The 57671-nt window shown below is 38.8% G+C and carries 56 protein-coding genes (1 of these 56 running past the window's edge); 6 read left to right on the top strand and 50 right to left on the bottom strand.

Annotation, left to right across the window (positions count from 1 at the left end; all coding sequences use genetic code 11):
• From T529_RS0100275 to T529_RS0100215, 13 genes are all read right to left on the bottom strand, one after another.
• Positions 1-1256, bottom strand: the 5' portion of a protein-coding gene (locus T529_RS0100275) for a fused HPr family phosphocarrier protein/2-hydroxyacid dehydrogenase (protein WP_033161605.1). The gene continues 49 nt to the left of window position 1, outside the view; the window shows 1256 of its 1305 coding nt (coding positions 1-1256); the start codon lies at positions 1254-1256; its stop codon lies beyond the left edge, outside the window.
• A 137-nt stretch (positions 1257-1393) separates the two neighbouring features.
• Positions 1394-3502: a YhjD/YihY/BrkB family envelope integrity protein gene (locus T529_RS12405; RefSeq protein ID WP_051646773.1), complete on the bottom strand. Its 2109-nt coding sequence runs from the start codon at positions 3500-3502 to the stop codon at positions 1394-1396.
• A 71-nt stretch (positions 3503-3573) separates the two neighbouring features.
• Positions 3574-4506 (bottom strand): carbohydrate kinase family protein, encoded by a 933-nt coding sequence (locus T529_RS0100265; protein ID WP_033161604.1) that lies wholly within the window; start codon positions 4504-4506, stop codon positions 3574-3576.
• An 11-nt stretch (positions 4507-4517) separates the two neighbouring features.
• The gene (locus tag T529_RS0100260) at positions 4518-5711 is read right to left on the bottom strand and encodes a class I SAM-dependent rRNA methyltransferase (protein WP_033161603.1); all 1194 of its coding nucleotides are present in this window, start codon (positions 5709-5711) and stop codon (positions 4518-4520) included.
• A 9-nt stretch (positions 5712-5720) separates the two neighbouring features.
• Positions 5721-6914 (bottom strand): hypothetical protein, encoded by a 1194-nt coding sequence (locus tag T529_RS0100255; protein ID WP_033161602.1) that lies wholly within the window; start codon positions 6912-6914, stop codon positions 5721-5723.
• A 185-nt stretch (positions 6915-7099) separates the two neighbouring features.
• Positions 7100-7879, bottom strand: a complete 780-nt coding sequence (gene nadE, locus T529_RS0100250; RefSeq protein ID WP_033161601.1) for an NAD(+) synthase — start codon at positions 7877-7879, stop codon at positions 7100-7102.
• 64 nt (positions 7880-7943) lie between these two features.
• The gene (locus T529_RS0100245; protein ID WP_033161600.1) at positions 7944-8192 is read right to left on the bottom strand and encodes a hypothetical protein; all 249 of its coding nucleotides are present in this window, start codon (positions 8190-8192) and stop codon (positions 7944-7946) included.
• Between the two features lie 137 nt (positions 8193-8329).
• On the bottom strand, positions 8330-10702 hold the full coding sequence (feoB, locus tag T529_RS0100240; RefSeq protein WP_033161599.1) for a ferrous iron transport protein B: 2373 nt from the start codon (positions 10700-10702) through the stop codon (positions 8330-8332).
• On the bottom strand, positions 10702-11085 hold the full coding sequence (locus tag T529_RS0100235) for a metal-dependent transcriptional regulator (RefSeq protein WP_033161598.1): 384 nt from the start codon (positions 11083-11085) through the stop codon (positions 10702-10704). The genes feoB and T529_RS0100235 overlap by 1 nt, the downstream gene beginning before the upstream one ends.
• 166 nt (positions 11086-11251) lie before the next feature.
• Positions 11252-13057 (bottom strand): oligoendopeptidase F, encoded by a 1806-nt coding sequence (pepF, locus tag T529_RS0100230; protein ID WP_033161597.1) that lies wholly within the window; start codon positions 13055-13057, stop codon positions 11252-11254.
• A 58-nt stretch (positions 13058-13115) separates the two neighbouring features.
• Positions 13116-15569 (bottom strand): amidohydrolase family protein, encoded by a 2454-nt coding sequence (locus T529_RS0100225; RefSeq protein WP_033161596.1) that lies wholly within the window; start codon positions 15567-15569, stop codon positions 13116-13118.
• A gap of 287 nt (positions 15570-15856) precedes the next feature.
• The gene (locus T529_RS0100220; protein ID WP_033161595.1) at positions 15857-16777 is read right to left on the bottom strand and encodes an aldo/keto reductase; all 921 of its coding nucleotides are present in this window, start codon (positions 16775-16777) and stop codon (positions 15857-15859) included.
• Between the two features lie 56 nt (positions 16778-16833).
• Positions 16834-17946 carry a cation diffusion facilitator family transporter gene (locus T529_RS0100215; RefSeq protein WP_051646772.1) on the bottom strand — a complete coding sequence of 371 codons (1113 nt, stop codon included), beginning with the start codon at positions 17944-17946 and terminating at the stop codon, positions 16834-16836.
• Between the two features lie 77 nt (positions 17947-18023).
• On the opposite strand from T529_RS0100215, the gene T529_RS0100210 reads away from it, so the two are divergent.
• Together T529_RS0100210 and T529_RS0100205 are read left to right on the top strand one after the other, a co-directional pair.
• Complete coding sequence (locus T529_RS0100210; RefSeq protein ID WP_033161594.1) at positions 18024-18734, top strand: hypothetical protein; 711 nt, start codon at positions 18024-18026, stop codon at positions 18732-18734.
• 80 nt (positions 18735-18814) lie between these two features.
• A complete protein-coding gene (locus T529_RS0100205; RefSeq protein ID WP_033161593.1) occupies positions 18815-20068 on the top strand; it encodes a methionine gamma-lyase family protein in 1254 nt (417 codons plus the stop codon).
• Between the two features lie 28 nt (positions 20069-20096).
• On the opposite strand, the gene T529_RS0100200 is transcribed toward T529_RS0100205, so the two are convergent.
• The 29 genes from T529_RS0100200 to T529_RS0100065 all read right to left on the bottom strand — a co-directional run bounded on the left by T529_RS0100200 (position 20097) and on the right by T529_RS0100065 (position 46021).
• Positions 20097-20843: an SDR family NAD(P)-dependent oxidoreductase gene (locus T529_RS0100200; protein ID WP_033161592.1), complete on the bottom strand. Its 747-nt coding sequence runs from the start codon at positions 20841-20843 to the stop codon at positions 20097-20099.
• A gap of 18 nt (positions 20844-20861) precedes the next feature.
• Positions 20862-21419 (bottom strand): elongation factor P, encoded by a 558-nt coding sequence (gene efp / locus T529_RS0100195; protein ID WP_033161591.1) that lies wholly within the window; start codon positions 21417-21419, stop codon positions 20862-20864.
• Between the two features lie 81 nt (positions 21420-21500).
• On the bottom strand, positions 21501-22409 hold the full coding sequence (locus T529_RS0100190; RefSeq protein WP_033161590.1) for an EamA family transporter: 909 nt from the start codon (positions 22407-22409) through the stop codon (positions 21501-21503).
• Between the two features lie 132 nt (positions 22410-22541).
• Complete coding sequence (locus T529_RS0100185; RefSeq protein WP_033161589.1) at positions 22542-24779, bottom strand: DEAD/DEAH box helicase; 2238 nt, start codon at positions 24777-24779, stop codon at positions 22542-22544.
• 8 nt (positions 24780-24787) lie between these two features.
• Positions 24788-26116: an ATP-binding protein gene (locus T529_RS0100180; RefSeq protein ID WP_033161588.1), complete on the bottom strand. Its 1329-nt coding sequence runs from the start codon at positions 26114-26116 to the stop codon at positions 24788-24790.
• Positions 26103-27911, bottom strand: coding sequence for a TerB N-terminal domain-containing protein (locus T529_RS0100175; protein ID WP_081823019.1), 1809 nt, complete (start codon positions 27909-27911; stop codon positions 26103-26105). The genes T529_RS0100180 and T529_RS0100175 overlap by 14 nt, the downstream gene beginning before the upstream one ends.
• A 15-nt stretch (positions 27912-27926) precedes the next feature.
• Entirely contained in the window at positions 27927-28490 is a 564-nt protein-coding gene (locus T529_RS0100170; RefSeq protein WP_033161586.1) for an HD domain-containing protein, read from the bottom strand.
• Entirely contained in the window at positions 28487-28774 is a 288-nt protein-coding gene (locus T529_RS0100165; RefSeq protein ID WP_033161585.1) for a DUF1905 domain-containing protein, read from the bottom strand. Before T529_RS0100165 ends, T529_RS0100170 begins: the two co-directional genes overlap by 4 nt.
• 501 nt (positions 28775-29275) lie before the next feature.
• The gene (locus T529_RS0100160; protein ID WP_033161584.1) at positions 29276-30061 is read right to left on the bottom strand and encodes a dCTP deaminase domain-containing protein; all 786 of its coding nucleotides are present in this window, start codon (positions 30059-30061) and stop codon (positions 29276-29278) included.
• Between the two features lie 403 nt (positions 30062-30464).
• Complete coding sequence (locus T529_RS0100155) at positions 30465-30713, bottom strand: thioredoxin family protein (RefSeq protein ID WP_202962248.1); 249 nt, start codon at positions 30711-30713, stop codon at positions 30465-30467.
• On the bottom strand, positions 30714-31760 hold the full coding sequence (gene arsB / locus T529_RS0100150) for an ACR3 family arsenite efflux transporter (protein ID WP_033161583.1): 1047 nt from the start codon (positions 31758-31760) through the stop codon (positions 30714-30716). It lies immediately after the preceding gene.
• Between the two features lies 1 nt (position 31761).
• A complete protein-coding gene (locus T529_RS13585) occupies positions 31762-32073 on the bottom strand; it encodes an ArsR/SmtB family transcription factor (protein WP_033161582.1) in 312 nt (103 codons plus the stop codon).
• A 9-nt stretch (positions 32074-32082) separates the two neighbouring features.
• Positions 32083-33078 (bottom strand): permease, encoded by a 996-nt coding sequence (locus T529_RS0100140; RefSeq protein ID WP_033161581.1) that lies wholly within the window; start codon positions 33076-33078, stop codon positions 32083-32085.
• A gap of 92 nt (positions 33079-33170) precedes the next feature.
• On the bottom strand, positions 33171-33836 hold the full coding sequence (locus tag T529_RS0100135) for a biotin--[acetyl-CoA-carboxylase] ligase (RefSeq protein ID WP_033161580.1): 666 nt from the start codon (positions 33834-33836) through the stop codon (positions 33171-33173).
• A 1-nt stretch (position 33837) separates the two neighbouring features.
• On the bottom strand, positions 33838-34266 hold the full coding sequence (gene fabZ, locus T529_RS0100130) for a 3-hydroxyacyl-ACP dehydratase FabZ (protein ID WP_033161579.1): 429 nt from the start codon (positions 34264-34266) through the stop codon (positions 33838-33840).
• Positions 34253-35503, bottom strand: a complete 1251-nt coding sequence (gene fabF / locus T529_RS0100125) for a beta-ketoacyl-ACP synthase II (RefSeq protein ID WP_033161578.1) — start codon at positions 35501-35503, stop codon at positions 34253-34255. The genes fabZ and fabF overlap by 14 nt, the downstream gene beginning before the upstream one ends.
• Positions 35504-35514: 11 nt before the next feature.
• Positions 35515-36264, bottom strand: coding sequence for a 3-oxoacyl-[acyl-carrier-protein] reductase (fabG, locus tag T529_RS0100120; RefSeq protein WP_033161577.1), 750 nt, complete (start codon positions 36262-36264; stop codon positions 35515-35517).
• Entirely contained in the window at positions 36240-37190 is a 951-nt protein-coding gene (gene fabD, locus T529_RS0100115) for an ACP S-malonyltransferase (protein ID WP_033161576.1), read from the bottom strand. Before fabD ends, fabG begins: the two co-directional genes overlap by 25 nt.
• A complete protein-coding gene (locus tag T529_RS13580; protein ID WP_274518628.1) occupies positions 37187-37429 on the bottom strand; it encodes a nitronate monooxygenase in 243 nt (80 codons plus the stop codon). The genes fabD and T529_RS13580 overlap by 4 nt, the downstream gene beginning before the upstream one ends.
• Positions 37396-38235 (bottom strand): NAD(P)H-dependent flavin oxidoreductase, encoded by an 840-nt coding sequence (locus T529_RS12240; RefSeq protein WP_274518627.1) that lies wholly within the window; start codon positions 38233-38235, stop codon positions 37396-37398. The genes T529_RS13580 and T529_RS12240 overlap by 34 nt, the downstream gene beginning before the upstream one ends.
• Positions 38232-39167 (bottom strand): nitronate monooxygenase, encoded by a 936-nt coding sequence (locus T529_RS0100105; RefSeq protein WP_033161575.1) that lies wholly within the window; start codon positions 39165-39167, stop codon positions 38232-38234. Before T529_RS0100105 ends, T529_RS12240 begins: the two co-directional genes overlap by 4 nt.
• A gap of 12 nt (positions 39168-39179) precedes the next feature.
• Positions 39180-40100 carry a beta-ketoacyl-ACP synthase III gene (locus T529_RS0100100; protein ID WP_033161574.1) on the bottom strand — a complete coding sequence of 307 codons (921 nt, stop codon included), beginning with the start codon at positions 40098-40100 and terminating at the stop codon, positions 39180-39182.
• Between the two features lie 5 nt (positions 40101-40105).
• The gene (locus tag T529_RS13575) at positions 40106-41041 is read right to left on the bottom strand and encodes an acetyl-CoA carboxylase carboxyltransferase subunit alpha (protein WP_033161573.1); all 936 of its coding nucleotides are present in this window, start codon (positions 41039-41041) and stop codon (positions 40106-40108) included.
• 2 nt (positions 41042-41043) lie between these two features.
• Positions 41044-41910: an acetyl-CoA carboxylase, carboxyltransferase subunit beta gene (gene accD / locus T529_RS13570; protein ID WP_033161572.1), complete on the bottom strand. Its 867-nt coding sequence runs from the start codon at positions 41908-41910 to the stop codon at positions 41044-41046.
• The gene (gene accC / locus T529_RS0100085; protein ID WP_033161571.1) at positions 41903-43264 is read right to left on the bottom strand and encodes an acetyl-CoA carboxylase biotin carboxylase subunit; all 1362 of its coding nucleotides are present in this window, start codon (positions 43262-43264) and stop codon (positions 41903-41905) included. The genes accD and accC overlap by 8 nt, the downstream gene beginning before the upstream one ends.
• A complete protein-coding gene (gene accB, locus T529_RS0100080; protein WP_033161570.1) occupies positions 43264-43680 on the bottom strand; it encodes an acetyl-CoA carboxylase biotin carboxyl carrier protein in 417 nt (138 codons plus the stop codon). The genes accC and accB overlap by 1 nt, the downstream gene beginning before the upstream one ends.
• 47 nt (positions 43681-43727) lie before the next feature.
• Positions 43728-43964 carry an acyl carrier protein gene (acpP, locus tag T529_RS0100075; RefSeq protein ID WP_033161569.1) on the bottom strand — a complete coding sequence of 79 codons (237 nt, stop codon included), beginning with the start codon at positions 43962-43964 and terminating at the stop codon, positions 43728-43730.
• An 87-nt stretch (positions 43965-44051) separates the two neighbouring features.
• Positions 44052-44597 (bottom strand): biotin transporter BioY, encoded by a 546-nt coding sequence (locus tag T529_RS0100070; RefSeq protein ID WP_033161568.1) that lies wholly within the window; start codon positions 44595-44597, stop codon positions 44052-44054.
• An 80-nt stretch (positions 44598-44677) separates the two neighbouring features.
• Positions 44678-46021: an MATE family efflux transporter gene (locus T529_RS0100065; RefSeq protein WP_033161567.1), complete on the bottom strand. Its 1344-nt coding sequence runs from the start codon at positions 46019-46021 to the stop codon at positions 44678-44680.
• 463 nt (positions 46022-46484) lie between these two features.
• Here T529_RS0100065 and tnpA (T529_RS0100060) point away from each other — a divergent pair, with 463 nt between their 5' ends.
• Complete coding sequence (tnpA, locus tag T529_RS0100060; RefSeq protein WP_033161566.1) at positions 46485-46877, top strand: IS200/IS605 family transposase; 393 nt, start codon at positions 46485-46487, stop codon at positions 46875-46877.
• A 9-nt stretch (positions 46878-46886) separates the two neighbouring features.
• A complete protein-coding gene (locus T529_RS0100055; RefSeq protein WP_033161565.1) occupies positions 46887-48020 on the top strand; it encodes an RNA-guided endonuclease InsQ/TnpB family protein in 1134 nt (377 codons plus the stop codon).
• Between the two features lie 117 nt (positions 48021-48137).
• Here T529_RS0100055 and T529_RS0100050 read toward each other — a convergent pair whose 3' ends face one another.
• The 5 genes from T529_RS0100050 to pdxR form a co-directional block, all read right to left on the bottom strand.
• The gene (locus tag T529_RS0100050; RefSeq protein ID WP_033161564.1) at positions 48138-48617 is read right to left on the bottom strand and encodes a pyridoxamine 5'-phosphate oxidase family protein; all 480 of its coding nucleotides are present in this window, start codon (positions 48615-48617) and stop codon (positions 48138-48140) included.
• Positions 48618-48630: 13 nt separating this feature from the next.
• Complete coding sequence (locus T529_RS0100045) at positions 48631-49170, bottom strand: RNA 2'-phosphotransferase (RefSeq protein ID WP_033161563.1); 540 nt, start codon at positions 49168-49170, stop codon at positions 48631-48633.
• Between the two features lie 68 nt (positions 49171-49238).
• Positions 49239-49736 carry a hypothetical protein gene (locus tag T529_RS0100040; protein ID WP_033161562.1) on the bottom strand — a complete coding sequence of 166 codons (498 nt, stop codon included), beginning with the start codon at positions 49734-49736 and terminating at the stop codon, positions 49239-49241.
• A 139-nt stretch (positions 49737-49875) separates the two neighbouring features.
• Positions 49876-51813: an oleate hydratase gene (locus T529_RS0100035; RefSeq protein ID WP_033161561.1), complete on the bottom strand. Its 1938-nt coding sequence runs from the start codon at positions 51811-51813 to the stop codon at positions 49876-49878.
• Positions 51814-51974: 161 nt separating this feature from the next.
• The gene (gene pdxR / locus T529_RS0100030; RefSeq protein ID WP_033161560.1) at positions 51975-53375 is read right to left on the bottom strand and encodes a MocR-like pyridoxine biosynthesis transcription factor PdxR; all 1401 of its coding nucleotides are present in this window, start codon (positions 53373-53375) and stop codon (positions 51975-51977) included.
• Positions 53376-53481: 106 nt separating this feature from the next.
• Here pdxR and pdxS point away from each other — a divergent pair, with 106 nt between their 5' ends.
• Positions 53482-54357: a pyridoxal 5'-phosphate synthase lyase subunit PdxS gene (pdxS, locus tag T529_RS0100025; protein ID WP_033161559.1), complete on the top strand. Its 876-nt coding sequence runs from the start codon at positions 53482-53484 to the stop codon at positions 54355-54357.
• 2 nt (positions 54358-54359) lie between these two features.
• Positions 54360-54938 carry a pyridoxal 5'-phosphate synthase glutaminase subunit PdxT gene (gene pdxT / locus T529_RS0100020; RefSeq protein WP_033161558.1) on the top strand — a complete coding sequence of 193 codons (579 nt, stop codon included), beginning with the start codon at positions 54360-54362 and terminating at the stop codon, positions 54936-54938.
• Positions 54939-55050: 112 nt separating this feature from the next.
• Here pdxT and T529_RS0100015 read toward each other — a convergent pair whose 3' ends face one another.
• From T529_RS0100015 to tnpA (T529_RS0100005), 3 genes are all read right to left on the bottom strand, one after another.
• A complete protein-coding gene (locus tag T529_RS0100015; RefSeq protein ID WP_033161557.1) occupies positions 55051-55674 on the bottom strand; it encodes a class I SAM-dependent methyltransferase in 624 nt (207 codons plus the stop codon).
• Positions 55675-55970: 296 nt separating this feature from the next.
• The gene (locus T529_RS0100010; protein WP_033161556.1) at positions 55971-57110 is read right to left on the bottom strand and encodes an RNA-guided endonuclease TnpB family protein; all 1140 of its coding nucleotides are present in this window, start codon (positions 57108-57110) and stop codon (positions 55971-55973) included.
• Positions 57067-57507 (bottom strand): IS200/IS605 family transposase, encoded by a 441-nt coding sequence (tnpA, locus tag T529_RS0100005; protein WP_033161555.1) that lies wholly within the window; start codon positions 57505-57507, stop codon positions 57067-57069. The genes T529_RS0100010 and tnpA (T529_RS0100005) overlap by 44 nt, the downstream gene beginning before the upstream one ends.
• Between the last annotated feature and the right edge of the window lie 164 nt (positions 57508-57671).

Genomic DNA, 57671 nt, shown 5'->3' with positions numbered 1-57671 from the left:
TTACGTGCATTTTCCATAGTTGTTACTGCGATAGCCTGTAATGCTTCTCTAGTGAAGAATGCCTGGTGTGAAGTTAAGACAACATTAGGGAACATTGTTAGACGTGCTGTGATTGAAGAATGTAATCTTTCATCACTTCTATCAGTATAAACGTTAGCGTCTTCACCTTCATATACGTCTAGTGCTACAGCATGGAATTTACCATCCTTTAATGCAGCGATTAAGTCTTCTGCGTCAATTAATGGTCCACGTGCAGAGTTCACTAACATAACATCATCTTTCATCTTAGCGATTGTATCTTTGTTGATGATATGATATGTTCCACCTTCACCCATGATAAGTGGTAAATGTAATGAAATTAAGTCAGCTCTTTCGAATAATTCATCTTTGCTAACATAAGTTAACAAGCCTTCTTCTTCAAGCTTCTTGTTAGGGAAAGCATCCCAGCCAATAACAGTCATGCCATAACCCTTAGCAATTCTAGCGAAGCACTGACCGATCTTACCAGTACCTAAGATACCACAAACCTTATTATGTAAGTCAACACCAAGTAAGCCATTTAAAGCGAAGTTATTATCTTTCACTTTATTATAAGCTCTGCCAAGTCTTCTGTTGGCTTCCTGAAGAATAGCCATTGCATGTTCAGCAACTGCATATGGTGAGTAAGCAGGAACACGAGCAACCTTGATACCACATTCCTTAGCTGCCTGTAAGTCAACATTGTTGAAGCCAGCGCAACGTAATAAGATTAATTTAACACCACATTCAGCTAATGTTTCAACAACTGAACGAGGAGCTTCATCATTAACGAAGATACATACTGCATCATAGCCTTTAGCTAACTGAGCAGTTTCAGGAGTTAAACGAGTAGAGAAATACTTAATATCTGAATTATAAGTGCCTGGACCTTTATCTTTTACTAATTCTGAGAAGAATACTCTGTCATAGTCCTTAGTACCAAAGAAAGCAATCTTTAAGACTTTTTCAGGTGCTTTTTCTTCGAAATCACCATGTAATAAATCTTCAACCTGCTTAACTGCTTCTTCTTCATCAACACCTTCAACTGTTACATTTAAAGTGTCGCCCTTCTTAGCTTCAAGAGCTAAAACCTGAAGTACGTTGTTACCTCCAGCAGTCTTACCATTGCATTCAATAGTTACTGCACTTCTTAAACCAACACATAACTGTGCTAGTAAAGCAGCTGGACGAGCGTGTACACCCATTGGGTTTACAACAACATAAGAAAATTTTTTCATCTGTAATAAGCCTCCTAATATTTTTACACTTAAATAATAGCACAAAATAATTCACACGTTTAATAAAAACGTACTTTTCTCCAATAATTTAATAGCGTTAACATGAATTAAATGAAAGCGTGTCAAAAACGTTTATCTCATTTACGTACAAAGACAAATAAACCACCTATTTCTGACGTATAATGTGCTTTGTCAAACCCTTCAACATATGTTAGCTTATAACATGTTTGCATACGCATTGTATCATAGGAATGAATGGATTTTAGAAAGCCATAAACATCATCACTGATGACAATGACTCTCTTGATATCTGAATGATAAAATGATTGCGAAAGAATGCTTGAAAACTGATGATTTTCTAAATGCACAATCACACTGTCATAATGATTACGAGAAAGAAGCTGACTTGCCCGTTGTTCAACTGGCCCTTTGTAGAGATGCATGTTGATGAGATTTAGATTTTTCTTATTTCTTAGCGCATCCTCAAATTCATAATCTTCATCAAAAATACAGCTTACCTCATTTGAAAGTCCATATTCCATCATTCCATTGCCACAATAAAGAGCAAGCACATGATTGTCATTTTCAACAAGTTCATAAAGCGTTTTTGATAGATTACGATTGAACGTGAAATTAGACTGGTAGGATAAACGATAGGTGATATTTTGTGAAGTCAGGTGATAGTGATGACGGCCATAGATATGCACTGGTGAGCCTAACTTGATATAGCGCCCAACACGTATAACCTGGCATTTATATAAGCCAAGAATCTGCTTATTTGCTTTTAGCTTTTCAACAAGTTCTTCATTTAAATCCCCACGTCCACTCTCTATAAAGACAAGACAGCCTTCTTCTACCTGTTTGATGCGCACACCTTTAATGCCTTTTTGTGTTGGATCATCATAAGTTGACACATGGCAGGCATTCATGACTTCTTCAAGATAGTGAAGAGTAGCGTTGATCATTTCATCATTAAGAAGACATTGACTTTTGAAGGTTATGCTTTCTTTCGTCAGTTCGCCAAAATAGACTGTTCCTTTATAGTCATAGAGATCATATCGAACATCCTTTAAATAATGCAGCTGTTGATCTGAAGGCATGAAAGAGAGATGATAATCTTTGAATGTTGTAAAGCGTTTAATAAGGGTTGCAAGTGTTTCTTTCTTATGGGTCAATTGCGCAGAAGAAGCCATATATTGGAAACAACAGCTATCACACAGATCTGCCTGCAGGCATACCGGTGTCGTTCGCATTGCTGAAGGAACAATAATCTTCATTGCCAAGGCATCAATATCATGCGCCCTTTCTTTTTTGATCGCAACCTGGACAATTTCATGAGGAAGCACATTTTTAAGTAATGTCTTCTTACCTGCAAGCATGGCAACCCCCTGACCAAGATGGTTAATGGCATCAACCTTAATGATACTAATGGAGTGGGCTAAACGCTTTTCATAAAAGAGATGGGTCACATACATCCCCACATAGAAAATCTCACAGCCCCAATTCAATACAAAGAAAACCATGACAATGGAAGCGAGTGGTCCATAGACATTGGAGAAGGAAACATTCTTGAAGTAATAACGAATAATGAAATACAAAATGATATCTCCTAATGTTGTAACAACAGCTCCCTTAATGGCTTCATTTAGAAAGATATGAGGCTTAGGAATAAGCTTATAGATAAGTGAGAAGAAAAGAATAAATAAAGAAAACAATAAGATTTGTCTTAGTAGGAGATAATCATAGAAGACATCAAAGAAGGCGGCAATCGGCCCAATCGCAATAAAGAAGATAAAGCCAATCGCAAAAAGTAATAAGACAATGGTGATTTCAAAGGTATAGGCATAATAACCAATAATGGTATCTTCATCATTCTTTGCATCAGGAAAGAGTTCTTTGGAGATCTGGTAGACATTGCCAACACCTCTACTGATGGCATAAAGAGACAAGGCAAAGACGACAAATGATCCTAAAGAAATCGTTGGATTCTTAATAATATCCACCAGCATAATCGCATAGGAACTTGTCAGATATTGTTCTAATAAATTGACAAGCATATCTGAATTAAAGTGGAATAAACTTGTCGCAAAGGCCACAATGGAAATAGCAGGGACAATGAGAATAATCAAATAGAATGTCAGGGCAGCAGGTGCATAGGATGGGACATAATGACGATAATCAGAAAAGATTGTTGCCGCTTTTTGATAATAGGCTTTCATCATTTTCACCCATTCTTTTTTCTCCACATCCTTCACCCCCTTTACATTATTATATCAAAAGAAAAAAGAACATCCCAAGAAAAGGATGTTCAAAGCAATTATTCCTCAACATCAATATCTAGACCAAATTCAGATGGTAAAAATCTAGGACAGACATTCTCCTTTGTCGCAATGACACTAGAGGCAAGTCTTGTACCAATAGCACAAGCTTCTCCTAAGCTCTTGCCATATGTCAAGCCAATGACAACCCCGGCAAAGAAACTATCCCCACAGCCGGTTGTATCAATGACTGAGACTTTCTGAGCAGGAATATAGCCTGATTCACCATCACTTGAAGCATAGACAGCACCCTGTGATCCCATGGTGATAATCATTTCGTTCAGTTCAGCACTTTGAATCTTGACTTTAAGAATATCACACATTTCTTCCGGTGTCTTGCCTTCATAGTCATCTGAGAAGAAGATGCCTGCTTCCTGAAGATTGCAGACAAAGCAATCCGTACGTTTAATAAGGTCTCTGCGTTCAACGGCAATCGACATGTTGGAAACAAGGGCATAGACTTTTTTATGGTATTTTTCGGCTAAGGCAAAAATCTTCTTCATGATATCCGCCTTCATATCAATTTCACAGACAACACTATCCGCATTCTTAATGATTTCATCACCTTGTTCATCAAGAATCGTCCCAATTTCATCAAGATCAGGACGCTTACTGATGGATGCCACAACATCCCCTTCATTATCGAAGACAGCTAGCCATGTCCCCAATCCATCCTCGGTTTTACGGATATATTGGGTATTGACTCTATGGCGGTTAAGCTTGTTGATGACATCATCACTAATACCACTCTGATCAACAACTGAGACAAATGTTGGTCTTAATTCCACATTTGCGATATCTTCAGCCACATTACGACTGACACCACCATGTACCTGGGTCACTCTGCCGGCATTTCTTCCTGCTGGTATATATAATTTATTAGGATATCCCTTGATATCCACAAATACGGCTCCTATTACAACTACGCCCATGTTTTTTCTCCTTATATGATCTGGAAGATATAGAATTTTAAATAACTTGTTTCGGCCATGCCCCAAAGAATAGGATGGTCATGATTTTGCTGGGTCACACTGACTTGTTTAAGCGTGACACCTGTTTCTCTGGCTGCCTGTCTCAGCATTTTTTCATACATTTCACGCTCCATAAAACGTGAACAGCTACAGCTAATAAGATAACCACCATGTCTTAAGACATTCATGGCTTTTTTATTGATTTCTAAATAGCCTTTGTAGGCATGATCAATTGTGCGTCTATTTTTAGTGAAGGCGGGTGGATCAAGGACAATGATATCATATTGATTCTCTTTGATTGTATCAAGGAAGTCAAAGACATCAGCCTGAACAAATTTCATGCGATCTTCAAGATGGTTGAGTTTCGCATTTTCCAATGCTTCATCAAGGGCTGTCTTGCTGACATCAACGGCAGTGACCTCACTTGCGCCCCCTAAGGCTGCATTGAGGGCAAAGCCACCCGTATGACTAAAACAATCACAGACTTTCTTGCCATAAGCCATCTCTCTGAGTAATAAGCGGTTACTTTTCTGATCAAGGAAATAGCCCGTCTTCTGGCCATTTTCAATATCGACATAGAGTTTTAAGCCATTTTCATTGATGATTGTTGTTGTAGCCAGCTTGTGATTGCCATAAAAGCCCTTATAGAGCTTCAAGCCTTCCTTTTCTCTTGCTTTGACATCATTGCGTTCATAGATAGCCTTAATCTCTACATCATCCTGCTTAAAGACCTTAAGCAAGCAACCATAAAGCATTTCTTTGCGCATTTCCAAGCCATAAGACGTAATCTGGGTCACAAGAATGTCATTATAACGATCGACGGTTAACCCTGGCAGGCCATCTGCCTCACCAAAGACATAACGACAGTTTGTGAGATTCTTACGTTCTACGCATTTACGGAAATCATAAGCAAACTTGATGCGTTTCATGAAGAATGCTTCATCAATCTTTTCATCCTGTTGGCGTGTAAGTATTCTGACAATGACATGGGAATCTCTGTTGAGAAAGCCAGTTGCTAAATATCGTCCATTTTCATAGACAATATCAACAACATCACCATTCACTGCATTCTTATCTATATGAACTAAATTATTGGCATACATCCAGGTCTGTCCTTTTTCAATAAAAGGTGCTCCCTGGTTTGATATCACGACTTTATTTCGCATAGAAATCCCCTACTCATTGCTTAAATTTTCTAGCACTTTCATATGCAGCATTGGCAAGCCAGAAAAGCCATTAATCGATAATGTGCCAGCGACAGTGACATGATCACCATTATTGATTTTGACATGAACACATTCATTCTCATAGGCACTAGCCTTAACTAGGCCATGATTGGTGCGGAATGAGAGCTCAAGCCCACGTGCCATGTCGAACTTGCGATATTCAGCAACTTCGATATCATGAATAACCCAGTGAGGACGATTGAATCCCGCATGATATGGTTCAAAGGTATGATCTAAGGCACGGACATTATCAATTGTGACGAGATCGAGATTTGTCTCAATATATGTTGGATTGTCATTAAATTCAGGTACTTCAACATCAATACCATTCAACATTGTACCAAACATCTGATATTTCTTATCTTCCTTATTAGGATTAAAGAAGTATTGAATCAATCCGACAAAGCGCTTATCACCATGTTCCTCTAAGTAGCGATTGAGCGGAAAGACGAAGCGACGACGGATCATGCCAGCACTATAAGGTGTATAATTACGGCCATTATAGAGTAATTGCTGGTTACGTTTTTCTCTAGAAATCAGCACTCGCTCCATGCATTTATAGCGCTGATCTTCTAAGAGCTGCTTACCATCATGATATAATGTACGATTTTCCTTAATTAAATCCTTATTTGAAGCAATCGTTCCCATGCAAGCTAAGGCCAAGGCATAGCGGTCATTCGCAAAGCATGAAGAAATCAAATAGGCAATACCAGAATTTGCGAGATAGGATTCTGGTAGGACAATATCAAGACCCTTTGCTTTATTGAGGAAGCGAATGGTTTCTCCTAGAATCAGGATATTTCCTCTGACCATTGTTTCATCCTTGTTGATATGTGTTAATGTATAAGCAATTTTCTTAATAACACATAAACGGGCAAAGATAATAGTCGCAAAGAGATTATCAACAGTATGTGAAGATAAAATAAGAATCTTTTCATTCTCATTATGGCATCTTTCAATTTGTGCTTTTAAAGGCTGTAATTCAGGATGATTGTTGAGATCTAACTCAATACGTTCATCAAACTCCTTAAAAGCTTCCTGTGAAAGATTGTGTGATTCAATAACCTGGGCTACTAAATCGGTGACTTCATAGTCTTTTTTAATTTGTTCTAGATTGTGGCAGTTAAATTCATTCAATTTCATAATTTCCTTCAAAAATAAATACAATACACATAAATTTACAACACTAATTTAACACAAAATTCAGTAAAAATTAAGGATAATCCATGGTGTAAGCGTAAACAGTTTTTGATGCTTTTTTTCAAAGAAAAATATTCATGAAAAGAAGAAATTATTTGTTTTTAAACGAAAAAATAGACTCTTAGAGTCTATTCATGTTCAACCTGATCCAAAGGGAATGATGGCATTAATTCAAGTTTATGTAAATTGATCTTATGTAAGTGATCAATTCTTGTTTTTGTCTTTTCGTCTTCACATTCACCTGTTAGCACATAGTGATCAAGTGTGTCATATGTAAAGCCAAGCTTATCTTCATCTGTTTTGCCAGATAAGCCATCACTTGGTGCTTTTCTGACAAGCTTTTCAGGAAGATTCAATACTTCACCAATCTGATAAACTTCTTCAACAAGAAGATTAGCGAGTGGTGAGAAGTCACCAGCGGCATCACCAAACTTTGTCGAATAGCCAACATAGTCTTCTGAACGGTTGCATGTGTTAACCACACGGCCACCATTTGGCAGCATCTGTCCAACGGCATATAGTGTTGCCATACGTAAACGAGGTGGCAAATTCACTCTTGTATCCGTAGAAAGCTTATCTAAGTGAGTGATGGCCTTGAGTTCATCGCTTCCTTCCAGCATCTCTGCCATACCCTTAAATGCCCCTTCAATATTTAATACTGCATGTGGCAAATCCAACAAATCTACCAGCAACTTTGCATCATCAATATCTTTCTGTTCACCATTAGGCATCAATACCGCAACAATACGGTCTTTACCAAGTGCTTCTTTTAATAAAGCCGCACAAACACCACTGTCCTTGCCCCCACTAATACCAATGACAGCTGAGCATTCTGGTCCATTCTTTTCAAAATAATCTCTAATCCAAGCTACAATCTCATTTTTTGTCTTTTCAGGATTCTTCAACATATTACATATCCTCCATATGTGTCCCATTATAGGCTTAATTCTTTATCAAAGCAATAAATTTTTATTATACAATAAACACTCTTCCACAAGTCTGGCATGTATAACTGCCATCACTATTTTCTACAACATCCACACTGCCACAATCTGGACAGATGATCGTATTTTCAAGAAAAAAGTTACCTGCTGACATATCGTCTGGGAAATCAATATCATTTTCTTCAAGCACATCCAATGCTTCAATAAAAGAATGACATCTTCTGATCTTATGTTTCATTTCTGAACTTAATGTTTCATATAAGTCTTTGAGTTCCATATTTTTTCCTACACTTTTCTTTATTTCAAATCGTTCGCATGTAGTGCAAGCAATTTGATTCTTACAAAAATCACTCCTGTTTTCATTATAGCCCATTTCTTAGTCAACGAAAAGAAAAAGCCTGGTTGATACCAGACTTAGAATAATAATCCAATAGTATGTACGATAAAGGCACAAAGATAAGCGATAACGCATTGGAAAATGACAATAAATCCAGCCCAGCGTCCCCCTAGTTCACGCTTAATACTAGCGATAGCGGCAACACAAGGTGTATAAAGCAAGCAGAAAACAAGCAAGCTTGCAGCCGAGAGTGTCGTTAGTGTTGACATAATATGAGCAGTGCTACCAAACAGCACAGTCAATGTCGAAACAACGGATTCCTTCGCCATAAAGCCTGTAATCAAAGCTGATGTAATGCGCCAGTCACCAAAGCCAAGAGGCTTGAAGATTGGGGCAATAAAGCTTGCACAATAAGCGAGAATAGAATCATCAGGATTCTTGACAAGCTGTAAATGTAAGCCAAAGTTCTGTAAGAACCAGATGACAATTGAAGCGACAAAGATAATGGTAAATGCACGCTGAATAAAGTCTTTTGACTTTTCCCATAGAAGCTGCAGGACATTGCGTACACTAGGTAAACGATAGTTAGGCAATTCCATGACAAATGGGACAGCCTCACCCTTAAAGAAGGTATTCTTGCTTAAGAGTGCAGTCAAGATGCCTACGACAATCCCCAAGAAATACAACAGAACCATCACAATGGCCCCATGTCCAGGGAAGAAGGCTGCTGTAAAGAAGGCATAAATAGGCAGTTTGGCCGTACAGCTCATAAAGGGTACCAGCATGATGGTCATTTTGCGATCACGATCACTAGGCAGTGTACGTGAGCTCATGACAGCTGGTACAGAACAGCCAAATCCCATCAACATAGGCACAACACTTCTTCCTGACAAGCCAATTTTTCTTAAGAGCTTGTCCATGACAAAGGCAATACGTGCCATATAACCTGTATCTTCTAATAATGAAAGGAAGAAGAAAAGCAGAACGATTAAAGGCAGGAAGCTCAATACTGAACCAACCCCAGTAAATATACCATTAATGACAAGAGACTGAAGAACTTCGTTGACTCCTCCAGCTTTCATCGCCAAGGCGACAATATTTGTCAAATGATCAATACCTGTTGCAATCAAGTCCTGGAAATAAGCACCTACAAGATTGAATGTCAGATAGAAAATAATCGCCATGATTATGATAAAAGCTGGAATAGCTGTATATTTTCCTGTAAGTATCGCATCAATCCTGCGACTACGTTCATGCTCCTTGCTTTCTCTTGGTTTGATGACAGTTGCTGCTACACATTTTTCAATAAAGGCAAAACGCATATCAGCAATCGCAGCCGCACGGTCAAGATGTCGTTCTTTTTCCATCTGTGCAATAATGGCTTCAATAGCCTTCTTTTCATCATTATCAAGATTTAATGCGTTCAGCACAACCTCATCACCTTCAATAAGTTTGCTTGCGGCAAAGCGAATAGGAATCTCTGCATCTTGAGCATGATCTTGCACCAAATGCATAATGGCATGAAGAGCACGGTGAACTGCCCCACCATGATCATTTTCATCACAGAAGTCTGTACGGGTTGGCAATTCCTGATATTTCGCTACATGTAAGGCATGACGGACTAATTCATCAATACCTTCATTCTTGGCAGCTGAAATAGGAACAACTGGTACACCAAGCATGGCTTCAAGCTTGTTGATCTTAATACTGCCTCCATTGCCCTGGACTTCATCCATCATATTCAAGGCAACAACCATCGGTTTATTGAGTTCAATCAGCTGCATTGTCAAGTAGAGATTTCTTTCAATATTCGTTGCATCAACAATATTAATGATACCTGTTGGCTTTTCATTAAGAATGAATTGTCGAGAAACAATCTCCTCGGCACTATAAGGGGACATGGAATAAATACCTGGCAAATCCGTAATTAGCGTTTCAGGATAGCCCTTAATAGCCCCACTCTTTCGATCAACAGTAACTCCAGGGAAGTTCCCGACATGCTGGTTTGAGCCTGTCAGCTGATTGAAGAGTGTTGTCTTGCCACAGTTCTGGTTACCAGCTAAGGCAAAAGTTAGCGTTGTTCCTTCAGGAACAGGGTGGGCATTCTTTTTATCATGATAAATACCATCTTCACCTAAACCCGGATGATGATCAAAGGGTGAATTGGAAGCATCAAGATATGGACGATCAAGATGATCAGGCGCATCACTTTCTTCATGAAGAGGCTGATCAGTAACTTCAATTTGTTCAGCTTCATTAAGACGCAATGTCAGCTCATAGCCATGAATACGCAGTTCCATCGGATCTCCCATTGGAGCATATTTCACTAAAGTAACCTTTGCGCCTGGAATAACACCCATATCAAGAAAATGCTGGCGTAATTCTCCTTCTCCGCCAACCGTCTTGACATAAGCAGATTCATTAAGATTGAGGTCTTTGAGTGTTTTCATTATTGTTCGCCTCGCAGTTCTTGAACTCTGGCTTGTATTCTTCTAAATGTATCATCGGAGATATCATGTTCGATGGCACATGCCTCTTCTTCTGCCTGATTCTCATCAATGCCTAATTCCATCAAGGCATTCTTGAAGAACAGATGACGCTCATAGACATGCATTGCTGCCTTCATGCCAGTATCACTCAAGATAATATCTCTTCCTTCTTTTCTTAAATAGCCTTTCTCTTCTAGCTTACTTAAAGCAACAGAAACTGAAGACTTACGGTGCTGTAGATGGTTGACAATATCAACAGAATGACATACACCTTTTTCTTTTGTAATCATGAGGACTGATTCAAGATAATCTTCTTCTGATTCAGTCAAATGTCTTTCTTCCATACACATTCCCCTTTCAAAACATAGCCCCATTATAACCACTTGGTTAGTTAACGTCAACTAACGTGTTATGTACAACAAGAATAAAAAAAGGAGAGCTTACTCTCCTTCAGACTGTTGACAATCAAATGATTGTGGACAGTCTGAAGCTCCATTTAATGGAGCTTTTTTATTTATCAAGCTGTTTTAATGTTTCTTCAACATCATCCAAGATGCTTGCAAACTTCTTGAGTGCTCTAGATACTGGTGCGGATGTTGTGAAATCAACACCGGCATGCTTTAATTCATCAAGTGGATAAGCTGAACCACCCATTGATAAGAATTCAAGATATTTCTTAACAGCCTCATCACCATCATTCAAAATGGCTTCACTTAAACTAACAGCTGCTGAATAGCTAGTAGCATATTTATAGACATAGAAAGGACGATAGAAATGTGGAATTCTTGCCCATTCATACATCACCTCATCATCAACTACAAGATCTTCACCAAAATACTCTTCAATAAGTTTCTTGTAGAGATTGTTGAGGCTTGAAGCTGTCAATGCCTCTCCTGCTTCAGCCATGGCATGCGCATCGCGTTCAAATTCCGCAAACATCGTCTGACGGTAAACAGTTCCTTTAAAGCCTTCAAGATACTGATTTAAAAGGGAAAGACGTTCTTTTGGTTCCGTTGTTTTGGCAAGCAGCTGTTCAATTAAGAGGTTTTCATTAACTGTTGAAGCAACTTCCGCAACAAATAACGTATAGTCGGCATTTTGTGGTTCCTGTGTATGGTTGGCAAGCCATGTATGCTGGGAGTGTCCCATTTCATGAGCGAGCGTACTTACGGAATCCAATGTGCCTGTAAAGTTTGTCAGAATGAATGGATTAGAATCATATGTCCCGCTTGAGAAAGCTCCACCACGTTTACCAGCGTTTGGATAGACATCAATCCAGCCATCCTGATAAGCCTGCTTAACGCGATTGACATAATCTTCCCCTAGCGGCTTAACAGCTTCTAGTACCATTTCCTGTGCTTCTTCATAAGTATAATGCTTTGTCGAATCAGGCATAAGTGGGGTATAAAGATCATAATAATGTAACTCATCAACACCAAGCATTTTCTTTCTTAAAGCAACATAGCGATACATCTGATTCATATATTCATGAACCGTATCAACTAAGCCATCATAGACGCTTTCAGGAACATGTTCATTAGCCATGCTCATGGCTCTAGAAGATGAATAATGTCTCACTTTAGCACTGGCCACAGCTTCTTTAACATTGGCATTATAAGTAGCGGCAAAAGTATTAATATGTCCTTTATAACTTTTATAAAAGCTTTTAAAAGCATTCTTTCTTAGTATACGATCGGTATTTGTCTGTAAGAGAATATAATTGCTTTCCGTTAGCTGGTGCTTCTCACCCTGGCTATCTTCTACATCATCAAAGGTCATATCGGCATCCTGTAAGTTTTCACTGATCTTACCAGGAGCACCTAGGACTTCAGTATAGGCGGCTAACAAGGCTTCTTCTTTTGATGAAAGAACATGTGGCTTTGCATCAAGCAATTTCTGCATGGTAAACCTATAAGGCTTCAGCAATTCATCCTGCATAATATCTTCCATTGTCTTTTCATCAAGTGAAAGGATTTCTGGTTCTGCAAAACTTATTGCAGTAGCATATTTTGTATAGATTTCAAAAGCTTTGGCTTCCATCGCCTGACCATCATTATCACGTGTATCCTCACAATTTCTTAATGATGCATAACAATAATAATCAGAAAGCTTACGTGAAAGCTTTGTATCAAAGTCAAAGAATGTACGTATATTCTTTGCATTATTCAGTGTGCCTTGATACTGACTAAGCTGACCGATCATTTCTTCTAGTTGATCTTTTTCTTTAGCCCAAGTTTCATCATCTTTATATAGTGTTGACAAATCCCACATGTATGCAGGATCCATATCTTTACGTTCTTTTAATAATTCTGCCATTTAAATCACTCCTTTCTATGAGTATAGCACTTTTTATTCTTTCACTCTAGAAACATGATTAATCAATAATCGTTCTCTTAAGCATCTCACAAATTCCTTGAACACCATCACCTGGCTTCCAGAAAGTGACATAGCCTTCAAGTGAACTGGCTTTTTCAACCAAGGATGGCACGCTTTCATCAACCACAATCCAACATTTATACTGACTATTTTTTGCATCCTGAATCATATTACTTGCCGCACTATGCCCATCTAGAGCTAGCAGCAAAGAAGGTCTCCGCTTGAAAATTTCAAAGGCAAAGCTCTTATAAACACCTAATGGGGAAGATTCAATGGATATACGTACACCAACATCTTCCTTCTTGATGCGTTCTACTTCTTTTTCTGTCAACATTTTAGGGACAAAGCTATAGACCTCGAAACCTATGGCATGATCCAATAGATATTTTTCATAGCCTGACATGCTTGAACCAATCACAAAGAAGACATCTTCTTTCTTTACACTATCAATGAGTTCATCAAGAAGATGACATTCATCTTCTCTTAATTCTGTTTGATGATTAACATTGTTAAAGGATCCTCCAACAATCACAATAGGAATCTTATGAAGTGGCAATGGCTTAATCTTTGAAGCAAGAGAAACTGAAGCTTCAAGATTACGGCTTGTCGGCGTCAAAGTAATCACATGATGTTTTTGTTCATCAATACGTTCATTGTAATAAGTGGCAACACTTTGTATGCCCAGGGCTTTCTTAAAGTCTGCCATTTTCTCATGAAATTCATGCATCGCCGTATGACAAATCGCAGCTTCAACATCACGCATTTTCTTCATTTCTTCAAAACTCAAGTCAAGCATGCGTTCAAGCGACAATTGTTCATCAATGGAGTTAGTCCCATAAAGAGCTCCCCCATCAGTCCCCTGGACACAGCGAATATCATTTCTTAAATAGTCTTTTAAGGGATGATGTGTTAATTCAGTGAGATTATTGAGTCTAACATTGGAGGTAATCTGGAATTCGAGTGCTATTCGATAATCTTTAAGCTTTTCTAAAAGCAGCTTGCCTTTTTGACTATCAAGTGCTGGCGTATAGAGACCATGGCCTAAGCGTACATGGGGAAAGAACTGTCCTGGAGCGAGTGCTTTTTCTACTTCAAGGACACTATTTAAAACATTATCTGGCAATGAGTCATTCTCTCCGGCATGGAATCTGATGACAAAGCTTGGAATATCTTTGGCAATGGCAACAATGGCCTGAATAACTGAAGAGAGTTCACGAATATCATTCATTTCTTCTCCTACAAAATCACTACCCGCCACATAGGGATCATTCGCCACCGCCTTTAAAACTTGCAAGTTTTCATTAAAACCATTCTGTCCAATTTGATCTTTAACAATCGTCAATGGAATACGTCTAAAAGCACATAAGAAACGCAGTGTTACTCCTGTTTCCTTTGTAATAGCTGGCATCACTTCATGAATCTGTGCAAGCGTATTGGCTGCTTCACTTGCCTTAACAAGAGCTGTATCAGAGATTTCTGCATAGGTCACCCCAACCTTCTGATAACTTCTCGCAACAAAAAGAAGCTGGTCCTGATAAAGCGTATTATAGCGATAGACAGGATTGAGTCGATCCAATTCCATCTGTTTTAATGTATTGACAATATCTTCATCCTCAATATCATCAATATGTTCTAAAGTAATAGGATCAAGCACGCTTGTTCCCTTTGTAAAGACATAACGATAAATATAGACTTTCTCAAGATTCGTGAAAACGGCTTGACCATCTTTCATGACTGCAAGTGAAGCTCTAATCTTGGCTATATTCTCTGAAGCATGTTCAATATTTTCAAGAATAAGACTTGCGAAATTGAGATAAGTATGATCATCAATCTTACGCTCCAGGTACTTTCCTTTTAATTGACTATGAGCAAATGATCTAGCTATTATCTGTCTTCTGTTTTCTAATAGAGCTTTTTGTGCAGGCGTTATATTGAGTTGTAGTTTTTTAATATAATAATAAGGATAACGCAACTGATGATGAATGGCTAAGGCGATAAGAATATCAGGTGAGAGATTGGCCGAACGATGGGTATGAAGATCACTATGGAACTTCACTTCTCTTCGAATATAAGTCTTAACGAGCGTCTTCTCAATATCTAGCTTATAGTCCTTAGTCTGGCTCATCAGTGTTTTCGCAATAGCAGGCACATAGGCCTTACGTTCAATGCGTCCATCAGGATAGATATTCGCCACCTTTGTATTATAAAAGCGTAAAATATAAACCATTTCATTATCACCATTATAAAAACAAGGCACATCACCCTTGATGATTTTATAGCCATAATCATCATAGCTAATTTCAAGCTTACAAACCTTTGCGAGATTCGTTATGAGATTACCTGTTTTATGATGCGGCGAAGTAATGACATATGATAAATCATCCCCATGCATATCAAGCGTGACAATAATATCCTTCTCTTTATCAAGATAAAACTTTCCAAAATATGCCATAATCTCTCTCCTTATATTTCCCCCTACTTTAACACCTTTCCTATCACAATGAAAGAAAAAGCGTAAAAGAATAAGCTTCACTTAAAACATAATGTCTTGAAATACATTTCTCGATAGTGCATTACGTAGTTTATTATTGCTTTTTATGATATTTCTTATTGAGAAAAGTAATACCATTCATGTTCGTTATTGTCTTGAACAAATGTAAATAAAAAGTAACTACCAAAACTTATAAGTAGTTACCTAGAAGAAGCTTAATGTACTGTTCTCTTTTGCAGTAAGTTTTATTATGGTAATGTCTTCCCACTTGCTAGATAGAGATTATACCATTCCTGTCTTGTCAGCTGAATATTTGTAGCTTCACACATTTCTCTTAAATGAATTGGTGAAGTCGTACCAGAAATCACTTGCATATGGGCAGGATGTCTTAAGATCCAAGCGACAGCTATAGCAGCTTTTGTCACATGATATTTTTCACTGAGTTTTGCGAGTTCTTCATTTAATTGTGGATAATGAGGATTATCAATAAATGTGCCCTCGCTCCAGCTTGCCTGCAAAGGGCTCCAGGCCTGAATCATAATTTCATTGAAGCGACAAAAATCAAGTACACCACCATCTTTATCTACTGCAAAATCTTCTGTCATATTCATATGCAAGCCACTATCTACCATTCCTGAGTGAACAATCGAGAATTGTAATTGGTTGGCAACAATGGACTGGTTGGCATACATCTGTAGAAGTCTTACCTGACCAGCAGTATGATTGGAAACTCCAAACTGGCATACCTTTCCTTCTTTGTTTAAGGTATTGAAGGCATCAGCTACTTCCTCATAATCACAAAGAGCATCAGGGCGATGTAATAAGAGCAGATCAAGATGATCGGTATGCAGTCTGTCGAGCGTGCCATTGACAGCATTTATAATATAGTCCTTAGAGAAATCATAACGTTTTCCAGGCACTATCCCACACTTACTCTGGATAATCATTTTCTCTCTTAATTCAGGGCGCTTAGCGAGCACTTCTCCAAAGACTTCTTCACTCTTGCCACCACCATAGATATCGGCATGATCAAAGAAATTAATGCCACAATCAAGGGCTGTATCAATCAGTTCTTCGACTTCCTGTGCGCTCTTATTGGCAATACGCATACAGCCCATGCCGATGGCTGAAACACGATAGTGTGTATTCGATAATTGATAATATTTCATAAGAAATCCTCCTACTACTACTATTATGCATCACTAAAAGCATAAATAAAAGATGATTAAGCTAAATCAGGATCGATTGTGATATAGACAAGTAATTGAGGATGCATGGCAAGGATTTTATTCTTGATGGTATTTCTTGTTTCCTGGGGATTGTTGTTTTCAAAATCAATGACGGCATCAAAACGAATCGAATGCTTTTCTTTATCATAATAGAAGCCATGCATATCATGAACATGGGGTTCTTTGTCAATAATAGACTGAACATCATTTCTTAAGTCAATGACTTCTTTGTCACATGTATTGATTGAATAAATGGACACACCGGTTAAAAAGACATGGGTCTTTTGTTTAACTTCACGTACAATCCAGCGTGTTAATACATCAATATCTTCAGCCTTCATTGTATCTAAGACGGCAATATGGACTGATCCTGTATGGGCAACTGGTCCATAGTTATTAATGACAACATCATATGTTCCCTTGACAGCCTCATGACTATTGATGATATCCTTAATCTCACCAATCAATGCTTTATCAAGATGTTCCCCTAGAAGACGTGAGACTGAATCCCTTAGCATCATCAAGCCACTATAAATAATGATAATCGAAATCACTAAGCCAACGATACCTGCAAGCTGAATATGAAAAAGCAAATAAACAGCACCTGAAATAAGTGTACCAAGGGAAATCAACGAATGGGTCAGTTCCTCCCTGCCGGCATGAACTAAGGCACTTGACTGATAAAGATGTCCGGTATGAATATCATGTCTTCCTACAAAAATACGGGCAACTAAGGAAATCACTACGACTAGTAAGGTATAGAAATGCATTGCTGGTTCAGCGGGATGTAAGATCTTATCAACTGATTCAACCAAGGCTGTAATGCCTGCATAAGTCACCAAGCCAGCAACAATTAAGCCACTCATATATTCGATGCGACCATAACCAAACGGATGCTTATGATCTGCCTGCTTGCCGGCATACTTTGTCCCTAAAACGGTAATGACTGAACCAGCTGCTTCAGTGATATGTGACAAGCCATCAAGCATAACCGCAAAAGAGCCTACAAATAAACCTTCCAGTGCTTCTAATAAAGCAAGCAAGACATTGACAATAGCTGCATGTGTTCCTGCTTTGACAACTTCATTTCTTCTCTTATTTTCATCCATATTTAACTCCTAACTGCATTCTTTTTATTGTCGATTCTATCACTTTCCATTACAATACTTGAGAAAGTGAGGTTTTTATGAATCTAAAAACAATGCGCAGAACAACAATTATTCTGCTTATACTATCAATTATTATTTATTCCATCCAGATTCTTATCTTCGATGATCCTAGAACAACATTCTTCTATATTCTGCAAGATTTAGCCTTTATGCCTATTACAATTGCCTTTGCCACGCTGATGGTTGGGGAAGTGCTCAACTGGCGTGAAAAGAATGAACGCAAAGAAAAAACACGTATGCTGACAAGTACATTCTTTACAGAAATAGGTGCTATCCTTGCCCATTATACACTTTCCATGACCCAAGAGGATGATTTTTTACATCTTGTGGCAAGAAATGGCGGCAATATTGACAACATGACAGCTGATGAAATCATCCAGAAACTAGAACATCATAAAATCAAAGTCAAGCTCAATAAAGAAGGCTATGAAAAAGCCCGTAATCTCATTCTCTCTAACCAGGCAAACTTACTTGTCATCAGTTCCAACCCATTAATACTTGAACATGAATACTTTACTGAAATGCTTTGGGGTGTTTTTCATTTGATTGATGAATTCCGACTTCGTGGTGACTGGGATGCGCTTTCTAAAACAGACATTGCCCATCTCAATGTTGACTTTGCGAAGGTTTTACGTTTAATGCTTATTAACTGGATTGGCAATAGCGAATATCTCGCTAAAAACTATCCTGCTTTCTATAATGTTGCTTTCAACAAGCTTGATTATTAATACAATTGTCGATAATTCAGTACCCTTTATTTCTGATTAAGTGTATAATGTCGAATGTTAAGAAAGTTGTAGGTATAAAAATGGTTTTAGATGAAATTGATCATGAGTTGCTTCTTCTAGCCAAAGAGGCAGATGAAGCATTACAAGACGAATATAAGAAGATCGAAGCACAAAGCTTTAAAGCTTCCAACAAAGTCCTTTCTGCCTTTATTGCGAACAGTGTTTCCTATTCTGATTTTGCCGATGTGAACGGTTACGGGGACTTTGATCCAGGCCGTGATAAAATTGAAAATATCTTTGCGAGAGTACTTGGTGCACAGGATGCATTAGTCAGACCACAGATTATGAGTGGGACAAATGCCATCTATTTAACCCTTTCTGCTTTATTAAAATATGGTGATACAATGATTTCATTAACTGGTGATCCCTATGATTCATTGCAGGAAATGATTGGTTTATTTGGTTCATCATCACAATCCCTTAAAGCACATGGCGTCAAATATGAACAGATTGACTTAATCAACAATGAATTTGATGAAGCCAAGATTGTTGAAAGATTAAAGAGAAATGATGTTAAGCTTGTAGAAATTCAGCGTTCCAAAGGCTACTCCCATCGTAAGTCATTGACAATAAGTCGTATTGCATTGGTTATTCGTAAAATTCGTGAAGTGAATAAAGATGTTATTATTATGGTAGATAACTGCTATGGTGAACTTGTAGAAGAAAAGGAACCATGTGAAGTTGGTGCTAATATTTGTGTTGGCAGCTTGATGAAGAACTTAGGTGGTGGCATTGCCCAGACTGGTGGTTATGTTGCTGGTGATGAAAATCTCATCAAGATGGTCGCTGAACGCTTAACAGCCCCTGGTATTGGTAAATCCCAAGGTGCCAATTTCAATAAAAACAATGAATTCTTTAAAGGGATTTTCATGGCCCCAAATGCCGTAAAGAACGCCTTAAAGACACAGGTCTTTGCAAGCTATATGTTAGAAAAGCTAGGCTTCAAGAATGTCAGTCCAAGATATGATGAAGAACGAACAGATATCATTCAGACTGTCGAACTTGGGACGCTTGAAAACCTCACAAACTTTGCCCAGGGCATTCAGTCTGCTTCACCTATTGATTCCTTTGTCAGAGTCATGGCTGTACCAATGGCTGGATATCCATTTGATGAAATCATGGCAGCAGGTAGCTTTACACAAGGTTCAACAATTGAACTCTCTGCTGATGCACCTGCCATTGCGCCCTATACACTCTATATGCAAGGTGGTCTTTCCTTTGAATATGGCCGTCTTTCCATCCTGTTAGCCTTATCTAAAGTTAAAAAAGCCTAGAAATGATCTTCTAGGCTTTTTATAATAGCTAAACAGAACCAATCTGTCCTCCATCTATACGAATAACAGCATTATTAATATAATTGGCTTCATCACTAATCAAGAACTTCACTAAATGCGCAACTTCCTCAGGCTCACCATAACGCTTGACAAGAATCTTGTCGCATTCTTCTTTCAAGAATGCTTCATCATAGCCTTCAAGTTCATGCTTTGTCCCAATGAATCCTGGAGCGATAGCATTGACATGGACATAGGGTGCATACTGCAAAGCTAGATTATGTGTCAACGAGATAAGCGCTGCTTTACTTGCATCATAATCAAAGCACATTGGATAATATGTGTTGATGCCATTCGTAGAAGCTATGTTGATAATCCGTCCCCATTTCTGATCGACAAAATGACGATAGAGTGCTGAGGCACAATTATAGGCTCCAACGACATTGACATCAAGAATCTTCCTAAATTCTTCAGCTGTCTTTAACTCAAAGAGGTTAGGTAAATCTATTGCCGCATTATTGATCAGGATATCAACACCACCCATTTCTTCATCAATTGCCTGCATCATGTGCTTAACTTGATCTTCACAAGAGACATCGACCTGATAAATTCTTGCATGAATAAAATAGGCTGAAGTAATGTCTTCAAGAAGGCATTGTGCTTCTTTGTGAGAAGTATGATAGGCAATAGCGATATCATAGCCGGCTTGAGCTAGCTCTCTGACAATGGCTTCACCAATACCCGTCGCACCACCTGTTACTAATACAACTTTTGCCATAAGAGAAAAAAGAGCTTATTAAGCTCTTCCTGCATATTTACCATCTGCTGTATAAACAACAACATGTTCTCCTTCAGCAATAAACTGAGGAACTAAGATCTTAAGTCCTGTATTTGTGACAGCATCCTTTGTCTGGTTAGATGGTGCGCCTTTGATTGCTGGTGCTGTTTCTGCAATCACAAGTTCAACCTTTTCAGGAATCTGTACATTTAATAGATCATTTTCAAAGAATAAAAGGTTGACTTCCATACCATCAACGATGAAATATTTCTGGAAACCAATTAAATCTTCATTTAATTCATACATATCATATGTTTCAGTATCCATGAAATAATAAATCTTATCAGCTTCATATGAGAATGTTGCCTGTTTCTTAACAATATTTGCGGGTTCAAACTTAGTTGAAGCATTAAAGTTTCTTTCCTGTGTTGCTCCAGTCTTTAAGTTTTTCATTTTTGTTTTAAGAATTGCTGCACCCTTACCTGGTTTAACGTGCATAAATTCAAGAACCTGCCAAGGATCTCCATCGATAGTTAATGTAAGACCTGTTCTAAAGTCACCTGCTAAAATAGCCATATTTTTCACTCCTAAATCTATAATTATTTTAATTCATTTGTATTGTACACTTTTTCTTAATAAGTCTCAATTAGAAATATACTATGCTTCAGTTATTGCAAGCGTAATAATCCCTGCAACAATTAAGAAAATAAAGAAATACTGTCGTTTTGTCAAGCGTTCTTTCAACACAACTCTTGAAAGCAACAATGACACAACAACAACCGAATCCATAATCGGTGCGGCAATGGCACCATTGCCACTCATCGCGAAAACATAAGTAAACTGTCCAGCTGTTTCACAGACTGCCGCAAGAATCTTATCTCCTTGTTTGGGTAAGTTATACTTAACGCCCTTATGCCACATAAAGATCATTAAAATCACAGCGACAATCAGGAAAGTCAATTCATAAGATGTATTAGCCACAAGCTCAATCGTATTTTCATTGACATGCGTTAATGTTGTTGTAGACATCTCTAAGACAATATCATCCATGAATGTCCCAGTGGCATCCAAGATGGCATAACAGAATGGCATCGCAAAGGCAATAATAGCCATCTTCTTGCCAATCTTCTTCTTACGGTCCGTTGCACCATGGTTATCTAAGAAGCCAACGCCAATCACCCCGATCATTTCGGCAATCACGGCAAGAACAGAAATCCATGACACTTTCTCTGCAAGAAGAAGAATACAAAGAAGAAAGACAATACCCCCTGATGTATTTTCAATTGGATCAGATATTGATTCTTCAATAAAACGCATTCCAAAATATGATAATGTCATGGAAAGAATATAACAGAATGATACCGGAAAATAGTAAATAAGATTCATCGGATCATAGTGAATATTCTTTGTCAATAATGTAAAAATAGCGTGGGCACCCATAACAACCCCAACTGTTACAGATATCTTTAAATGTGCATATTTTTCTTCAGGTCGTGCACCTTTCTTGTAGAACAGTTCGGCTAAGCCCCACATAAATGTAGTGGTTAAGGCAAAAAATAGCCACATATAAAAGTTCATTCCTCCTTATTTCGACAAATATATCTCAAGCATAATACCAAAAAGTCATTGCAATGAAAACAAAAATGTTATATTTGTCATAAAACTGTCGACAGATCAAGAAGGCATAAATAGGAAAAGTTAGAGTGACTGATGGTTTGCCCAGTTATGAATACGTTTTTTCATGCCCTCAATATCAAGAACACCGTAGGCAAAACCTTTGCGGACAAGTTCATCAGGAAGATATTGATCATATTTTTCAAAGACAGGGACTTCTTTTTCATATAATAAATCAAGTGGATCAAAGTCTTTTTGGGCTTCTTCTTCAAGAATAGTAAAGAATGTTTCTTCATCCGCATCCATTGTAAACATGATGTAGTAGGGACGTAAACTATTGAGTCCTTTGAGATGTAATCTCGTGCGACACTTGATTTTCAAGAAACGTTCCATCGCAAGAAAAGCGTAGCTGCCTAGCCACGGGAACAACACCCACATCTTGCCACCGATATTGACAAGGGGATGATGAACAATATCCGCATTGTCAAAAGTATGTCGTGCTTCTTTTAAGCGATAGATGGCTTGATTCATAAGATAGGGATATGTTTTATCTTCACTTAATATAGCATACATTTTCTCCAAGATACGCGTATGAATATCACCAGGAACATCACCAAAATAAGCAGGAATATTGCCTTTGACAAGATTGCAATAGACTTCATGCCGATGATGGTCCACTTCTTCAACTACCCACACTCTTCCCGCAATCGCAATCTTATCACCAATTGGTGGTGGTTTGACGATTGTGCCTAAGACTTCACTTCCGGCATGAACAGTATATTCAAGATTTTCTACGAAGACGGCAAAGAATTTATGATTATTGACAACACGCTCGCCTGCAATTCCTACAATCAGTCCGCCATTCTCTGTACGGTTAATATGATCAATGGAAAGTAAATGTCTTAAGAGTATCCGATAGTCATCCTGAGACACATTATGGAAGATGGATAATGTCAGCACTCTCGAAGCAAGTTCACCAGCACTCATTTCGCCTAGCGAAGCTAATGTGCTCATTGTCTGATGATAAAGCAGGGAATAAGAGATTTTATTTCTGATAGGTGGTTCGACAAAGCGCTCTTCGATATAGAGCTGAATAAGGGCAATACCTTGAATAAGATACCAAGGGATGCTTTCAGGCAAAAGAGCTCTTGCTTCAGGATGGTCTTCACGCATCACAAACCACATTTCACTTGGTGCCCCTCTTCTCCCTGTTCTGCCCATTCTTTGCAGGAAGCTAGAAACAGTAAAGGGTGCATCAATTTGAAACGCACGTTCAAGCTTACCAATATCAATCCCTAATTCAAGGGTTGCCGTTGCACAGATGGACATAAAGGAATTTTCATCCTTCATTTCCTCTTCAGCACTTTCACGATAGCTTGAGGAAAGATTGCCATGATGAATCAGGAAACGGTCAGGTTCATGATTGGCTTCACAGTACTGCCGCAAGTTCTGACAGACACTTTCGCACTCCTCACGACTATTCGTAAATATCAAGCACTTCTTTCCTCTGGTATGTTCAAAGATATAACCCATTCCTGGATCAGAGGCAAATGGAGCCTTATCACTTGGTGCTTCAAGTGCATGTACTTCCTCTTCAGCTTCACCTTCACCAGCCTGGGGCGCCTGGTTATAGAAGTGTTCCATCGATAGACGCCATACCTCTTTGCCACCATCAAATTTGGGAATAATACTTCCCCTTAGACTCCCCACATTTAAGAAATCCGCAGCCATTTTTGTATCACCTATCGTTGCTGATAAACCAATACGACGAGGATCACAGCCTGCTTCTTGACAGAGACGTTCAATTAAACAGAAAGTCTGTCCCCCACGATCCTGTCTTAAAAAGGCATGCAATTCATCAATGACAATAAAACGTAAATCATGAAATAGCGAAGGAATCTCCATATGTTTTCTTAGCATCAAAGCTTCTAATGATTCAGGGGTAATCTGCAAGATACCTCTTGGTTTTTTTAACAGTTTTCTTTTCGCTGTAGCTGGGGCATCACCATGCCATCTTGTCACTGTGATATCGCTCTCTTCACATATTTCCGTCAGTCTTTCATACTGATCATTAATCAATGCCTTGAGTGGGGCAATATAGAGAACCCCAACAGAAGCAGGAGGATCTTCTTCTAGAAGCGTGAGAATAGGAAAGAAGGCTGCTTCAGTCTTTCCCGAAGCTGTGGATGCACAAAGCAGAACATTCTTATCGGTATGAAAGATGGCATCACCAGCTGCATTTTGTACGGCACGCAAAGAATGCCAGTCATGACTATAAATATAATCCTGAATAAAGGGTGCATAACGATCAAATATATCCATATTCACTCCTAGATTGTAAATTCCGTAAAGCCATCATTGGTCTTATTTGAAACCACATCACTTTCATGATAACTGAATTCTTCGCTATTCAAGAGATCTTCCACTTTCATATCTGGATGTTGATAAAGAATATCAAGAAGTTCAATAAAGTCTCTAATGACTTCACGCGGTGTAATATTACTGCTTGCACCTATACGCTGATATTCAATTTGAATAAACAAGGCAATATCATCAGTTGTCACATTCTTATCATAGCGATAGAGCGTGGCATGGATATCGGCAAGCTTTTCACAAAGCACAAGCATTTCTTCAGGATTCAAGGGCTCAAGATGAATAACTGGGGCGAGTAAGTCACGAACACCTTCCTTCGCAAACTTCCCTTCGGCAAGTCTTGAACGCAATGCCTCATAGCTATATACGCCACGACGTCTATCTTCTAAAGCCTGGGGTGTTGCACCCATGATAATGCCAAGATGCTTAGCTTTGCCTTGAAGCGTATCGTTATACATCATCAAGATCTTCTCATAATTGTATTGACGGGTAATGGCATTAGGAATCTTATAGATATTGACAAGTTCATCAATCATAATCATCATTCCGGCATAACCTGCCAACGTGAAAAATGACGCAAAAAGCTTAATATATTCATACCAGTCATCATCAGTAATAATGATATTGACCCCCAGTTCACTCTTTGCTTCTCTTTTTAAGCTATATTCACCTCTAAACCATTTGAGAACAAGTGCCTTTGTTTCATCATCACCTTCTAAATAAGCATGGTAGTAGCGCGAAAGCAATGACGCAAACTCAAAGCCATGAACAAGCTCACTCATCTGACTTGTGACTTCATAAATTTTCTGATCGACAAGACGACTTAAGGCAGGATCGCCAACCTTTAGGCTAGTCTTTGTGACCGCTTCACTTTGAATCTGGGAAATCCAGCGATCAAGCACCAAAGCCAAAGCTCCACCTTCAGGCTTTGTTTTTGTCGAAAGATTGGCAATCAGTTCACGATACGTCGCTAGCCCCTGCCCTCTTGTACCTTGCAGGCGTCTTTCTGGAGACAAATCCGCATCAGCGACAATAAAGCCCTGATCCATCACATAATTACGAATGCTTTGAATCAAAAAGCTCTTGCCTGAGCCATAACGTCCAACGATAAAGCGAAAGCTTGCACCACCATCCTTAATCATCTCAACATCATGTAATAAAGCTTCTATCTCATTCTTTCTCCCCACCGTAATATAGGGCAGGCCAATTCTAGGCACCACCCCACCCTTTAAGGAATTCATGACGATGGAAGCAATACGTTTCGGTATTTTTCTATTTACGTCCATAAAGCAATTCTTCAATATCCTCTCTATAGTCTTCTATAAAAACAAGTTTGTTGTCTTCAATTTCCACAATATTATCACCTATTTCATCATAATAGGCTTCATTAATCTCATCAGCCACCACTTCCATAAAGAGATGATGATCTTGTAAGAAAGAAGTCACATCTTCATTCTTGAGAAGTTTTTTGATAATCACTTCAGTCATATGATCCTGAACATCCTTTTCTTCTTCAACAACAGGCTGCTGCTCAACTTCTTTTTCTTCTTCCGTCAATAAGCTCTCTCTTGTCAAGGCGGCTTCATAGCGAATCTTTTGCAGGCTGGCAAGATTGATATCCATTAATTTATGTTTTTCTTCATATTCTTTGATGGCTTTCTCTTCATAGGGTTCCATAAAATCAAAAGCATTATCCGTTTTAAGCTTTCTGCCAATTTCTAGATAGGCTCGAAGAAAACGGTCTATTTCTCTGATAAAGCCTTTTAAGAATTTATAATCAAATTTATCGATTTGAAAGGCTTTGATATCCCAGTTGTTATACTGATTTAAATGATATATACGGATAGGATCAATATCATAAGTGAGAACTTCTCCTTCTTTATTTCTTTCATATAGAGCATTGTAAAGCGGGAAATAGTCTTTCGAACGCTGACCTTTGAAAATAAAACTGAAGAGTGTTTTCTTTTTTATACGATAATCCACAAAGGCATTCTTGATAATCATTCCAGCTATTTCCTTTGTCTTTTCGGGCTCTTTTTTATAGACTGGAGATTTATAAAAAGAACGATCAGAAAAAGCCATTAGGCTTTGAAAGATTTCTAAAGGTGTATGGTCTTTCACCTTCTTTAAAGTCATCAGATTTTGATCAAGTTTTAACAGCCTGTCAGGAAAATAAGCTTTCGCACGTTCTATAGGAAAATGCATATCAAGGGCAAGGTCAAATATCCAGTACTCAACTATGTCTGCCATCCGTTCATCATGGGCTATTGTTTTCACAAAGTGCTCTAGGAACTCCTCGAGCTTGTCAAAGCGTTCTTCGACATCCTTGCAGCCAATCCCATTTAAAAGTTCATAAACATAAAGATAGCTAAGAGAAGTGGCAATGGGATGATATTCTCCCTCTCTGACTTTCTTACGCCATGAAAAATAACCTCTTAATATTTCTGGTGGTATATCATGATAACAAGGATAGTAATTCTTGTAGTCATCTACCCAGGGATAATTATCTTCGTATTCTGCCATAAACTTACCCTGCTTAAGGAAATTAGGAATACGGTCATAATAGCCATTATGCATGACTAGGTTATACATTTCTTTTAGCTTAGCTGGCATCTCTTCTTCTTTGTTCAGCTTTGGCATTTGAGGATTAGAAGCGAGAATGCGTTTTTGTCTTCTGACTTCTTTCTTGGTGATAGGTGTTTCATGATAGGTGGAATCTTCAACATGATCTTCAAGGGTAATAATATGATGATCATAAGTATAAAAGACTTGATCAATTAATTGAAACAGTATTTGTATATCATTGATTTTATTCATGTCGAGGGAAAGAAATTTTCCCACGCTTTCAACCTTGGCATCCTTAATAGCCTGCTGCAACGATAGATTTAAACCCAACTCATCCAGCAAAAGATGACAATAAGCCTTCTGCATATTTGTTTCCTGATCAAAGAAAGTCATGAAATAAATAATCCATTTTTTCGTTTTCTTATCACTGACTAAATAAAGGTTCTTTTGTATATCAAGATTACAGGAATATGCATATTTACTTCTAATATAATCAATTGCCTCATTAATCATCATGTGCCTTTCCTTTCATCATTGTCCTTGTTGAATTTTATACTCAGTCTCCTGTAAAATCTCTTCACGTAGTTCACTCAGCCAGGAAGAAAAAGCCACAACATCAAATGCATAATGTCTTTGCAGGTCATACTCATGCTCTTCCCATGATCTGATTGGCGCTTCATTATGTTGGATGACAGCTTCGAGCTTATCGAGTGCTTTAAAGATTTTAGCTTCCCTGCTTTGGCATGCTTCCATTTCTTGATAAAGAGCATGCATATTGTGAGATAGCTCTTGAGGAAGTGTATCAAGAAATTCATCAAGCAGCTTAGCTTCCTGCTGACGATCTTCATTTGTCTTTAGGAAGACAGGAATATCACCGGTAAAGCATTCACCTAAATCATGAATAATACACATACGCATGACCTTATCGATATCTACGTCGCTAAACGTATCTTCTAAAAGCAAAGCCATCATCGCAATCCGCCAGCTATGTTCGGCAACACTCTCTACACGGTTATTTTTTGTGACACAATGTCTTGGTGTATCCTTAAGCTCGTTAATAATATGAACGATTTCTAAATACTCTTTAGGTGTCATGTTCTTTGTTGGATGACAACATGAATACTGTCACCTTCACCTTTCTTAAGCTTTGTACGTATGCTTTTTAATATGCCAATTATATAACAGATAGAACCATCAGCATGTTTTAAGCCCATGTTGACAATACTGCCATCATAAGCTATGCCATCAAAGGTTGCATGCACCTTCACTCTGCCTTTTTGAAATTCTTCTCTAATATTCCAAGGAAACTCAACATAGGCACCACCTTTTTCAGGAATTTCATGAATGATGCCATCATATTCATAGACTTTATTGTTCATATTTTTACCTCTTGCCTCATTCTAGCACAAACAAGATAGAATTTCAGCGAAAGAAAACAATGTCAATAAAATACGCTATTTTTGTAATGATTGTTACTATTTTGTTACTAATTGAGTACTTTTAAGCAATAAAATTCAACAAAAAGAAAAAAGCTAGAAATCAAAAACTTACCCGGGTAGATAAGATAATGATTCTTCTAGCTCTCATCCAAATAGCACTAACGATTATTCAAATAGTGCTTTCATCAGGAAACGGACTTAATGCCCTTCCTGATTCCATTATATACTCAAGATGAAAGGAGTCAATATTATGAAAAAGAGGTCGAGAGATAATTATTACTTTACTTAAGAAGAAAATGCCAAGAACAACACAAAGAAGCACAGCTACTCATACCAGGCTGAATGCATTGAAAGATTCAGGGTAGGCGTAACAGTCGTGGCATTACAACCACAAAACAAAAAAGAAAAGCGATGGCAGTATTAGCCATAGCTCCTCTTTCTTTACATCAGGAAATACATAAGTATCGCAACAACAAACAAAACGATGGTAATGCGGCACAGCATACTTGTACTCATTTTTGAATGCTTTCCAAGCATTACGCTAATGAGCGTCACAAGAAGACTGATGCCAGTCAGTATGACATCATTATAGATCATGATATTCTTGAGAGACATATTCTTCCCGAACAGTCCCATGTTAAGGTTCACAATGCTGAAGATTGCTATAAATATCGTCATGATTGTCATGACGTTGCCATAGATGGACTGCTCTGAGTCCTCAATCTTCTTTGCCGCCTTCTCAAGCCTTACAACATCAGGAAGCTTTGTGCTTTCAAACTTGTGGACATTTGCGAAGTCAAACTGATCTGTATATTTCCCACTGTATGGCTCGACATGATGATCCAGTTGGTAGATCATGAGGCTAAGGACTGATTGACCGCGTTCTATCATGATTATGTCACTTGACTCATTCTTTATTCTAGTGAATATTCTTGTCCTGTGGCCTGGATGATATACAGGTGAATAGAAACCAATCCCCATTCTTACAGCCGAATTGCGAAGGTTTACAAATCCAAGACAGTCATCAGGGAAACTTACGGTTTCATTTGACCCAACAAATACAGTATCGCCTGGATTTAGCTGATAGCGTTCATGGGTTGCCTTTTCGTTAGGATCATAGATTTCATTAATGATAAGATCATACGATACGATTCCGATAGATCCTTCCCTGTATCCGTCAACGTTTTCTTTAACAAATGAATTGAGATCATTTCCTGCAAGATACATAAGATGCACCTCCCTTGATAAGAAAAATGATAACATCACATGGCCATAAGTTCAACCATCTTCAGTTGTACGCAAAAATAAACCACCCGCATTGGATATCTATATTTTACCATTATTAATTGCAACCACAACCGACTGCTAGCATCCCTGAATAGCATATTCGGACACAAGATGAATGACATAACCTTTTATATCTAAGAGCATCCTGTATAGGGAGATTAACAGCATGAAGATATAAGACAGTCAACTCTGTCTAACCTTTTTATAAATAACCGTGCCATTGATCAGTATGATTTTTGTTAGAATTAGGGTATTTTCATAACATAAAATGCCTATAAATCAGTTATTTTTTGGAATAAAGCTTCAGCGAAAAGAGGTGCCTTAGCACCTTTTTATAGAAATCCTATAAATCCTTATGGACAAGCATGAGTGATTCAATATCACTTGTCTTAAGCACGCGCCCAGTCGACACAATCTCATCATCGAGCATGAGCGCTGGAGTTGTCATAATGCCAAGGCTGGCAATCTCACTAAAATCCGTAATATACTCAACTTCCCCCTTTAAGCCTGTATTTGCCAAGGCTTCTTTTGTGGCTTTTAAAAGTGCTTCACACTTCTTGCAGCCCCCTCCTAATACTCTAACACGCATCATCTAATCCTCCTTGATAAACCAATTTTGTGTTTTGTTTGCGATATTTACTAATGTCAGCATAACAGGAACTTCCGTCAAGACACCTACCGTTGTTGCTAATGCAGCTGGACTTGTTGTCCCAAATAAGGCTATGGCTACTGCAACCGCCAGTTCAAAGAAATTGGATGCACCAATCATACCTGCAGGCGCAGCAATGTCAAATGGTAAATGGATGGCTTTAGCGGACAAATAAGCGATAAAGAAAATAAGGAATGTCTGCAAGATGAGTGGTATGGCAATCAAGACAATATGAATGGGATTGTTGATAATCACTGCAGACTGGGACGTAAAGATCAGCACTAATGTCAACAAAAGACCAGCTGTTGTCGCAAAATCAAATTTATGGACAAAGACATTTTCAAGATAGTCTTTCCCCTTCTTCTTCATCATTATAACACGTGTCAGTATGCCTCCTGCTAGCGGAATCACAACAAAGAGAAAAATACTAACAAAAAGCGTACTGTAAGGAACAATTACCTTCGAAACACCAAGTAAAAACTTTACAATCGGAACAAAGGCAAAAAGAATAATACAGTCATTAGTTGCAACCTGAACAACCGTATAGGCTGCACGACCATGGGTCAAAGTACTCCAGACGAAGACCATCGCTGTACAAGGTGCTGCCCCTAGTAAAACAGCTCCGGCAAGATACTGACGCGCTAAGTTCTGAGGAATAAAGCTTTTAAAAACATAGAAAAGAAAGAAGTAGGCAAGCAAGTACATTGAAAAGGGCTTAATCAGCCAGTTAACAATCCATGTCAGAAAGAGTCCTTTTGGATTATCTTTGATCTGACGAATACTTTGAAAGTCAACTTTGATCATCATGGGATAAATCATAATCCATATCAGAATCGCAATCGGGATAGAAATACCAGCAATCTGCATTTTATTCAACACCTGGACAACAGCTGGGAAGAAATGACCAATCATTACCTCAGCAATCATACATAATATGACCCAGATACTTAAATAACGCTGAAAAACAGAAATATCTTTATTCTTTACCATTTTATTCATCCTCCTGACAACAATCTTGCTTCTGGCAAGATGAAGAGCAGTTCAATGAATCAATGAATGTTCTAAAAGCAGTTAATGTTTCACAATTCAATGAATAATACGTATTTTTCCATTCTTTTCTTGTTGTGACAAGATTACATTCAACCAGTACTTTCATATGATGTGAAAGTGTTGGCTGGGTAATCTGGAATGCTTCTAGCAGCTTGCATGCACATAGCTCCCCTCCAGTCAACATTTTAACAATCTTGAGACGATGGGCATCGGATAATGCCTTGCATATAAGTGATGCATCTATTTCATTCATAAAAGCCTCCTAAATAAGTAATGGCTGCAAAAGATTAAAGAGATAACCTACGATAATAATACCTACTACACAAATAGCGATAAAGATGCCAAGCAGCTTTGGTTTAATCGCTTTTCTCAGCATAATAAGTGAAGGCAGGCTCAGGGTTGTCACTGTCATCATGAAGCTTAAGACAGTACCAAGAAGTGCACCCTTTGAAAGCAATGCTTCGGCAACAGGAATGCTACCAAAAATATCGGCATACATCGGTACACCTACAATTGTTGCAAGAATGACACCGAATGGATTCTTATTGCCAAGAATCGTTTCAATAATATCTTCAGGAATCCAGTTATGAATAATCGCACCAATACCTACCCCTAACAAGATATAAGGAAAGACTTTCTTAAAGGTTGAAGTCATTTGTTCAAAGGCATAATCAAGACGATCTTTTTTTGTGAGCGTGACTCCCTTCACCTCGACTGCCCGGGCATTCTTGATGAAGTCCTCAACTTCATCTTCAAGCTTCAAACGTTCAATAAGCGTTCCGCCAATAACAGCAATAACCAATCCCATGATCACATAGACAATCGCCACACGATAGCCAAAGATGCCCATTAAAAGAATCAAGCTGCCAAGATCAACCATTGGCGAAGATATCAAGAAAGAGAATGTCACGCCAAGAGGTAAGCCGGCACTCGTAAAGCCAATAAAGAGGGGAATGGATGAGCATGAACAAAATGGTGTCACTGTCCCTAATAGTGCCCCCATGATATTCGCAAAAACGCCATGAAAACGTCCCATAATCTTACGGCTTCTTTCTGGTGGGAAGTAGCTTTGGATATAAGAAATCATGAAAATGAGTAGGCAAAGCAAGATTGTAATTTTAATGACATCATAAATAAAGAACTGCAAAGAGCCTCCCAATCGACTCTCAACATTGATCCCCAACATTGTCAGTAGAGATGCAACAAGCCTATTTAACCAATGCATGGCAAGAATTTCATTTTGTATAAATGTCCCCATATGTATGCTCCTATCATATCGATATTTATCTATATGAATAATACCTCTCATATAGATAATTGTCAATATGATAAAAAACTATAAGCTTATGCTTATAGCTTTCCAATCGTAATTTCATTAAGAGGTAAATAGACAATACCTTCATCACATTTCATACCAACCTGCCCCTTGCAATCCAGTCCTATAAAGCATACACGACCATAATTCTTAAAATACATCCACTTACCTTTAAGATAAGAATGGGCATTCACCTCCTCAATAATCTTACGAAAATCATACTGAAGATATTGTCTATAGATGTCGATGAATTGCATCATGAGTCGATGAAGATCAATGTCTGTTTGAAGAATGGATTCCATGGCGATATAGTTTTTATTTTTGACATTAAGGCCAATACCGACAATAGTCCCAAGATAATGATCTTGATAGATAGCCTTTGTCAAGATGCCAGCAATCTTTTGATTGTTGACATAGATATCATTAGGAAACTTTATTGAAGCTTCTATGGAATAGGCGGCAAGAAGCTTCAATAAAGCGTAGGCGGCAGTGATGGTATAAATATAAGGCTGACGTTCTTTCTTGAAGAGGATGCTCAAGAGTAGATCTTCCCCTTTTTTTGAAGTCCATCTATGTAAATGACGTCCTCTTCCAGCACTTTGATAGTTCGATCTGACAACAGTAAAATCCTGAAACTGATTAATATGTTTTTCTAGATAGAGATTGGTTGAATCAAGCTCATCAAATTCAATAATCTGCACACTATTCACCAATCGCAAATGTCAGTGTCGCAACAACAGCTACTTCTCCATCAACTGTTGCCTTCGCTTCAGCAATACCAATATTATGACGCATGCGTGTTAAAGTACATTCAAGTTCTACCTTGTCACCAGGAATAACCTGTCTTTTAAACTTACAATTTGTAATACCGGCGAAGTAGACAAGACGGCCTTGAAATTCTTCTTTTGAGAGAATCGCAACGCATCCTGTCTGGGCTAATGCTTCCACTAGCAAAACCCCGGGCATGACATGATATTCTGGAAAATGTCCCATAAACTGCATTTCGTTGACAGAAACACATTTGATGCCTTTGGCATATTCCCCAGGCTTATAGTCTATAATACGATCAACCAGGGCAAAGGGATATCGATGGGGATTAATCTTAGCGATTTGATTACTATCGAGTTCCATCTTGAACCTCCTTAAAGATAATGGATGCATTATGTCCTCCAAAGCCTAAAGAATTACTCATGACATAATGAAGCTTTTGATATCTACCTTGATTAGGGACAATATCAAGATCACATTCTTCATCTTTGACACGATAGTTGATTGTTGGAGGGATGAAGGAAGTACTTAAGGCCTTAACCGAGAAGACACCCTCAATACCTCCTGCTGCCCCAAGACAATGACCCGTATTGCCCTTTGTGCTTGAAACAGCTAGCTGATAGGCATGCTTGCCAAACACATGCTTAATCGCCTCTGTTTCTCCTAAATCATTAAGATGTGTTGATGTGCCATGGGCATTGATATAATCAATGTCGTCAGCCTGAATTTGGGCATCATCTAAAGCACGCTGCATAGCTTTTGCACCACCTATGCCTCCTTCAAGAGGTGCAGTGATATGATGGGCATCACAGGAAACACCATAGCCTACCATTTCACAATAGATATGCGCACCTCTTTGTAGGGCATGATTGTATTCTTCTAAGACAAGCATACCAGCACCTTCACCCATGACAAAGCCATGACGCTCTTGGTCGAAGGGAATGGAAGCGCGATTTTCATCAGTTGCATCACTTAAGGCTTTCATGCTTGTAAAGCCACCAATACTTAAACGTGTGATCGCTGCTTCACAGCCACCGGCAATCATCACATCTTCATAGCCATCACGTATATTGCGGAAGGCATCACCAATCGCATTTGTCCCACCGGCACAGGCTGTTACCGGACAAGTACATAAGCCTCTTGCATCGTGTGCAATGGCAATCTGTCCAGCTGCTAGGTTAGAAATCGTCATTGGAATGAAAAATGGTGAGACACGGTCAAACCCTCTTTTTTCACCCTTTTCAAAATTGGTTTCAATTGAGCCAATACCACCAATACCAGACGAAACAACAACCCCAAAGCGTTCATGATCAAATGCCGTCTGATCTAATTTAGCATCTTCAACGGCCTCTCTTGCAGCAATAAGACCATATTGAATAAAGGCATCCATCTTCTTGACTTCTTTCTTGTCGAAATAGAGAGATGGATCATAGTCTTTGATTTCAGCAGCAAGCTTGGTCTTAAAGTTCGTCGTATCAAAATGGCTTATTGGAGCAATACCACATTTTCCTTCCATAATAGCCTGCCAGCTTTCTTCAACATTATGACCAATAGGCGTAAAAGCCCCAAGTCCCGTTACTACAACTCTTCTTTTTTCCATCTTAATTCCCCCTACATCACCATGCCACCATCAATATTAAGAACCTGACCAGTAATATAGCTTGCTTCATCGCTTGCTAAAAAGACAATGGCATTCGCAACATCTTCTACCTGACCAAAACGTCCTAATGGTATTTGTTTTTGCATGGATTCTACAATATCTTTAGAGAGCACACGCGTCATATCTGTTTCAATAAAGCCCGGCGCAACACAGTTCACACGAATATGGCGACTTGCCAATTCTCTTGCAAGTGACTGGCTCATAGCTACGATACCAGCCTTACTTGCCGCATAATTAGCCTGTCCGATATTCCCAATTTCACCCACAACACTTGCTAGTGAAATAATGGCACCTGAGTGCTGCTTCATCATCATTCTTGCTGCTTCCTTATTACAAAGAAAAGCGCCTTTAAGATTCGTATCAATAACCTGATTAAAATCATCCTCGCTCATTCTTAAGAAGAGACGATCTTTTGTAATACCGGCATTGTTCACTAAAACATCAAGACGGCCAAAATGTTCCTTGACTTTCTTAAACATATCTTGCACTTCTAGCTTATTAGCGACATCACCAGGAGCCAAATAAGCCTCTACACCTAGTGCTTCACATTCCTCTTTTAAGCTTTGTGCGATTTCATGATTATTATTATGCTGGCGATAATTGATGACAACATTATATCCCTTCTTACAAAAAGCCATAACACAGGCCTGCCCAATACCACGCAACCCTCCGGTCACTAAAACAACTTTTCTTTCACACATAATAATTCCAGTTCCTTTATTGTATTTTCTAATGTTTTCCTGTCTTCTATATGATAGCGTTTGACCTTACGATCAATTTTTGCGACAAAGCCAGAAAGCACTTTGCCAGGGCCAATCTCAATAAAAGTATCTACGCCATGATCTATCATATAACGGATGCTTTTTTCAAAATAAACGGGATGAGAAACCTGTTTTTCAAGTAGGCTGGCAATTGTTTCATCTTTATCTCTTTCTTTGGCTGTTGTATTAAAGATGACAGGTGTCTTCATTTCATGAAATGTGATCTGTTGGAAATAATCATGAAGCTCTTCTCCAGCTTCCTTCAATAAAGCGGTATGGAAAGGGCCTGCAGTATTTAAGGCGATAACACGACGGGCACCCAATGTGCGAGCGTACGCACTGGCTTTTTCAACCGCCTTTCTTTCACCACTAATAACGAGCTGACCAGGACAATTGTAGTTACAAATGGCAACATAGCCTTCACTTCTTGCCTCTTCAACAGCCTTTTGTAGCTGATCTTCAGGGAGGTTCAATACAGCTGCCATAGCTGAATCCACCTTCTTTGATGCTTTTTCCATCGCTAAAGCACGTTGGTAAACAATCTGGATGGCTGTATCGGGATCAAAGACGCCTGCACTTGCCAATGCACCATATTCACCAAGTGACAAACCTGCACAATATGATGCATGTATATGCGCTTTGTTGAGTTGTTGGAGGATCATCATTTCGACAGCAATAATAGCAGGCTGATTATAGTGATTAAGCGTGAGTTTTTCTAATGAACCTTCAAACATAACTTTTTTTAAATCAATATCAAGCTGAATATGATCAATAAGCTGGTGCGCCTCTTCATATGTTTCATAGAGATCCTTCCCCATTCCCACATACTGACTGCCCTGTCCGGCAAATAAGAAACCTATTTTCATACAATCCCCTCCATAAGTTCATCTATTAATGTCTTGACACTAACAATCTTTTCAATGCGATAACCATTTGTACCTGAGAAGACAATCCCTTCATCAAGATTGCCATTGACGGCATTAATAAGGGCTTGGGTAATACAATATGGCGCGTTGGTGACATGGCATGACTGAATACAGCTAAAGCATTTCGTGATTTTTTGATGCTTCTTTAGAAATAGTGTTGATAACGCTCTTGCCGGCATGCCAACTGGTGAATTGATGATTGAAAGATCTTCCTTTTCGCATTGATAAATGCTTGCTTAAAGGCGTCACTTGCATCACATTCATCTGTCGCAATAAAGCGTGTGGCCATCTGCACGCCATCCGCTCCGGCAGTTAAAGCTTGTTTGATATCATCATTTGTATAAATGCCTCCCGCTACAAAGATAGGAATCTTTTGATGATAGAGTGCTTCATATTTTCTCACAACTGCTTTGACTTCACCAAGAATATCCAATAACTTCTGTGTACTGTTGTTTTGAATGTTTTCTAAGAGAAAACCAAGATGACCTCCGGCAAGACTGCCTTCAATGACAATAAAGTCAGCAACTCTTTGATATTTGCGATGCCATGATTTTAAAATAACTTCACATGCCTTTGAAGAAGAGACAATGGGCGCAATCTTGACATTTGTATCCTTGACAAGAGAAGGCAAAGAAAGAGGAAGTCCAGCACCTGATATAATACAATCCACCCCTGCTTCAATAGCAGCTTGGACATGTTGCTTATAGTCGCGTAAAGCAACCATGATATTCATGCCAATAAGACCATGGCCTTCTGCAATCTCTTTTGCTTTCTTGACCTCTTGTAGAATGGCACGCCTGTTGGCTTCTTTTGTATGATATGCAAAATCACTCTCTCTAAAGCCAATCTGGGCACTTGAAATCACGCCCATAGCACCACACTTAGCCACATGTCCAGCAAGACGAGAAAGTGAGACACCTACGCCCATTCCCCCTTGAATAAGCGGCAAGTGCAGTCTTTTTTCACCAATAGCTACATTGCTCATAGTTGCATTTCCGCCAATCGTTTTTGTTCATCACGAAGTTGTTGGAAGAAATCCGCAAAGATCTTTGCAACCGGTGCTTCATGATCAAGCTGACCAGCCACCTGTCCAGCCATCAATGACCCTGTCTCTATGTCCCCTTCAACAACAGCTCTTCTTAATCCACCAAGGGTAAACTTTTCAAGTTCCATCAAGCTCGCTCCAGCTTTTTCTTTTTCAAGATAGGCTTTCGCCATTTTATTTTTCAAAATACGCACAGGTGTTCCATGAATACGACCAGTAACAATAGTGCTTGTATCATGAGCCTTTAATACAGCCTGCATATAGTTTTCATGGATAGGCGTTTCCTTGGCAACTAAAAGCATTGTGCCAACCTGAAAACCATCAGCACCCAAAGCAAGAGCAGCGAGCGCCTGTTTTCCACTCGCAATCCCACCTGCTGCTATAACAGGAATATCAACAGCAGCTTTCACCTGAGGAAGAAGGGTCATCGTTGTAAGCTCACCAATATGTCCACCTGATTCGCATCCTTCCGCAATAACGGCATCAGCACCGCTTCTTTCCATGCGCTTAGCCAAAGCAACACTTGGTACAACGGGCATGACAATAATGCCTGCTTCTTTAAAAGCCTTCATATACTTACCAGGATTACCAGCACCAGTTGTCACGACCTTGATCCCTTCATCAATGACAAGCTGAGCCTGCTTATCAGCTTCAGGATTCATCAACATCAGATTGACACCAAAAATCTTATCCGTCTGACTTTTTGCTTCATGAATAGCTTCTTTCAACATGTCACAATTCATTCCGCCTGAACCAATCAGCCCTAATCCCCCAGCATTGCTGATGGCAGCGGCAAAGTTTCCTGTCGCTACTCTCGCCATACCACCTTGGATAATCGGATATTTTAAAGAAAATTTTTCATCTAACCACATAATACTAACCTCCTACCACTCTAAAAGATTTGCCCCATAAGTCAGTCCGCCACCAAATCCAACAAGGATGATTTTCATCCCTCTCTTCAACATTTTCTTCTCATTCATTTGCGACAAAGCAAGAGGAATGCTAGCAGCTGAAGTATTGCCATACTCATCAAGATTCATATAGAACTTTGAAGCAGGCGCTTTGAGTTTTTTATAAACATGGGAAATAATGCGACCATTTGCCTGATGCAGAATGAAATAATCAATATCATCAACACTGAGCTTGGCTTCATTTAATAGACGTTCAATACTTGTCAAAATGACAGTTGTCGCAAAGCGAAAAACATCTCTGCCTCGCATATGTAAGATCTGTTCATCCCTTCTGACATAAAGGGCATCCTGATTCCCTCTTGCCCCGCTCAAATCGAGATAAAGCTTATCCGCCTTTTCCACCACAGCAGCCCCAGCACCATCGCCAAAAAGAACACATGTTGAGCGATCCTTAAAATCAAGAATAGAAGATAGGCATTCCGCTCCAACAATAAGTCCATAGCGCTTCTTATTGGCATAAAGAAGAGCACGTGTGACTGAAAGTCCATATTCAAAGCCAGAACAAGCTGCGGATAAATCAAAGGCAATGATATCTTCTTGAAGTCCTAATGCTTTTTGCAGCAGACAGGCGGTACTTGGCGTAAGGTAGTCATTTGTCATTGATGCAACAATGACAACGCCAATTTCTTTCTTGTCAATGCCTTCAATGGCCTTTAATGCAGCCTTATAGGCAAGGGTTGTTGTCGTTTCCTCTTCAACAAAATGTCTAGCCTTAATACCAGTACGACTTACAATCCATTCATCACTTGTCTGTAGTGTTTTGGAAAAGACTTCATTTTCAACTCTTCTTTCAGGCACATAGTAGCCCGTATTGACAATAGAAATTCCCTTCATCTCTCTCACTTCCCAATCACCCTCAGCTTCTCATAGCGCTTTCTCAATAAATCTTTAATTGCCATCTTCTTAAGCACGCTGAGCTGTTCTTCAAGCATGGCCTTGATGGCTTTATAACTGACTAATGGATCTTGGTTGGCACCACCTTGCGCTTCAGGAATAATTTCATCAATGATATGGAAATCAAGAAGATCATAAGCTGTCATCTTCATGACTTCACAGGCTTCAGCAACACGTTCACCACTCTTGTCTTTCCATAAGATGGACGCAAAGCCTTCTGGTGACAAAACAGAATAGACAGCATTTTCCAACATTGCAAGATGATCACCGACACTTAATGCCAATGCACCACCTGATCCTCCTTCACCAATGACAATAGCAATAACCGGTGTCTTGATATCAGAAAGGGCTAGCAGGCATTGTCCAATCGCTTCACCCACATTGTTTTCTTCGGCTTCTTTTGCAGGATAGGCACCAGGCGTATCGACAAAAGTAATGATTGGTCGATGAAACTTTTCGGCCTGTTTCATTAAGCGAATCGCTTTACGATAGCCTTCTGGTGAAGCCATGCCAAAGCGACATTGCATATTATCATCAAGATTATGACCTTTTTGATGACCTATGATTGTCACGGGCTGATTCTCAAAATAAGCAACTCCTCCAACAATAGCCTGATCATCACCAAAATAACGATCCCCATGCATTTCTATAAAATCATCAAAGAGCTGATTGATATAGTCTCTCAAATGCGGACGATCTTGTCTTCGTGCGAGATAAAGTCGATCATAAGCAGATAAATGGCTGTAGATGTCTTGTTTTTCTTTTTCAATCTCCCGTTTCAGCTTTTCAATATCTTGATGCTGCATAGTTGGATCATTTTGCATCATGTTCAGTTGATCAATGCTTTTTTGAAGGGTGTCCTGCTTTTCTTTTAATGTCATTTTTAAGCCTCCTGATGCATATGTAAAAGTAGACTGAGTGTTGAACGCATTTTGTTTCTTTTCACAATCATGTCAATAAAACCATGGTCTTTTAAGAATGTTGCACTTTGAAAGCCTTCAGGCAATTTTTGTTTCATTGTGGTTTCAATAACACGTGGACCGGCAAAGCCAATCATTGCGCCTTCTTCAGCAATATTGATATCGCCTAAAATGGCAAAGGAGGCACTTACACCACCATATGTGGGATTGGTCAAGTAGGCAATATAAAGTAGCCCGGCATCCAAATGCCTTTTTAAAGCAGCAGTCGTCTTAGCCATCTGCATTAAAGAGAAAATACCTTCCTGCATACGTGCCCCACCGCTCGCTGTAAAAATAATCAGTGGTCTCTTGCGTTTTGTCGCATGCTCAATGGCTTTTGTAATCTTCTCACCAGCAACGCTTCCCATAGAGGCCATCATAAAGTGACTATCCATCACAACAACAACACTCTTGATGCCTGAAACCGTACCGGTTGCTACCATCACCCCATCATACATTCCCGTTGCTTTGATTGCTTTGGATAGCTTCTTGTCATAGCCAGGAAAGTGCAGGGGATCATTTGTGTGCATATGGCTATAAAGCTCTTTAAACTTGCCCTGATCAAATACAGCCATCATGCGATCATAGGCTGTCATTTTAAAATGATAGCCACATTCAGGACAGACAAAGAGATGTTCTTCTATTTGTTTTGTTGGAATAATGGCCTTACAAGAAGGACATTTTGTAAATAAGTCATCGGGTGCTTCAAGTGTTTTTACGTCTTTATGTTTGCCTAAATAGCTATTAAAGTTTTCTAACTGACTTCTTCTTTTCTTGAATATCTTATCCATTTTCTTCCACCATCTCTTTTAGATGTTGTTCCATAAAGCTTGTATCAAAATGCCCTCTAACATAGTCAACTTGGTGCATAATATAGAAAAGGACTTTCTGATTTGTGATTACGCCATCTATCACAAGTTCACTTAGAGCACTGCGCATTTTCTTAATTGCTTCAAGACGGGTTGGTGCATGAACAATCAGTTTTGCGAGCATGGAATCATAATAAGGCGGGATGTCATAATCTTGATAGATATGTGAATCAACACGAACATTAAAGCCACCTGGGAAATGTAATGTATGAATATGCCCTGGCTGAGGGGCAAAGTCATGCTGGGGATCTTCGGCATTGATACGGCATTCAATCGCATAACCATTCAGTTTGATATCTTCCTGAGTAAAGGAAAGTGGTAATCTTTGAGCGATACGAATCTGTTCTTTAATAAGATCAATACCAAAAACCATTTCTGTGACAGGATGCTCTACCTGTATACGGGTATTCATCTCAATAAAGTAATAGTGCCCTTCATGATCAAGGACAAATTCCACTGTTCCTGCACTTGTATAGCCACAGCACTTAGCTGCCTTAATCGCATCCTCACCCATTCTTTGGCGTAAGTCTTCATCAAGTACTTTACATGGCGATTCTTCAAGCATCTTTTGATTACGTCTTTGAATCGAACAATCACGTTCACCAAGATAGACAACATGACCAAAATGATCAGCAAGAATCTGGAATTCAACATGCTTAGGATTGACAATCAGTTTTTCACAATACATATCATCATTGCCAAAAGCGGCCTTTGCTTCTGCCTTAGCCGTTGTATAGGCTTCTTTTAACTCGCTTGCATGATAAGCCTTACGCATACCACGACCGCCTCCCCCAGCTGATGCTTTAATCAACACAGGATAGCCTATTTCTTCAACAAGTGCTTCTAGTTCTTCAAAGCTCTTAATGATTCCTCGACTGCCTGGTACAACTGGTACTTGCGCTTTTATCATCATCTCACGTGCTTCAACCTTATTGCCCATAGCATCAATGATGTCACCACTTGGACCAATAAACTTCAGTCCACAAGCTTCCACAAGCTTCGCAAACTCACTATTTTCTGATAAAAAGCCATAGCCAGGATGAATGGCCTCACAGCCTGTTTTTAAGGCCGCTTCAATGATAGCTTGCATATTCAAATAGCTATCATGAGGACGCTCACCACCAATACAAATAGCTTCATCGGCAAGCTGTGCATGCAAAGCATTCTTATCAGCAGTGGAATAAACTGCCACACTGCCTATGCCCATTTCTTTACATGCACGAATAATGCGTAAAGCAATCTCGCCACGATTCGCAATCAATATTTTCTTAAACATTAATCTTCCTCAATTGTCATTAAGACCTGGTCATATTCAACCATATCATTCGCCTGGACAAGAATCTTTTGAATGACACCATTAACAGGTGCCTTAATTTCATTCATAACTTTCATAGCCTCAATAATACAAAGTGTTGTACCTTTTGTGACATGATCCCCAACTTGTACATAAGCTTTGGCATCGGGTGATGGAGAAGCATAGAATGTTCCAACAAGTGGGCTTTTGACTTTATAAGCAAGAATGTCACTTTGGGGTTCTTTTTCCTCGAGTGTCTCTTCCCTTCTTGTCTCAATGCTTTTTTGTGCAGTACCACTACTCTTTTCAAGTTCGAGCTTAAGATCATGCATCTCTAATTTCATTTTATTGATGTTAGCCTCTTCAAAGGCTTTCATCAATTCTTTGACTTTATCCATATGCTTCCTCCTATTTGAATATCAAATTATGAATTTCAAAGTTTAAATTATGCTTTATGTTTATCTACATAGGCAACAATGCTTTTAACAGTCTTCATATCCTGAGCTGCCTCATCTGGTACTTCAATACCAAATGCATCTTCAATCGCCATCATTAATTCAACAGCATCTAGTGAATCCGCATTAAGATCTTCAGCAAGTCTTGCTTCCAATGTGACATCTTCTTCATCACAGCTTAATGAGTCAACAATAATATCCTTTACAGTCTGAAAAGTTTCTTCCATCTTCATATCCTCCTTAAAACTTTTTCGTTGGGATTATAGCACGCTTAATTTTGAATTTCAAACTCTAATTTTGAAATTCAAATTTTATCACTCATTTAATAGCACATCTCTGATTACAAAAGCCTTCTTTAAACTTCTTACAATCGTCAAAGCACAAAGCATCTTTAAAGCATCACCAGCAAGAAAAGGCAATACACAAATGATCAGACTATGCGCTAATGATGTTTTGGTAAGATACATAAAATAAGCACACCCCACAGCATAACAAATACCCGTGCCGACAATCATCCCAATAAGATTCATAAACTTGGTATCACCCTTATGAACAAGCAGGCTTGTGATATAAGCTTGAATAGGAAAGGCCAATAAAAATCCCCCACTTGCCCCAAGCAAATGATCCATGCCACCCGAAAAGCTGGCAAAGACAGGCAAACCTATCGCTCCCATAAACAAATAAATCAATGTGATGATCAATGCCTGATTCTTGTTGAAAGTCATGGCAATAATATAAATAGCAAGTGTCTGTAGGCTGATGGGTATCATATGTGGTAATGGTATCGCAATTTGTGCACCAATAATAAGCAATGCGATTGCCATCGCCCTTTCCACTAAATACTTTGTTTGATTTCTCATCTCTTTCTCCTCCTATGGTCGTCATTATAGCACATTATTATTTATTTTGAAGTTCAAATATTAAAAATAAAAAAAGACATCTAAGAGATGTCCAATTGAGAGATATGATTGTGATAAGTAGTTTTGTAGAGAATCCATGAAGTAATAAGAGCTATAGCTTCTGAAATAGGGAAAGTTATCCATACTCCCATAACACCTAGATAGTGAATAAGAATATAGGATAATGGAACAGTTATAATGAATTGTCGCAACAAAGAAATAAAGAGTGAATACTTTCCTTCACCGATGGCTTCAAAGACACCGGACATAACAGTACCAAATGTTGAAATCACAAAGCCAAGTGCAAGAACACGCAAGCCAGGAATGCCCATAGTCATCATTGCATCATTAGCACTAAATAATGAAAGAATAGGTTTTGTCGCTACAATAAAAAGCAAAGTTCCCCCTAATAGAATAGTACCTATTGTCTTTGTCGTAATGAGAATGGTCTCTTTCATACGCTTATAATCACGTGCGCCATAGTTGAAACTGATAATTGGTCGCATTCCTTGAATAACGCCATTGGATGGCATATAGACAAATGTCTGTAACTTATAGTAGATGCCAAAGAATGCGACAGCTGTTTGTGAAGAAAGCGAAAGAATCATATTCAACAAGGAGACAAGAATGGATGGCAAGCACATCATTAAGCATGATGGAATGGCAATCGCATAGATTTCTTTAAATGCAGAAAAATGAAGACGCTGTTTTAGATGAAGATGGATAGGTGTCTGCAATATTGTAAAAAGAATGATGGAAAGTATGCATGCACTAAACTGACCAATAATTGTCGCAATAGCTGCTCCAGCAACACCTAGAGCAGGCATATGAAAATAGCCAAAGATAAGAATAGGATCAAGAATGATATTTACGATAGCACCTACCATCTGCATAATCATTGGAATGACCATATTACCACAGGCCTGGAACATCTTTTCTATCGCAATATGGATAAAGGATGCAAAAGTCAAAGTAATGACAATCATGCCATACTGCTCACCATAATCGAGGACGGATTGTTTTGTCGTAAATAGCGAGAGGAAGGGCTGAATGAGAAAGAGGCCAATAATCACAAAAATCAATGAGTGCAAGAAACTCATATATATCCCTTGTGAGGCAATATAAGATGCCTTCTTTTCATCATTAGCTCCTAAATGACGGGCAATCAGTGCATTCATGCCTATCCCCAAGCCAACACTCATTGCGAGTGAAAAGTTTTGTAAAGGGAAAATCAGCGAGACGGCTGTCAAAGCATCTTCACCTAGTTTAGCGACAAAGATACTGTCAACAACATTGTATAGTGACTGGATCAACATGGATATCATTGGGGGAAATGCCATTGACATCAATAAGGGAAAAATAGGTTTATCTTTCATTTGATTCATAAAATATCCTCCTGACATAAAAAAACTACAAACCCGACTATTTTTTCTCAGAAATAGCCAAATTTGTAGCTCTGTTTCTTTAAGCAAGCTCTATTCTATAGGAGGAATAGGCATAATGCAAGAATTATTCTAGAAAGTGTTGATTTCCTATACGGTAGTGGCGAAGTGGAAACGCCTGTAAGAATAAGGGTTGCCTGAAAAGGTGGAAACTTAAATACCAATCTTCTTACGAAGCCTCCACCTCTACAGCTGGGGTAGAGTTCACGGTGGAACCTTTACTTTCACATCCTATAGTTTTACTAAGATGGTTATTGGAACGATGATTGTTGGCCTAGGCTTCTCTTTACCAAATGTCGCCGTAAAGCCCCTTGCTTTAGCAATGGGGATATAAGGCTACAATTATCTTGCCGAAAGTTATCTAATCCCTTAGGTAAGAATTGTATTAGAGTGGTATAATATCTATATGAAATACAAATCTAATCGCAATGTAGTCTATTTCTGCAAATACCATGTGGTATGGTGTCCTAAGTATCGACGTTCCGTTTTAATAAACGGTGTTGATGTTCGCCTAAAGGAGCTGATTAAAGAAAAGTGCGACCAACTTAACGTCGAAATTATTGAAATGGAAATCATGCCAGACCATGTACACTTGCTTATGGAAGTAGACCCACAGTTCGGAGTGCATAAAGCTGTAAAACAGATAAAAGGTTATTCATCTAAAGTATTAAGAACTGAATTTCCTTGGCTTAAATCAAGACTTCCGAGCTTATGGACTAATAGTTATTTTGTTTCAACGGTAGGAGGTGCTCCGCTTGCAGTTATTAAACAGTATATTGAGAATCAAAAGAATGTGTAGGTATCATTTATGCAACTATCAGAAACAGTAAAACTTTATATGACAGGAGAACAGAAGTCTCTTATCGTGGCAACTATGACAGAATATATAAATACTGTTAACAGCCTTGTTTCTGATGCTGCGAACGGCATATCCATCTCAAAATACACAACTGCTGACGTTAAGGCGAATCTTCCGTCAGCGTTAACAAATCAATGCATCCGTGATGCAAAGTCTATAGTTAAGAAATACAATAAAGCTTGTCGTGATGCTGACCGCAAGAACAACAAGCTTGCCAAACAAGGCAAAAACATCACGGTAACAGCCACGCTGCCCGTACTCAAAAAAACATGCTGCTACGTCAACAATCAGAATTTCAAAATCAATGGTGATTATATTGAATTCCCCGTCATGGTAAACGGCAAGTCTAAAAGGCTTTCCGTTAAAACCAAGATGTCTGATAAGCAGAAGTCTGTCTTTGCAAACAGTAAACTTGGAACCATGCGCATTGTTTATAAGGGCAGCAAAATAGTTGCCCAGGTCGTATACGAAACAATTGAACCTACATATACTACCGAAGGAAACGTCATGGGTGTTGACCTTGGTGTTAAGTGTCCTGCGGTATCTTATATTTCTGATGGTAGTGTGAAATTCTACGGCAACGGGCGTAAGAACAAATACATGCGTAGGCATTATAGATGTCTTCGTAAAAAGCTTCAAAAAGCCAAACATATAGATGCTGTAAAACGCATCAATGATAAAGAACAGCGTATCATGAAAGATATCGACCATAAGTTAAGCCATGACGTTGTGGAAACAGCAGTTGCACACAACGTTAAAACCATAAAATTAGAGCGTTTAGCAAATATCCGTTCTACGACAAGAACAAGTCGTAAAAACAACCATAGCCTGCATAATTGGTCATTCTACAGACTCGCACAGTTTATAGAATACAAAGCTAAATTGGCAGGCATAGCAGTTGAGCACGTAAACCCTGCATACACAAGTCAGACGTGCCCTGTCTGCGGTCATGTACATCATGCTAATGACAGAAACTATACTTGTAAATGCGGATTCCACATTCACCGAGATATTCTTGGAGCCATGAACATCTGCAACTCAACTGAGTATGTTGGCGATAGTAATATCAGACATACTGCGTAGGGAACTATATGTTCTGCCCTATGATGGGTGATGGCACACCCATACCTTGCACTACGACTTAACAGAAATGTAATGGTCAGCCACTATGTAGTGGCAGGTAGCAAGAATCCCCTGCCTTTAGGCATGGGGAGTGTCAACCGTCATTCTCTCAATATCCATTTCATATAAACAGATACGTGATATTGTTTTTGATATTAAGTCATCAACATCTTCCTCACTAGGATAATACTTATTGCCTAGCTTTCTTAAATGATTGATAAAGCTCTCTTGGCCAGTGACTTCATGGATTGTCCCAAGACAAATAACACTATGGAAATGCATCGGCCATTCCCCTTCTATTTGATAACCTTCATCAATAATGGTAAAACAAACTTTATTGTTTTCCCTCAACAAATCAAGCTTCAATCCTTCTTTAGCACCATGAAAATAGAGTTTACCATTTTCTTCATCATAGTATTGATTAATAGGAACACTATAAGGAAAGCCATTTTCGCCATGCATTGATAAGATGTCCCTTGGCGCATTCTTTAAAACTTCAATGCACTCTTGTCTAGAGATTTCCTGCTTGACACGTCTCATTTTACGATAGTTATACATATTATTGCCTCACTTATTGTTTATGTAGATATTGTATTGGGACTGCTTTTGTCAGATAGACATGGTTGATGGAAAGATAGAAATGATAGCCATCTTCATACATCTTTCTCGCATCCACTTGATAAATGACACATTTCCCATGTCTTATACCAACTTTATGTGCTGTCTCAACATCACTAGAAAGATGAACATAGAGTCTTGTCTTAGGAATCAGACCAATTTCATCAATGGATGAAACATACTTTTCACCCGTCCCATGCCATAATACAACTGGAGGAACAACCTCTTGAAGTTCAACATCAACGGGTATCGAATGTCCCTGATTAGCACGAATCGATGTATGATCTTCATTAAAGCTATAACGCTGTTTATCATCTGAAGCTACAATATCTTCAAGAAAATCTTTGTTGAAATGAGGATATTTGTGTTGTATGCCAGCAATCAGCTCATCCACCTTTGCCCAGCCATGTTCATCTAGCGTAATACCAATAACCTGAGGTTTATGTCTTAGAATCAAGGCGATGAATTTCCCTATTTGTGTTTTTTGATCCATGTTCTCACTTCCTTGATCCTATTGTAGAAAGCTTTTCGCCCTTCTTCAATAAAAAGCTTGATGACTTTCTATTTTGATGTAAAGAGCCATTTGGTGATTGTTCTTGTAAAAGGTGAAGCCGCAAAGATATTCCAGAAGAATGCCATCGGGAAGTTCTTCATAAGCGTACAGACAAAAATAGCTGGCAGCTGAATAAGTGGCTGATGGGCAAGAATAATAGTAAAGAGAATAGACGCGATAAGACTCATGGATGGACACATAATGGCGATTGTTGCACCCTGTCTTATCAACATACAGAAATAAGATGGATCTCTTTCTTGATCACAAATATGTGATGCGATATGTTGTCCAAGACGATTGCCATAAAGCGTAGAAATGATAAAGACAATAATGCCCATATAGCTTGCCTCTTTTAAAGCAGCTAGAAAGACAACATTATGCATCGATGAAAACCCACCCGCTTGCATATGATAGCCCAGCTTATAGGCAATATTGTAGACTTCCATGCCAATAGCCATAGAATAGGACATAATAAGACTAAAAACCAAACCTTTCATTTTTTTCATAACAATGTTCCTCCTCAAAATAGAAATAATAAAGCGCAGCCTCTAGGAGACTACGCCAATTAAGACTTATTTCTTCTTTGTGGGTTACACTTTATGCATTCATTCTAATCCTTTTTTTCGAGAATGCAAGTTGAAAAGTTTAAGATTTCTTTTTATGCAACAATGCAGCAATAGCCATCAAGGAGGCAACTGTAACACCAGCCCCAATCTTAGCTGTCTTAGAATCTTTGAGTTCAGAGACTCTAGAAGTCACTTCTACTTTGACTTTTGGCATTTCAACAATTGGGGCAAAATCTTTCTTCTCTGCTGCACCTAAGCGAATCAGTAGCTTAGAGATTTCTGTATTATTGATCAGCTTGAAAGCACCGGCAATTGCAGCCTTCTGACTAGCTGGTAATGGCCATTCTTTGATCATCTTGCCATCATTCATCTTTACGCCAGCCTTAATCAGTTCACGGACATCGAATACTGAGCCCCATACTTCAGGAACGCCTCTATCAACATTACATAATGTATAGACAGCTTCCATGGCTGTACGAATGGAGTATTCTGTTGTAAAGACTGTATCTCTTGGTGTTTCGGCATACTGGCCGACAAAAGCGATATTGACGGAACCAACAGGTACAACTAATGGACGATCGCCATAAGCACGTGGTTCAAAGAAAGATGTGACATAAGGCATCATACATGGTGTTGTATTACATTGCTTGGCTAGTTCATCAATCTCATCGACTGGAATACCAATATGGTAGAGCCATTCTTGACATAATTCTTCACCAGTACATTTATACATTGGCTTATGTACATAATCACCATCATCATCCCAGCAATTCAAGCCATAAACCCAGATTAAGCAATGATCATCAGGCTGATCAACGAATTGACCCTGACGATTAATTGTCCAGCTCATAAGCCATGATGAATCTTTTGCCGTAACAATACCACCAGTAACAACCTTACCACTCAATGGATCACGATGACATATCTTCTCAATTGCACTTAAGATCTGTTTATTTGCGGTATCAACTGTCCAGCTTTCCCAGCTTGTTTCCTTGATATCTTTGAAGAATTTATCAGGATGTCCAAAAGCATCATCCTGAGCAGCCAATTTCTTCCAGAGTTCAATAGAAGGTCCCTGACCATTCTTGATTGTGATTTCTGGGGCATGTGTCTGATCACCATAAGCACTGCCATCTCCCTGTGAACCATTGGTAATGAATACAAAATCATCATCAGTTAATTCAAGATGTTTTTCTACACCATCCTGCACATAGGCAATATAACGAGCAGCTTTTCTTGTAGGTGATGTTTCACACTGGATATCAGTCACTTGTGTATTATAGGCAATCTTTCCACCAGCATCTTCAATATATTTCAACATTGGAAGAATCATGGATTCATACTGATTATAGCGTGTAAAGCGAAGTGCACTTAAGTCTGGCAAGCCATCAATATGATGAATATATCTTTGCATATAGAGTTTCATTTCAAGTGCGGAATGCCATTTTTCAAAGGCAAACATTGTCTGCCAGTAAATCCAGAAGTTTGTCTTATAGAAATCTTCATCAAAGACATCATCAATCTTCTTGTCGGCAAGTTCTTCATCAGTTGAAAGCATGAGCTTTAAAATCTGTTTTTCAGCATTCTTGTTTAATCCATATTGGCGATCAGTATGGGCATCCTGACCTTGTTTTTCTGTCACACGACAGAGGGAATAGTTTGGATCTTCTTTGTTGAGCTTGTAGTATTCAGAGAAAATGGTTTCACCTGGATTGACAATGGATGGAATAGATCTAAAGAGATCCCACATACATTCAAAGTGATTATCCATCTCTCTGCCACCACGCATAATATAGCCTTTTTGTGGATCATGGAGACCATCACAAGAGCCACCAGCTATTGGAAGAGATTCAAAGACTGTGATGTTTTCACCGGGCATTTGTGCATCCCTGATAAGAAAACAAGCTGCAGCTAAACCTGCCAGACCAGAGCCAACAATATAGGCATGCTTCTTCTCGATGCCTTCAGGCTTTTCAGGTTTCGCAAAAGCTTCGTAATTACCACTGCTGTAATACATAGATTGTCCTCCTTTATAATTGACCATTGGTCATTTTCTATACCATAATCATATCGTATACGCTTTCATGCGTCAATTGTTTTGATATAAATACAAAAAAATAGAGAGGCTTCAACACCTCTCATGTATTGTTAATTATACAATTATGTATAAAATACATCTCAGTCATGTACAAGATCATAAATACGATCAAAGACATCAGTCATATGATCGAGTGGAAGATTGGAATAATGAATAATATACATATGTTTTTTATTCTTTTGATTATCCATATAATAATCGGATAAAGACTGCATACGCATATCTTCCTCATCCAGCTTTTTTTGAACTTCTTCTTCAGACAAATGGGTATGTAATTGCAATAAGAAATGGAGTCCTGATTCATTTTCATGGACTTCACAAATAGTACTTAATGGACTTGTCTTTAACATGGCAAGTAGCTGTTTACGTTTTCTTGCATAATAAAGGCGCATACGATTAATATGTTTTTCAAAATAACCTTCGTTGATGAATGAAGCTAATGTATATTGTTCGATATTGGAAACGGTACACGATGAGAAAGCAAGATGCTCATAAAAGCGATTGGCTAGATGAACAGGAAGAATCATGTAGCTTATTCTCATTGTTGGGGCAAGCGACTTAGAGAATGTATTCATATAAATAACTTTCTCACAGCCATCAATACTAAAGAGCGTAGGCAAAGGCTTACCATGACTTCTAAGTTCACTATCATAGTCATCTTCAATAATATAGTGCCCACTCTCTTCATTAGCCCAGCTTAAGATCTCATAACGACGACATGCCGGCATGGTGATGCCTGTTGGGAAATGGTGATTAGGACAAATATGGGCAATATCGACATGCTTATCATGCAGTTCACCAGGCATAATACCATTTCCATCGATATTGGCATAAACACATTCAACACCATATTGTTGATAGACTTGCAGTAATTTCTTATATCCAGGATTTTCAATACAATAACGATAATCATTCCCAAGTAGCTGAATAAGAATTCCATAGAGATATTCAGTCCCAGCGCCAACAATAATCTGATTAGGATCAACACGCATGCCACGAAATGATGAGAGATGCTTACTGATGGCCTCTCTTAATTCAAAAAGGCCATTAGCTGGAGCAACGCTCATAAGTTCCTTACGCTTATGTGCCAGATTGTCTCTTGAAAGCTTTGCCCATATTGAGAAAGGGAAGTTATCAGGATTTATCATATTATTGGAAAGATCGTAAGTGTAGGTTTTTGGTGGGTGTGGTGTTTTGATATCAAGATTAAGCGATAGTTTTTGGGGCATGTTTCTTAGCCCTTCTAATTTTGAGACAAAATAGCCCTTTCGCGGTAATGTATAAATATAGCCTTCACTGATCAACTGGTCATAAGCATTTTGAATCGTTATGGTACTCATGCCATTGTGGGAGGCAAAACTTCTTTTGGAAGCAAGCTTCGTTCCTGGTGGCAATCTGCCACTTAAAATATCTGATTTTATCGCATTATAGACTTGTTCATAGAGAGGTATGTCGTTGTTTGTAAAGGTATAGGTCAGCATCTTTTCTCCCTTCTTCTGGCATCTAAATATTTATTATTTTGGATATTTTTTTAGACCCAGTTAGATTGTATGATATCCCCATGAAGAATACAAGGGGGAAAGAAAAATGAGTAATGAAAGATATGCATTAAATAAAGGGTTGGCACAAATGCTTAAGGGTGGTGTGATCATGGATGTTACAACACCAGAACAGGCAAGAATCGCTCAGGAAGCAGGTGCTTGCGCCGTAATGGCACTTGAAAGAATACCAGCTGATATTAGAGCGGCTGGTGGTGTCTCTCGTATTAGTGATCCAAAAATGATTAAAGGCATTCAGGAAGCTGTCAGCATTCCTGTCATGGCGAAGTGCCGTATTGGCCATTTTGTCGAAGCACAAATACTAGAAGCTATTGATATTGATTATATTGATGAATCAGAAGTGCTTTCTGTCGCTGATGATGTCTATCATATTGATAAGACAAATTTCAAGGTACCATTTGTATGTGGGGCAAGAGACTTAGGTGAAGCTTTAAGAAGAATTAACGAAGGAGCAGCAATGATTCGTACAAAAGGTGAACCAGGTACCGGCGATGTTGTTCAGGCTGTCCGCCATATGCGTAAGATGAATGGAGAAATAAGAAAAATTGCAGCGATGGAAAAAGATGAACTCTTTGAAGAAGCTAAACAGCTTCGTGTCCCTTACGATTTGGTACTCTATGTTCATGAACATAAAAGACTACCCGTTGTCAACTTTGCGGCTGGCGGTGTTGCTACTCCTGCCGATGCTGCTTTGATGATGCAGCTTGGCGCAGAAGGTGTATTTGTCGGTTCAGGCATCTTTAAGTCTGGTGATCCTGCAAAACGTGCATCAGCGATTGTCCAGGCTGTCACTAACTATCAGGATGCAGCTCTTATCGCTAAACTTTCAGAAGATCTTGGCGAAGCTATGGTTGGTATTAATCCAAGTGAAATCAAAGTCATTATGGAAGAAAGAGGACAATAGCTATGAAAGTTGGCATACTCGCTTTACAAGGTGCTTTTATCGAACATGAGAAGATCATACAGGAATTAGGTGCTGAGGTTGTGGAAATAAGACAGCGAAAAGATCTTGAAGGCATAGATGGACTCATTCTGCCAGGGGGCGAAAGTACCGTTCAGGGTAAGCTTTTACGACAGCTTGGATTACTCAAGCCTATTCAACAGCTTATCAATGAAGGTTTGCCTGTTCTTGCGACCTGTGCTGGCCTTATTCTTCTAGCTAAGACTATTGATCAGGAAGAGACTGCCCACCTAGGCACATTGCCGATTGTCATAAAACGCAATGCCTATGGCCGACAGCTTGCAAGCTTTGATTCAGATATTGATATGCCACCTATTGGTCACTATCCGGCCATCTTTATCCGTGCGCCTTATATTGAATCCGTAAGTGATGATGTTGATATTCTAAGTGTTGTCAATAATCATATTGTAGCCGTCCAATATCATCATCAGATTGGTTTATCCTTTCATCCCGAACTTACCCATGATACAAGAATCCATCAATATTTCCTCTCACTCATTCAACCATCCAACCAGTCATCTTGACTGGTTTTTTCATAATAAAAGACTGCAGGATGTCCTACAATCTATCATCATGATTATCTTCAACAACATTGCATTTCAATTCCATCCTTTGTTTAAGCAAAGACAAATAGCACTATTTTCTTGCAATAACAGCAATCCATGGCTTCACTTCATGATGAAAACAATCAATAGTTTTGAATCCTACCTTTTTTAAAGTTTCTTTGATTTGTATAAGTGTGTAGTTATGCATTCCATCAATAATCTTTTCATATTTCTGACTTTCAGCATCTTCCCCATCACTTTCTGAAACAATACAGAAATATCCTTCATGACTAAGCACACGATAGACTTCTTTGAAACAGTCTTCTAATCCTGGCCAGAAATAGATTGTCTCAAAAGCAGTCGCCATCTCAAATGAATCACTTGGAAACGGCAACGCTTGAACATTGGCTTCTAAAACATCACAACGTTTTTCCTTTATGAATTGTTGATTATACTGACGTGTCTTTTCAACACAAAGTGGTGAGTAGTCAACAGCAGTAAGATGGGCACAATCATACTTTTTAAGCAAGGTCAAAGCATTTCGCCCACCACCACAGCCAATATCTAAAAGGTTTTGAAATTGTATCTTAGGAAAATGTTTTATTCCCCAGTCCGCCATTTTCGCATGACCTTTATTCATGCTGTAAATCATAATTTTTCCAAGTATTCCCGATGGCTTTCTTGTGTTATTGATAAATTTTAGAAATAATCCCATAATATCACTCCTCATGCTTTTCATAACACAACAATTAGTTAATCCTAACTTAGTATATCACAGTTAGCCATATCTAACAATCAACAATGAACATGTTCTTATTTTAGAATTGTATAAAAAAGTTTACCTCATAATGAAGTAAACCCTATCATGTGAACTACTCCGACTTATAGAAGTCGGAGCTTCCTGCTTCAACCACTACTGCATTGGCTGCATTGTTACGCAGCTCAACGTCTTACACAATGTCCACAGGCGTATGAGTTCGGGCTATTCCATCCCTACTCTATATATTTTGTTTATGCCACTTCACTAAGCAGACGTAATCCTTCATTTAGTATATTGATAGCAGCATTCTGGTCACGGCTTATCGTGAGTCCGCAATCACATATCATTTTACGCTTAGATAAATCCTTCATCTCAGGATGCAATGTATTGCAGCAACTGCAGATTTGTGATGACGGAAACCACTTATTCACTTTGATAAGATACTTGTTTCTGTCAGACAGCTTATATTCGAGCATGTTAAGCAACATGCCGTATCCATTATCAAGTGTAGCCTTGCCGTTACCGAAGCTGCGATTTGCCATAGAACGCATATTTAAGGATTCCACACATACAACATCATACTGATTGGCTATCTCAGTAGATATTTTATGCAGGTTATCCAGACGCTGATTAGCAATATGCCTATGGATCTTATTTACTTTACGGAGCTGCTTGATATAATTATTGGATTTATCTTCATGCTTCTTAGAGCCTTTCATACGGGACAGTTTGCGTTGTGCCTTGGCAAGCTTGTCATGGCTTTCACGATAATATTTGTGATTAGTACCCGCATTGCCATTACTGTCAACATATAGACCATCAGAAGCATAATCCAATCCAATAGCGTTGGCTTTATCTACGATATAATTGTTCTCTGCGTTTTCAAATTCAAAAAGCACAGAAACATAATACCTGCCATCTGATTCCTGAGATACAGTAGCAGATTTGATAAGCCAACCACTTTCAGGAACGCGATGGATGACAGCTTTTACTTTACCAATCTTAGGAAGTCTGATGTACTTATTGTCTATAATAGCAACTGTGCCTTTCTGATTGTTTGTCGTATAAGACCTGCGACTGTGCTTTGCAGACTTGAACTTAGGAAATCCGTTATTCTTTTTGCGAGATTTGCTAAAGGCATGACGGAAAGCAGCCTGCAGATTCATCTGCACATTTGCAAGGGCAAGACTGTCTACCTCCCTGAGATATGGATATTCATCCTTATACTGGGCAGGCGTAACAGCAGGAAACTTGCCTGTGGTCCTGTAGCCTTCAATCTTATCGGAAAGCATAAGATTATAGACCTTACGGCAGCAGCCAAAGGTCTTAGAGAACATGGTGCCTTGTTCAGTTGTAGGATACACTCTGTACTTGATTGCCTTGTTTGCCATCTTTCTCTCCCTGTGACTGTATATACTGCTTAATGATATCTGCTGTGACACCACCAGCGGTCAGCAGGCAAAAGCTCTGTGACCAGAACATCTCTTTCCATAAGGATTTACGTATCTCAGGAAATTCCTTCTTTATGATGCGGCTGCTCGCTGATTTGTAAGCATTGATGAACTTGCTGATTTCGGTATTGGGTTGCCCTCTAAACAGAATGTGAACATGGTCCATATCGTGAGTCCATTCCTCCAGCGTAATGTTATACGCAGGGGCAATTTTTACAAACATATCTTTCAGACGGTTAGAGACAGTATCATCTATCACCTTATTACGATATTTTACACACATTATAAGGTGATAACGCAACATAAATACCGAATGATTATTTGTGTCTAATTGCATGGTGTTTATGACCTTTCTAATAGTTACGACTGACTATATTTAGATTATAAAAGTGCAGGATACAAAAGTCAATCAAAACCACGTCTAAAAGGCGTGGTTTGAACTGCGGCTATAAGCCTATGATACCTGCTCGCGTCTAAAGGCGCTTGCTTTCACTTCGTTCA

The organism is Sharpea azabuensis DSM 18934, assembly GCF_000702165.1.
GTDB lineage: Bacteria > Bacillota_I > Bacilli_A > Erysipelotrichales > Coprobacillaceae > Sharpea > Sharpea azabuensis.
The sequence above is the reverse complement of the archived record's forward strand: the minus strand, read 5'-3'. Positions and strand labels throughout refer to the sequence as shown.

Bases quoted from the DNA above. Each gene is read 5' to 3' on its own strand.
- efp (WP_033161591.1), bottom strand. From the start codon at position 21,419: ATGGCTATTTTAGCAGGTGACTTTAGAACAGGTCTTACATTAACTATC.
- T529_RS0100035 (WP_033161561.1), bottom strand. From the start codon at position 51,813: ATGTATTACAGCAGTGGTAATTACGAAGCTTTTGCGAAACCTGAAAAG.
- T529_RS0100055 (WP_033161565.1), top strand. From the start codon at position 46,887: ATGCAACTATCAGAAACAGTAAAACTTTATATGACAGGAGAACAGAAG.
- pdxT (WP_033161558.1), top strand. From the start codon at position 54,360: ATGAAAGTTGGCATACTCGCTTTACAAGGTGCTTTTATCGAACATGAG.
- T529_RS0100100 (WP_033161574.1), bottom strand. From the start codon at position 40,100: ATGAAGGGAATTTCTATTGTCAATACGGGCTACTATGTGCCTGAAAGA.
- T529_RS0100220 (WP_033161595.1), bottom strand. From the start codon at position 16,777: ATGAAATATTATCAATTATCGAATACACACTATCGTGTTTCAGCCATC.
- T529_RS0100200 (WP_033161592.1), bottom strand. From the start codon at position 20,843: ATGGCAAAAGTTGTATTAGTAACAGGTGGTGCGACGGGTATTGGTGAA.
- T529_RS0100225 (WP_033161596.1), bottom strand. From the start codon at position 15,569: ATGGCATATTTTGGAAAGTTTTATCTTGATAAAGAGAAGGATATTATT.
- T529_RS0100265 (WP_033161604.1), bottom strand. From the start codon at position 4,506: ATGGGCGTAGTTGTAATAGGAGCCGTATTTGTGGATATCAAGGGATAT.
- T529_RS12240 (WP_274518627.1), bottom strand. From the start codon at position 38,235: ATGAGCAATGTAGCTATTGGTGAAAAAAGACTGCACTTGCCGCTTATT.
- arsB (WP_033161583.1), bottom strand. From the start codon at position 31,760: ATGGTAAAGAATAAAGATATTTCTGTTTTTCAGCGTTATTTAAGTATC.
- pdxR (WP_033161560.1), bottom strand. From the start codon at position 53,375: ATGCTGACCTATACCTTTACAAACAACGACATACCTCTCTATGAACAA.
- pdxS (WP_033161559.1), top strand. From the start codon at position 53,482: ATGAGTAATGAAAGATATGCATTAAATAAAGGGTTGGCACAAATGCTT.
- nadE (WP_033161601.1), bottom strand. From the start codon at position 7,879: ATGTTGAAGAATCCTGAAAAGACAAAAAATGAGATTGTAGCTTGGATT.
- T529_RS0100170 (WP_033161586.1), bottom strand. From the start codon at position 28,490: ATGACACCTAAAGAGTATTTAGAAATCGTTCATATTATTAACGAGCTT.
- tnpA (WP_033161566.1), top strand. From the start codon at position 46,485: ATGAAATACAAATCTAATCGCAATGTAGTCTATTTCTGCAAATACCAT.
- T529_RS0100260 (WP_033161603.1), bottom strand. From the start codon at position 5,711: ATGCGAAATAAAGTCGTGATATCAAACCAGGGAGCACCTTTTATTGAA.
- feoB (WP_033161599.1), bottom strand. From the start codon at position 10,702: ATGAAAACACTCAAAGACCTCAATCTTAATGAATCTGCTTATGTCAAG.
- T529_RS0100165 (WP_033161585.1), bottom strand. From the start codon at position 28,774: ATGAACAATAAAGTCTATGAATATGATGGCATCATTCATGAAATTCCT.
- accD (WP_033161572.1), bottom strand. From the start codon at position 41,910: ATGGATAAGATATTCAAGAAAAGAAGAAGTCAGTTAGAAAACTTTAAT.
- fabZ (WP_033161579.1), bottom strand. From the start codon at position 34,266: ATGGAACTCGATAGTAATCAAATCGCTAAGATTAATCCCCATCGATAT.
- T529_RS13585 (WP_033161582.1), bottom strand. From the start codon at position 32,073: ATGAATGAAATAGATGCATCACTTATATGCAAGGCATTATCCGATGCC.
- T529_RS0100105 (WP_033161575.1), bottom strand. From the start codon at position 39,167: ATGTGGTTAGATGAAAAATTTTCTTTAAAATATCCGATTATCCAAGGT.
- T529_RS0100140 (WP_033161581.1), bottom strand. From the start codon at position 33,078: ATGGGGACATTTATACAAAATGAAATTCTTGCCATGCATTGGTTAAAT.
- acpP (WP_033161569.1), bottom strand. From the start codon at position 43,964: ATGGAAGAAACTTTTCAGACTGTAAAGGATATTATTGTTGACTCATTA.
- T529_RS0100015 (WP_033161557.1), bottom strand. From the start codon at position 55,674: ATGGGATTATTTCTAAAATTTATCAATAACACAAGAAAGCCATCGGGA.
- T529_RS0100185 (WP_033161589.1), bottom strand. From the start codon at position 24,779: ATGGATATATTTGATCGTTATGCACCCTTTATTCAGGATTATATTTAT.
- fabF (WP_033161578.1), bottom strand. From the start codon at position 35,503: ATGGAAAAAAGAAGAGTTGTAGTAACGGGACTTGGGGCTTTTACGCCT.
- T529_RS0100050 (WP_033161564.1), bottom strand. From the start codon at position 48,617: ATGTATAACTATCGTAAAATGAGACGTGTCAAGCAGGAAATCTCTAGA.
- T529_RS0100190 (WP_033161590.1), bottom strand. From the start codon at position 22,409: ATGTGGCTATTTTTTGCCTTAACCACTACATTTATGTGGGGCTTAGCC.
- accC (WP_033161571.1), bottom strand. From the start codon at position 43,264: ATGTTTAAGAAAATATTGATTGCGAATCGTGGCGAGATTGCTTTACGC.
- T529_RS0100215 (WP_051646772.1), bottom strand. From the start codon at position 17,946: ATGGATGAAAATAAGAGAAGAAATGAAGTTGTCAAAGCAGGAACACAT.
- fabD (WP_033161576.1), bottom strand. From the start codon at position 37,190: ATGAAAATAGGTTTCTTATTTGCCGGACAGGGCAGTCAGTATGTGGGA.
- T529_RS0100245 (WP_033161600.1), bottom strand. From the start codon at position 8,192: ATGGAACTCAAAGACTTATATGAAACATTAAGTTCAGAAATGAAACAT.
- tnpA (WP_033161555.1), bottom strand. From the start codon at position 57,507: ATGCAATTAGACACAAATAATCATTCGGTATTTATGTTGCGTTATCAC.
- T529_RS13580 (WP_274518628.1), bottom strand. From the start codon at position 37,429: ATGCCGGCAAGAGCGTTATCAACACTATTTCTAAAGAAGCATCAAAAA.
- T529_RS0100255 (WP_033161602.1), bottom strand. From the start codon at position 6,914: ATGAAATTGAATGAATTTAACTGCCACAATCTAGAACAAATTAAAAAA.
- T529_RS13575 (WP_033161573.1), bottom strand. From the start codon at position 41,041: ATGACATTAAAAGAAAAGCAGGACACCCTTCAAAAAAGCATTGATCAA.
- T529_RS0100040 (WP_033161562.1), bottom strand. From the start codon at position 49,736: ATGAAAAAAATGAAAGGTTTGGTTTTTAGTCTTATTATGTCCTATTCT.
- T529_RS0100155 (WP_202962248.1), bottom strand. From the start codon at position 30,713: ATGATGCGTGTTAGAGTATTAGGAGGGGGCTGCAAGAAGTGTGAAGCA.
- T529_RS0100180 (WP_033161588.1), bottom strand. From the start codon at position 26,116: ATGGACGTAAATAGAAAAATACCGAAACGTATTGCTTCCATCGTCATG.
- T529_RS0100010 (WP_033161556.1), bottom strand. From the start codon at position 57,110: ATGGCAAACAAGGCAATCAAGTACAGAGTGTATCCTACAACTGAACAA.
- T529_RS0100160 (WP_033161584.1), bottom strand. From the start codon at position 30,061: ATGTATCTTGCAGGAAATGATCTCAATTCATTTGTTAAAGAAAACGTT.
- pepF (WP_033161597.1), bottom strand. From the start codon at position 13,057: ATGGCAGAATTATTAAAAGAACGTAAAGATATGGATCCTGCATACATG.
- T529_RS0100070 (WP_033161568.1), bottom strand. From the start codon at position 44,597: ATGAGAAATCAAACAAAGTATTTAGTGGAAAGGGCGATGGCAATCGCA.
- T529_RS0100045 (WP_033161563.1), bottom strand. From the start codon at position 49,170: ATGGATCAAAAAACACAAATAGGGAAATTCATCGCCTTGATTCTAAGA.
- T529_RS0100235 (WP_033161598.1), bottom strand. From the start codon at position 11,085: ATGGAAGAAAGACATTTGACTGAATCAGAAGAAGATTATCTTGAATCA.
- T529_RS0100065 (WP_033161567.1), bottom strand. From the start codon at position 46,021: ATGAATCAAATGAAAGATAAACCTATTTTTCCCTTATTGATGTCAATG.
- T529_RS0100205 (WP_033161593.1), top strand. From the start codon at position 18,815: ATGGTTTTAGATGAAATTGATCATGAGTTGCTTCTTCTAGCCAAAGAG.
- T529_RS0100175 (WP_081823019.1), bottom strand. From the start codon at position 27,911: ATGATGATTAATGAGGCAATTGATTATATTAGAAGTAAATATGCATAT.
- T529_RS0100210 (WP_033161594.1), top strand. From the start codon at position 18,024: ATGAATCTAAAAACAATGCGCAGAACAACAATTATTCTGCTTATACTA.
- fabG (WP_033161577.1), bottom strand. From the start codon at position 36,264: ATGTGTGAAAGAAAAGTTGTTTTAGTGACCGGAGGGTTGCGTGGTATT.
- accB (WP_033161570.1), bottom strand. From the start codon at position 43,680: ATGGATAAAGTCAAAGAATTGATGAAAGCCTTTGAAGAGGCTAACATC.